Here is a 55,756-nt window from a genome sequence, read left to right on the forward strand (position 1 = left end):
GCCCCCGGCGCACGATCCAGGTCGCGTCGTTCCGGTCGAGCGCGGAACTGCCGGACGTGACCGGGGAGATGACCGCGGCGTCGGCCTGGTGGCGCAGGTAGTCGGTGGTGCAGCAGGCGGTGGTCGCGCGCAGCGAGATCTCCGAGCCGGGGCTCAGGGTGCCGGTGCTGCCGGTCGGGCCGCCGTACCCGGCGGAGACGATGTCGGCCTGGACGGCGTCGTCGGCCGCGTCCGTCGGTATCCCGGAGGTCATCACGCCCTCGAAGAAGGAGCCGATGGAGCCGTTGCTGTTGTCGCCGCCGGTGCCGAGGACGATCGCGCCCTCCTGGTGCATGGGCGCGTAGCCGCCCGCGGTCGGCTCACCGCCGGAATAGGTGGTCGTCAGTCCACCGGATTGCGCGTTTCCGTATTTCAGCGCGAAATGGTTCTGCCCGTTGTTCTTCAGCAGCGCGGTCACGAAGGGCATCGGTCCGGTGCCGGTGTTCGAGGTGTTCCTGCTGTACCCGGCGTCGGACTGGAACAGGCCGTTCTCCAGGTCGGCCTGGACCCAGGGTCCCTGCCCGTGGCAGGGCGCGAACCAGCACTCGGTGCCGAAGTTGATGGCGTCCATGTGCCCGTTGCCGGTGTCCTTGTTGTTCGTCTCGGCGTTGCCGTAGTCGAAGCAGCAGGCGCCGTTGACGTGGGTGCCGGAGGTCACCATGTACATCCCCTCGGCCTGCCCGTTCACGGCCACGCCGGAGGTGGAGTTGTCCCGGTAGCCCATGCCGGCGGAGATCTCCAGGCCGTAGACCTGGTGGCCGCCCACGGTCACCGGCAGGGCGTCGGCGGGCGCTCCGACGTCGGCCGCTCCGGCCCCGCCCGCGCCCTCCACGGTGAGGTGGTTGTGGCGCGCCGACTGGTCGTAGATCTCGGTGATGACGCAGGTCGTACCGGCACAGAAGGCGTCCTGGGCCGCCGCGTCGGCGTAGCCGCCGGTGGTCAGCACGCCGATGTTCGCGAATCCGCCGTCGGAGGCCCGCTTCACCTGGTAGAGGGGGCCGCCGTAGGCGGAGTACAGGGCGCGGACGAGGCTGTGCGCGGCGACGCACGGGGTGCCGGCGGCCGCGTAGACGTCGCAGGGCCGTGAGGTCGCGGCGGCGGCCCGCGGGGCGCCGGCGCCGAGGACGAGCGCGGCGACCGACGCGAACACCGCGAACACCGCGAGCACGGACAGGGCGGCGCTCTCGATCCGCCGTGGGACACAGCGCGGGAGGATGGGGGACACGTGCACCTCTTCGGTCTCTCGTGGGGGTCGGTGCGGGCCCGGTCGGTATACCGAACGTCGTTCGATCGAAATACCGAACCTTTTCCGCGCCGAAATACCGAACAAATACCGGAAATGCAGAGGCGATTGTTTTCGCGTCACCGGGAATCGTCAACCCCCGCGGACCGAAATCGTGACGGGTCCTCGATTCACTTCCGCGGTTACGCTTGGGCCGTGAAGAACATCCGAGTCCTGCTCGCCGAGGACCAGGGCATGATGCGCGGTGCCCTCGCGCTGCTGCTCGGCATGGAGGACGACATCGAGGTGGTCGCCCAGGTGTCGTCCGGCGACGCGATCGTGGCGGCGGCGCTGCTGCACCGGCCGGACGTGGCGCTGCTGGACATCGAACTGCCCGGTGTCAGCGGCCTGGACGCGGCGGCTCAGCTGCGCGAGCAGGCGCCGGACTGCCGGGTGCTGATCCTGACCACCTTCGGCCGGCCCGGCTATCTGCGCCGGGCCATGGAGGCCGGGGCGGCCGGTTTCCTGGTCAAGGACGGGCCGGTGGAGGAACTCGCCCAGGCGGTCCGGCGCGTGCTCACCGGGGAGACCGTGGTCGATCCGGCGCTGGCGGCCGCCGCGCTCAGTGCCGGGCCGAACCCGCTGACGGCCCGGGAGCGCGAGGTGCTGCAGGCGTCGGCGGACGGGGCGACGGTCGCGGACGTCGCCGGCCGCCTTCACCTGTCGGAGTCGACGGTCCGCAACTACCTGTCCTCCGCCATCGGCAAGACGGGCACCCGCAACCGGGCGGAGGCGGTCCGGGAGGCCAGGCAGCAGGGGTGGCTGTGACCTCCCGGCGGGTCCGCTACCTCGTCACCTCCGCGGACGCGTAGGACGTCCCCTCGGGTGCGACGCAGGTGAACCAGTTCGCCCCCTGGAAGCCGGCCACCGTGCGGATCGCCGAGCCCGTGTAGTGGGCGGAGAAGCCCTCGGCCGGCTCGGCCACGGCCGTCGTGCCGTCCTTCCAGTGGCAGGTGACCTGCCGTGCGGTCTTCGCGACCGTGCCGATCACCAGCCGGCCGGAGCTCTCGCCCCCGGTGCCCAGCCGGCTCGCACCGGCCACCATGTCCGTGCCCCTGAACCGCTCGAACCTCTCGACCGAGTTGAAGACCACCTGCTGCGGACGCTCCGAGTCGCCCCAGCCGCGCATCGCGAAGTACGAGATCTTTCCGACCAGGTCGGCGGGCTTGCGGGCGTCCGCCGGCGTGACGCCCAGCGCGGCCATGGCGGCGAACTGGCGGTCCGCCTCGCGCTCGTTGTGCGGCGCCCCCCACACGTCGACGCCGACCCGCCACTCCTCGCCCCGGTAGGTGCCCCGCGCGATCTCGGTCCGCTGCGGTGCGTACACGTGGCGCGCGGCGGCGGAGGCGGGCGGCTTCGCCACGTCGCTCCCACGGTCGGCACGGCCGCCGCCGGGCAGCCCGGTCACCGCGAGGGCGCCGGTGGTCCCGGCCAGCACCAGCGCCGTGGCCGCCGTCACCGCCCAGCGCCGGGCCCTGCGCCGCCTGCCGCCGCGCAGCACCGCCTGCACCGGAGCGGTGCCGATCTCGACCCGGTCCGCGGTGTCCGCGAGCAGAAGGGCGATGTCCGACGGTGTCATCTCGTGGTTCTCCCGGTCCGCGCTCATCACTTCCGCCCTCCGTGCGTCACCGTCTCGGCCAGTCCCGGCAGGGCGCGCAGTTTCGCGATGCCCTTGGCCGCGTTGCTCTTCACGGTGCCGACCGAGCAGCCCATCGCCTCGGCCGTCTGGGTCTCCGTCAGGTCCTCCCAGTAGCGCAGGACCACCGCCTCCCGCTGCCGCGCCGGAAGTTGGGCGAGCGCCTCCAGCAGCGCGTCCCGGTCGTCGGCCTGCGCCATCCGGTCGCCCGCGTCGGCCACCTCGCGCACCAGGCCCGCGTCGTCCCTCGGGGCCAGGAACTCCTTGAGCCGCCTTCTGTGCCTGCGGGCGTGCGCGTTGATCATCACGCGGCGTACGTAGGCCTCCGGGTCGTCGGCGGAGCCGACCCTGCGCCAGGCCACGTAGACCCGTTCGAGCGTCGACTGGACCAGGTCCTCGGCGGCGTGCCGCTCCCCCGTGAGCAGGAACGCCGTACGCATCAGCCGCGGCCAGCGGCCCGTCATGAAGCTCTGGAACTCCTCGTCCCGAGCCGGCTTACGATCCCCCATGGGCACCTCCTAGACATCAGGAGGAGTCCACGGACCGCCCGGACCGTTGCCTCGTCCCGCTGAACGCGCCGGAGTCCTGCGCGGCAGCCACACCAGCATCAGCAGCGCCCCGCCCAGCAGCAGGGCCGCGCTGGTGCGGAAGGCGAGCGCGTAGCCGTCGGTCAGGGCACCGGGCCCGTGTCCGCTGCCGGTGCCGGCCGCCGCGACGGTCGACATGACGGCGAGGCCCAGCGAACCGCCCATGGTGCGGGAGGTGTTGATCAGCCCCGACACCAGTCCGGCCTCGCCCGGGGCCGCGCCCGACGTGGCCAGCGCGGCCAGCGGGGTCCCGGCCAGGCCCGCGCCCAGCATCATCAGCATGCCGGGGATCATGATCCCGGTGACGTACGCCCCGTGCGCGGTCATCGTCGACTGCCAGGCGAAGCCCGCCGCGGCGACCAGGGTCCCCAGGGCCGCCACCGTGCGGGCCCCGGCCGAGCGCATCAGGCGGGGGGCCACCTTGGAGCCGACGACCACCGACAGCGAGCTGGGCACCAGGGCGAGACCGGCCTCCAGCGGCGAGTAGCCGAGCACGTTCTGGGCGTACAGCGTCATGAAGTACCACATGCAGAACATGGCGGAGCCGGAGACGAACATGGCCGCGTTCGCCGAGGCCACCGAGCGCAGCCTGAGCAGTCCGAGCGGCATCAGCGGCGCCGCGGTGCGGGCCTCGACCAGCAGGAAGCAGCCGATGAGGGCCAGTCCGGCGGCCAGCGGCAGCAGCGTGGCCGCGGCCGTCCAGCCCCGCGCCTCGGTCTGCACGATGCCGTAGGCGAGGATCGCGAGTCCCGCCGTCACCAGCAGGGCGCCCGGCAGGTCGAGGCGCCGCCGGTCCCCGGCGCGGCTCTCGGCCAGCCACAGCGCGGAGCCGGCCAGCACCACGGCGCCCACCGGCACGTTGATCAGCAGCACCCACCGCCAGGAGAGCACGTCCACCAGCACCCCGCCGACGAGCCCGCCCGCCGCCCCGCCGCCCGCGCCGACCGCGGTCCAGGTCGCTATCGCGCGGGCCCGGGCGGCTCCTTCGGGGACGGCGGCCGTCAGCAGGGTCAGCGTCGAGGGGGCGAGCACGGCCGCGCCCAGCCCCTGCACGGCCCGCGCGAGCAGCAGCTGCCAGCCGTCCCCGGCGAGTCCGCCGCCCAGCGAGGCGAGGGTGAACAGGCCGAGCCCGACGAGGAACATCCGCTTGCGGCCGTAGAGGTCGCCGGCCCGGCCGCCGAGCAGCATGAAGCCGGCGAAGGCGATGGCGTAGGCGTTCACCACCCACTGCAGGCCGGGACCGCTCAGTCCGAGGTCGCTCCGCATCGACGGCAGGGCGACGTTGACCACGGACACGTCGAGCACGACCAGGAACTGCCCGGCGCAGGCCAGCGCCACCACCAGCCAGGTCGGGGGCGTCGCCGGGCGGCGGGAGGTGCGGCGGGAGACATCGGCGGCTTCGAGCATGGGTGTCATGCTCTCAACCGGGCCGCGCCCCTTGCATCGGCTTTTCGGACCAGCGGGCCCTGGTCCGCACGGCCTACGCCGCCCGCAGCAGGGTGACGACCGCCGCCCCGCCCAGCCCGATGTTGTGCGCGAGCCCCACCCGGGCGCCGGGCACCTGCCGCTCCCCCGCCTCGCCGCGCAGCTGCCAGACCAGTTCGGCGGCCTGGGCGAGGCCGGTGGCGCCCAGCGGATGACCCTTGGAGATCAGCCCGCCCGACGGGTTCACCACCCAGCGGCCCCCGTACGTGGTCGCCCCGGACTCCACCAGCGCCCCGGACTCGCCGGCCGGGCACATGCCGAGCGCCTCGTAGGTGAGCAGTTCGTTGACGGAGAAGCAGTCGTGCAGCTCCACGACGTCCACGTCGTCGATGCCGAGCCCGGCCCGCTCGTACGCCTGCCGGGCCGCCTCGCGGGACATCGGTTGCCCGACGACGTCGATGCAGGATCCGGACGCGAAGGACTCGGCGGTGTCCGTGACCATGGCCTGCGCGACGATCTCGGTCAGGCCGCCCAGGCCCCGCCGCTCGGCGAACCGCTCCGAGACCACCACGGCCGCCGCGGCGCCGTCCGAGGTCGGTGAGCACTGGAGCCTGGTCAGCGGCCGGTGCACGGTGGGCGCGGCGAGGACCGCGTCGACGTCGTGGGCGTCCCGGAACTGGGCGTAGGGGTTGTGCACGGAGTGGCGGTGGTTCTTGGCGGCGACCGCGGCGAGCTGCGCCTCGGTGGTGCCGTGGCGCTCCATGTGCTCGCGGGCCGCGCCGCCGAAGATCTGGGCGGTCGGCGGGGTGGCCGCGAAGCCGTGCCGGGCGGCCATGATCCCGTAGTGGCGGGCCACCGGTGAGGCGGCGAGGTCCCCTCCGTCGGCGCCCGCGCCGAGCGCGCCCTTGCGCATCTTCTCGAAGCCCAGCGCCAGGACGCAGTCGCAGCCGCCGCCCTCGACGAGCTGGCGGGCCAGCATGAGCGCGGTGGCGCCGGTCGCGCAGTTGTTGTTGACGTTGTAGACCGGAACGCCGGTCAGGCCGAGTTCGTAGGCGGCGCGCTGGCCGGCGGTCGAGGGCTGGAAGCAGTAGCCGACGGGAACCTGTTCCACTTCGTTGTAGGAGATCCCGGCGTCGGCGAGCGCGGCCCCGCCCGCCTCCCGCACCATGTCCCAGTACTGCCATTCCCTGGTCCCGGGCTTTTCGAAGCGGGTCATCCCGACCCCGGCGACATAGGCCTTCATGGCGGGCCAGACTAGAACGCGTTCCATCAACGGACCAGACCCTGACGCGAGGTCAGAAACCCATGAGTGGGTCAAGGATTCATTAGAGGCCCGAAGCAACGGAATAGTTGCCTGTGCATACGAGGTTTACCCACCACTTATGTCCACGGGAGGCCTCACTCAATGACGCACACGACGACCGACCAGCCCGACCGGAGGGCCGGCGGAGCCGTGGTCCCGGTGCTCGCCTTCGCGGGCATCGTGGTCGCGGTGATGCAGACCCTGCTCGTGCCGGTCATCAAGGACCTGCCGCAGCTCCTGGACACCGCGCCCAGCAACGCCACCTGGGTCCTCACCTCGACCCTGCTGTCGGGCGCCGTCGCCACCCCCATCATGGGCCGCCTCGGCGACCTCTACGGGAAGCGGCGGCTGCTGGTCCTGAGCCTCGCCGTGATGGTGGTCGGCGCCCTGGTCAGCGCCCTCACCAGCGACCTCCTCACGATGATCGCGGGCCGCACCCTGCAGGGCTTCGCGATGGGCGCCATCCCGCTGGGCATCGGCCTGATGCGCGACATGCTGCCGCGCGAGCGGCTCGGCTCCGCCATGGCCCTGATGAGCTCCTCGATCGGCGTCGGCGGCGGCCTCGCGCTGCCCGCCGCGGCCCTCGTCGCCGAGCACAGCGACTGGCACGCGCTCTTCTACGGCGCCGCCGGTCTCGGCGTCGTCGCCATCGCCCTGACCTACCTGGTGGTGCCCGAGTCGCCGATGCGCGCCCGCGGCACCTTCGACCTGCCCGGCGCGCTCGGCCTGTCCGCCGGACTGGTCCTGCTCCTGCTGCCGATCACCAAGGGCAGCGACTGGGGCTGGTCCTCCGGCACCACGCTCGGCCTGTTCGCCGCCTCCGTCGCCGTGTTCCTCCTGTGGGGCGCCTACGAACTGCGCGTCAAGGCCCCGCTGGTCGACCTGCGCACCACCGCCCGCCCGGCCGTGCTGTTCACCAACCTCGCCTCGATCATGGTCGGCGTCAGCTTCTACGTCGTCTCGCTGGTCCTCCCCCAGCTCCTCCAGCTCCCGGAGGCCACCGGCTACGGCCTCGGCCGGTCCATGGTCGTCGCCGGCCTGTGCGTCGCGCCGCTGGGCCTGACCATGATGTTCACGGCACCGGTCTACGCCCGCCTGTCGGCCCGCTACGGCCCCAAGGTCACCCTGATCATCGGCCTGCTGGTCATCGGCCTCGGCTACGGGGGCGGCCTCGGCCTGATGGACGCGGCCTGGCAGACCATCGTCACCTCCGTCGTGCTCGGCGCCGGCATCGGCCTCGCCTACTCCTCGCTGCCCGCCCTGATCATCGGCGCCGTCCCGGCCTCCGAGACCGGCGCGGCCAACGGCCTCAACACCCTGATGCGGTCGATCGGCACCTCGGTCTCCAGCGCCGTCATCGGCATGGTGCTGGCCAACACCGCGCACCACACCGGCGCGGTCGCCGTGCCGACCATGCACGGGTTCCGCGTCTCCTTCCTGATCGCCACCGCGGCCGTCGCGGTCGGCCTGCTGTTCGCCCTCCTGCTGCCCAGGACGCCCCGCCCCGCCGCGCACACCCAGCTGCGCGCCAGCAGCGAGGAGGACGCGGCGCTGGAGCGCGCCGAGCAGGCGCTGCGCGGCTTCAGGGGCCGGGTGCTGGACGCCGGCGGCAGCCCGGTCGCCCGCGCCAAGGTCACCCTGATCGACCGCCGGGGACGGCAGGCGGGGGCGACGCTCTCCGGCGCGGACGGCGGCTACGTCCTCACCGTGCCGGCCGGCGGCGCGTACGTGCTCGCCGCGAAGGCCGCCGGGCACGGGCCGCTCGCCTCCGCCGCCAGCCACCACGGCGAGGAGCGGGCCGTCGAGCTCGACCTCTCCCTGCCGGGCGAGACGGTGACCGCGTAACGCGCTCCGCCTCCCGGCACCCACCTCGCACGCACCCCCTGTCGCCCCGGCGGCAGGGGGTGCGGCAGCATAGGCGCCCGGAAAGCCGTACGACCGAAAGGCGCCCCATGCCCGCCGCACCCAAGCCCGAGATCCTGGCCGCGTTCGAGGCGGCGAAGGGCTTCATGCCCGTGGACGAGGGCCTGGCGCTGTACGCGGCCGCCGTCGAGGCCGGCCGGCTCGGCCTCCCCCTCCTGGAGGTCGGCACCTACTGCGGACGCTCCACGGTCCTGCTCGCCGACGCGGCCCGCGGCGCCGGGGTCACCGCGCTCACCGTCGACCACCACCGGGGCAGCGAGGAGCAGCAGCCGGGCTGGGACTACCACGACCCCGGCACGGTCGACCCGGAGCTCGGCCTGATGGACACGCTGCCCACCTTCCGCCGGACCCTGCACCGGGCGGGCCTGGAGGACCACGTGGTGGCCCTCGTCGGCCGCTCCCCGCAGATCGCCGCCCTCTGGAACGCGCCGCTCGGCCTCGTCTTCGTCGACGGCGGCCACACCGACGAGCACGCGAACGCCGACTACGAGGGCTGGGCCCCGCACGTCGCCGAGGGCGGACTGCTCGTCATCCACGACGTGTTCCCGCACCCCGAGGACGAGTTCACCGGCCAGGCGCCGTACCGGGTCTACCTCCGCGCCCTGGAGTCGGGCGCGTTCACGGAGACCTCGGTGACCGGATCGTTGCGGGTGCTGCGGCGGACCGGGACCGGCTTCTGACCTGGGCTCGCCGGGATCGCCGGCGGGGCGGTCCCGGCGACGGGGGCGGGGCTGCGGGCCTTCTGACCGGACTGCTTCTGATCGCCTTCGGGGCGCCGCTGGTCGGCCTCCTCGGCAACGCGCTCGCGGGCACCGGCCGCAGGTCGCCGGGCCGGGCCGCGTCCGCGCCCTGCCCGCGCCGCGAGCCGGGCGGCCGCCGTCTCCGGCCGCGCCACCCGTTGGGACCTCTCGGTCATGTGAAGGCCCTGGACGGCCGCTAGGGTGGCAGGCGTGTCGTACGTAGGCCCGGACTTCGATCCCCCGCAGCCGCGCCGGCCCAGGCGCGGACCACTGACCGTCGCGCTCGCCGCGCTGGTGCCCGGCGCGCTGCTCGGCTGGCTGGTGTACGAGGCGGTGGGCGGCTCGGGCGGCTCCTCGGGCGCCGTGAGCACCGCCTCGGCGTCCACCTCCGCCGGCTCCCCCGCCGGCTCGTCGGCACCGCCGGCCACGGCGTCCGGCCGGGGTACGCCCACCGCCGACGCCAAGCGGCCGGCCCCCGGGCGCAGCACCACCGCACCGGCCGCGTCCGGCGCCCTGCGCGGCAAGGTGGTCGTCATCGACCCCGGCCACAACCCCGGAAACGTCCGGCACACGGCCGAGATCAACCGCCAGGTGGACATCGGCACCAACAAGAAGGAGTGCGACACCACCGGCACGTCCACCAACGCGGGCTACTCCGAGGCCCGGTTCACCCTGGACGTCGCCCACCGCCTGCGCGCGATCCTGGAACGGCAGGGCGCCACCGTGAAGTTGACGCACGACGGCGACTCGCCGCCCTGGGGCCCCTGCGTCGACGAGCGCGCCCGGATCGGCAACACGGCGCACGCGGACGCCGCCATCTCCATCCACGCCGACGGCTCGGCCGCGGGCAACCGCGGTTTCCACGTCATCCTCCCGGCGGCCGTGCACGCGGGCGCCGCCGACACCCGGCCCATCACCGCCGCCTCGCGCGACCTGGGCGAGCGGGTGGCGGGAAACTTCGTCCGCGTCACGGGCGAACCCCCCTCCAACTACGTGGGCGACGGTACCGGTCTCGTCACACGACAGGACCTGGGCGGTCTCAATCTGTCAACAGTTCCCAAGGTGTTCATCGAGTGCGGCAACATGCGCGATAGCAAGGACGCGGCACTCCTCACCAGTGGCACCTGGCGGCAGAAGGCGGCGCAGGGGATCTCCGAGGGAATCGTGAGCTTCCTGCGCGAGTCGTGACGACGGGCGCAACCGGGCGGACAGGCCGATCTTGCGGACGATAGTGTCTACCGACGTCGAGACGACCTACGAAGGACCTGAAGTGAATATCCGCTCCCTCACTAGAGGCGACGGCGTGGTGATCGGAGCAGCGGTGTTGCTGTTCATCGCGTCGTTCCTCGACAACTACTCGTACGACGGGGCGCCGGACGGCCTCGACCTGCCGAACCTGTGGGCGAGCGGACCCGTCCTGCTCAGCGTCGTCCTGGCGGGGATCATCGGCGCGGCGCTGATCGTCGTCGCCCGTGCCCTGCCGGAGCCGCGCAAGGTCGCGGGTCTCGACCTCGGGCAGTTCGGTGTCGCCTTCGCGGTGTTCGCCGCGTGGAGCGCGCTGGGCAACATCATCGACCCGGCGGGTGGCGCGAACAACTTCTCCGGCGCCACCAGCAACGGCCCGAGCGCGGGCACGGGCCTGATCATCGCCCTCATCGCCACCCTCGTCATGGCCGGTGCCGCCATCGCGACGCCCCTCGTGCCGGCCCTGCAGGCCGGTCTGGTCCCGGCTCCCAAGCCGGCCGCCCCGCAGCCCTACGGCGCCCAGCCGCCCGGTGGTTACGGTTACCCGGGCGCGCAGCCGCAGCCGGGTCAGCCGTACGGCGCGCAGCCGCAGCCGGGCCAGCCGTTCGGGCAGCAGCCGGCGCCCCAGCAGGCCGCCGCCCCGGCGCCGCAGCAGGGCGGCGGGGACTTCTCGCCGTTCTGGTTCGCCGTGCCGGTCGCCCGGCCGCTGTTCGCCGAGGACGGCGCGCCGAACCCGATCGCCGAACTGGCGCCGGGCACCTGGTACCTGGCGGTCGAGCAGCGGGGCGGTGCGCTGGTGGCGCAGACGCAGGACGGCCGCCGCGGTGTGCTCCAGGACACCTCCGGGATCCAGCGCGGCTGACGCCGAGCGCCCCGCGCCCGTACGTGCGCGCACGGCCCCTCGCCCTTCCGGGCGGGGGGCCGTTGCCGTACAGTCGCCTCCCGGCACATCGCTGACGGTTCGTCAGGAGGCAGGCGCATGCGGCTCGGTCTCGCTCTCGGCTACTGGGGCCGCGGCCCGGACGCCGGTCATGTGCCGCTCGCCCGCGAGGCGGAGCGGCTCGGCTACCACTCGGTGTGGACGGCCGAGTCCTGGGGTTCGGACTGCTTCACCGCCCTGACCTGGATCGCCGCGCGGACCTCGACGATCCGGCTGGGCACGGCGGTCGCCCAGATGGCGGCCCGTTCGCCGACCGCGACCGCCATGCACGCGCTCACCCTGGACCACCTCTCCGGCGGGCGGGTGCTGCTGGGGCTCGGCCTGTCCGGACCGCAGGTGGTGGAGGGCTGGTACGGCCGCCCGTTCCCGAAGTCGCCGCTGACCGCGACCCGGGAGTACGTGGACGTGGTGCGCCAGGTGCTGCGGCGCGAGGCGCCGGTGGTGTCCGACGGGCGGTTCCATCCGCTGCCGTACCGGGGCCCGGACGGCACCGGTCTGGGCAGGCCGCTCAAGCCGATCACCCACCCGCTCCGCGGCGACCTGCCCGTGCTGCTCGGCGCGGAGGGCCCGAAGAACGTCGCGCAGACGGTCCGGATCGCCGACGGCTGGCTGCCGTTGTACTGGTCGCCGAGCCGGCCCGAGGTGTACGGGGAGGCGGTGCGCGAGCTGCCCGAGGGTTTCACGGTGGCGCCGATGGCCCGGGTGAAGGTGTGCGACGACGTGGCCGAGGGCCTGCTCCCGGTGAAGGCCATGCTCGGCTTCTACGTCGGCGGGATGGGGCACGCGGCCCGCAACTTCCACGCCGACCTCATGGCCCGCATGGGGTACGAGGAGCAGGCCCGGCGGATCCAGGAGCTGTTCCTCGCCGGGCGCCGGGAGGAGGCCGTGCTGGCCGTGCCGGACGCGTTCGCCGACGAGATCTCACTGGTCGGCCCACGGCAACGCATCGCCGAGCGGCTGGAGTTGTGGCGCAAGGGCCCGGTGACGGACCTGCTGGCCCTGTCACCGGACCCGCACACCCTGAGGGTGCTGGCGGAGCTGAACTCCTAGCCGGCGGACAGCTGGGACGAGGAGGGCACCTGGTCCTTCACCGGGGCGCCGGCGCTCTTGCCGGCGTCCTTGACCTTGTTGATGATGTCGTCGAAGGTGCCGGCCGCGTCCGCGTCGCCGCCGCGCAGCTTGGCCGGCAGGCTCTTGAGCCCCTCGATTCCCGCGGTGAGCGGGGCGAGGGCCTTGGCGAGGTGCGGGTCGCCCTGGGCGTTGCGCTGGGCGGCCTTGAGCCGGTTGTAGACGAAGGCGCCGGCCAGGCCGGCCTTCACCAGGGACACCTTGCGCCCCTGGGCGCCCTTCTTGAACTTGCCGGCCTTCCAGGGTTTGACGATCCACTGGTACGTCGCGCCCGCCGCGAGGCCCGCGTTGGCCACGAAGCGGGTCTTGGCGAACTTCTGCCGCTCGGCCGACGTGGTCGGGCTGGGCGTGGCCGCGTCGACGGCCGCGACGTCCGCGGTGTCCTTCGTCCTGGTCTTCTCGCTGTTTCCACAGGCGGTGGAGCCGGCCAGCAGCGCGCAGCACAGGGTGAGCGCCACGCACAGGCGCCGTATCGGTACGGGCACGGGGTCCTCCGGACAATGTCTCCCCGAGCGGCTGTTTCCTCCGGCAGCCTCCCCCGGAGGGCGGACGCGCGCCACCCAGGGGACGCCGTCGGGGTGGCCGGCCTTGTTTCGCGGGCCCGGAAGCGGCAATCCGAAGGGCATGTCTGGATATCGCAACGGAGCGAATCAGGCCGGGAGGGTCGTCGCCGTCGTCGCCGACATCATGGCCTTCATCCTCGGCCTGTGGATTCTGATGTACCTGCTGGACGCCAACCGGGCCAACAGCCTGGTGCAGTTCGTCCATGACGCAGCCGCCTGGCTGGCCGGCTGGTCCCACGACCTCTTCACGTTCAACGAGGCCTGGGCCCGGGTGGTCGCCGGATACGGCCTCGCCGCCGTGGTGTACCTGTTCGTGGGGCACGCCATCGCCAACCGCATGCACCGGCACTGACGTCCGGTACCCGGACCCCGGCGCCTGCCGCCCGGGGCGACAGGCCCTAGTCGCAGCAGTCGGGGTCCAGGCCGGACGGCAGGTGCTCCCCGCCGAAGACCGCGCAGGTCGCGTCGTGGCCGCCGAGGGCGGCGACGGCGAGCAGCAGGGAGCCCGCCGTCCACGTCGTGAGTTCCTGCGGCCAGACGGCACCGTCGTCGAAGACGTAGCCCGTCCAGTACAGGCCCGTCGCCGGGTCGCGCAGGTGCTGGATGGACTGGAGGATCTCCAGGGAGCGGTCGGACTCGCCCATGGCCCACAGGGCCAGGGCGAGTTCGCTGGACTCGCCGCCGGTCACCCACGGGTTGGGGACGACGCAGCGCACGCCGAGCCCGGGGACGACGAAGCGGTCCCAGTCCGCCTCGATGCGGGACTTGGCCTCCGCTCCGGTCAGCGCGCCGCCGAGGACCGGGTAGTACCAGTCCATCGAGTAGCGGTCCTTGTCCAGGAAACGCTCGGGGTGGCGGCGGATCGCGTGGCGCAGCGCGCCGACCGCCAACTCCCAGTCCGGCTGCGGTTCTTCGCGCTCCTCGGCGATGGCGAGGGCGCAGCGCAGCGCGTGGTGGACGGAGGAGCTGCCGGTGAGCAGCGCGTCGTCGGCGGGTGTGCCGTCGTCGTCGCGGCGCCAGCCGATCTGGCCGCCGGGCTGCTGCAGCCGCAGCACCCACTCCATGGCCGCCTGGACGGTGGGCCACATGCGGTCCAGGAACGTGTCGTCGCCGGTGGACAGGTAGTGGTGCCAGACGCCCACCGCTATGTAGGCGACGAAGTTGGACTCGCGGGCGCGGTCGGTGACGTCGTCGTGGGCGCCGTCGGCGTAGGCGGCGTACCAGGAGCCGTCGGGGTTCTGGTGGGTGGCGAGCCAGGTGTAGGCCCGTTCGGCCGCCTCGTGCTCGCCGGCCGCGTCCAGGGCCATGGCCGCCTCGGTGTGGTCCCACGGGTCGAGGTGGTGGCCGCGGAACCAGGGGATGGCGCCGTCCTCCCGCTGCACGGCGAGGATGCCGTGGACGGTCGCGGCGGCCTGCTCGGCGGTGAGGACCCCGGGCAGGACCAGGTGTTCCGTCCGGGGTGTCGTCACTTGGCGGCCGCCCCGTCGGTGTCGGCGAGGCGGGGCAGGTGGGGCTTGGTCGCGTAGACCACGAAGCTCTTGCCGATGAGCGGGTTGAGCGCCTGTTCGGCGACCCGGGTGGCCAGCGGCTTCTTCATGATGTCCCAGACCAGCAGCTTGTGGTACGCGCGGACGGGCAGCGCCTTGTCGTTGTCGACGCCGAACGCGCACTTGAGCCACCAGTACGGCGCGTGCAGGGCGTGCGCGTGGTGGCTGCCGTACGGCTTGAGGCCGGCCTCGCGGATCTTGCCGACGAGCTCGTCCGCCTTGTAGATGCGGATGTGGCCGCCCTCGACCTCGTGGTAGGCGTCGGACAGCGCCCAGCAGACCTTCTCGGGGCCGTAGCGGGGCACGGTGACGGCGATGCGGCCGCCCGGCTTGAGGACGCGCACCATCTCGGCGAGGACGCCCTTGTCGTCGGGGATGTGCTCCATGACCTCGGAGATGATGACGACGTCGAAGGACTCGTCGGGGAAGGGCAGGGCGAGGGCGTCGCCCTCCATCGCGGTCGCGGTCGCTCCGGCCGGGGCCTCGCCCGCCTCCGCCATGGCCGCGAACCACTTGGCGACCTCGCGGATCTCCTCGGCGTTCTGGTCGAGCGCCACGACCTGCGCGCCGCGCCGGTAGCACTCGAAGGCGTGCCGTCCGGCGCCGCAGCCGAGGTCCAGGACGCGGTCGCCCGGGGCGAGCGGGAACCGGGAGAAGTCGACGGTCAGCACGTGGCCCTGCTTTCGCTCTCGGAGGTGTCGCGGTCGGAGGCGGGTGGTTCCGCGGCTACGGCCGCCTGCGCGACGGGCGGGCGCGCGGGAACGGCCGGGGTGCCCGGGTGACGGGCGATGGCGTCACGGTAGCGGGCCACGGTCCCCTCGGCGGCACGGGCCCAGGTGAACCGGTCCAGGACGCGGGCCCGGCCGGCGGCGCCGAGCCGGGCGCGCAGCTGCGGGTCGCCGAGCAGCCGGCCGAGGCCGGCGGCGAGCGCGCCGGGGTCGCCGGGCGGTACGGCCAGGCAGGTCTCGCCGTCGCGGCCGGCGACCTCGGGGATGGCTCCGCCGGTGGTGGCGACCAGCGGGGTGCCGGTGGCCATGGCCTCGGCCGCGGGCAGCGAGAAGCCCTCGTAGAGCGAGGGCACGCAGGCGACCTCGGCCGAGCGGACCAGGTCGACCAGCTCGGCGTCGGAGATGCCCTTGACGAACTCGACGGCGCCTTCGAGGCCGTAGCGCTCGACGGCCTGGGCTACCGGGCCCTCGATGGGGCGCTTGCCGACGACGACGAGGTGGGCGGCGGGGTGTTCGGTGCGCACCTTGGCGAGGGCCTCGACGAGGAAGACCAGGCCCTTGAGGGGCACGTCGGCGCTCGACGTGGTGACGATGCGGCCGGGAACCTCGGGGACGGCCGGATCCGGCGCGAACAGGTCGGTGTCGGCGCCGATGTGGACGACGTGGACGCGGTCGTCGCGGACGCCGAGGTGGTCCACGATCTCCTGGCGGGAGCTGCCGGAGACGGTGAGCACCGAGGGCAGGCGGCGGGCGACGCGCTTCTGCATGCGGGTGAAGGCGTACCAGCGGCGCACGGACAGCCTGCGCCCGCGGCCCTCGGCGGCGTCCAGCTCCAACTGCCGGTCGACGGTGATGGGATGGTGGATGGTGGTGACCAGGGGGGCGCCGATGTCGCCGAGCAGGCCGTAGCCGAGCGTCTGGTTGTCGTGGACGACGTCGAACTCGCCCGCACGGGCGCGCAGATGGCGGCGGGCGCGCAGGGAGAACGTCAGGGGTTCGGGGAAGCCGCCGGTCCACATGGTGGCGACCTCGACGGCGTCGATCCAGTCCCGGTACTCGTCCCGCTTCGGGGTGCGGAAGGGGTCGGGCTGCCGGTAGAGGTCGAGGCTGGGCAGCTCGGTCAGGCTCAGGCCGTCGTAGCCCTCGTCGAGGACGGGGTAGGGCTGGGAGCCGATGACCTCGACGCGGTGGCCGAGGCGGGCCAGCTCGCGGGAGAGGTGCCGTACGTAGACGCCCTGGCCGCCGCAGAACGGGTTCCCTTTATAGGTGAGAAGCGCGATCCTGAGCGGTCGCTCGCCGTCCGCCGCGAGGTCCGGTCGGGGACCCGCCTGACTGGCCTCAGCGGTCACTCCGGACCCCCTTCTCCCTGCACTGTCCCGCGAGACTACGTCGGGACGCTAATCTAGAACAAGTTACAGACTTGATCGTTCAAGAGGCTCTGAATCTACCGGCAGGTAAGGGCCCTGTGAGCAGTGGATCAGGTGATTCACGCCACGGCACGGACCCCCGCCGTGCAGGATGATCACATGCCCTACCGAAGCCCTCACCGACTGTCACGGAGCGGGACCCATGCCTGCGGAATCCAAGCTGGAAGCGAGTAGCGCCCGGCCCCCTTCGGCGCCGCTGACCGAGCGCCAGGAGGCCCGTCGCCGCCGGATCCTGCACGCGAGCGCGCAGCTTGCCAGCCGGGGCGGTTTCGACGCGGTGCAGATGCGCGAGGTCGCCGAGTCCTCGCAGGTGGCCCTCGGCACGCTGTACCGCTACTTCCCGTCCAAGGTGCATCTGCTGGTCGCCACCATGCAGGACCAGCTGGAGCACATGCACGGGACGCTGCGGAAGAAGCCGCCGGCGGGCGACACGGCGGCCGAGCGGGTCGCGGAGACCCTGATGCGGGCCTTCCGCGCGCTGCAGCGCGAGCCGCACCTGGCCGACGCGATGGTCCGCGCCCTCACCTTCGCCGACCGCAGCGTCTCCCCCGAGGTCGACCAGGTCTCCCGGCAGACGACGGCGATCATCCTGGACGCGGTGGGCCTGGAGCACCCCTCCGCCGAACAGCTCTCCGCCGTCCGGGTGATCGAGCACACCTGGCACTCGGCGCTGATCACCTGGCTGTCGGGCCGCGCCTCGATCGCCCAGGTGAAGATCGACATAGAGACGGTGTGCCGCCTGATCGACCTGACGGAGCCGGGGGCGGCGGGTCCGGGGGCGGCGCGCTGACGCGGCCGTGCGGCGGCCCCCGGGCGGCCGCGTCACGGCAGCCGGCGACGGAGGGATGGCAGGGGAGCGGCCCCGGACACGGCGAGACCTACGAGACGGGTTCCCTTCGCCGGTATGGTCCGGATCAGGTGATGGGGGTCGCCATCCGGCCCGACTGCTGCCTTCTGGCCTCTCAGCCCTACCGTGACAGTCGGCACCGGCGGATGCGTGGTGCGTCGCGCCGAAGTCGGCCGTTGCGGTCGGGCTCCCTCACTCGCCTCGTAGGCTGCTCTCAGGATAAACCCGTACAGGCGTGATGGAACCGCCCAATGGGGAACTTTTTCCAGCACGGGAGCGCTACTCCTCGGGCGGGAACACCGGCTCCCCGCCGGCCGCCAGGGTGAGCGTGATCGCCTCCACCGGGCAGCCCTCGGCCGCCGCCAGCAACTGCTCGCCCGCGTCGGCGTCCGGTGCGACGGGGTGGGACTGGCGGGCCATGTCGAGGCGGAAGCCGTCCGGGGCGTGGTGGAGGCACTGGGCCGAGCCGATGCACACGGACCGGTCGACCTCGACGTGCCAGCGGTCGCCCATCCCTAGGCTCCCGCCGGCAGGTGGATCATCTTGTGCTCCAGGTACTCGCCGTACCCCTCGGGGCCGAACTCCCGGCCCAGGCCGGAGTTCTTGTAGCCGCCGAACGGGCCCAGCATGTCGAGGCTGAAGGTGTTGACGGAGTAGGTGCCGGTGCGCACCTGGCGGGCGATCTCGACGCCGTGCCCGACGTCGGCCGTCCACACACTCCCGGACAGGCCGTACTCGGAGTCGTTGGCGATCTTCACGGCCTCGGTCTCGTCGCCGTACGGGAGCAGGCAGACGACCGGGCCGAAGATCTCCTCACGGGCGATCCGCATGGAGTTGTGGACGTCGCCGAAGAGGGTGGGCTCTACGTACCAGCCCTTGTCCAGGCCCGGCGGGCGGCCGCCGCCGGTGAGGATCTTGGCGCCCTCCTCCTGGCCGATGCGGATGTAGTCGAGGTTGCGGCGCTGCTGCCGCCGGGCCACCAGCGGGCCGACCCGGGTGGCCGGGTCCAGCGGGTCGCCGACCTCGAGCGCGCCCGCGGCCTGCGCGAAGGCGTCCGCGAACTCGTCGTAGCGGGCCCGGGGGACGAGGATCCGGGTCTGGGCCACGCACGCCTGCCCGTTGTTCATCCAGGCCGCGGGGACGATCCCCGAGACGGCCGCCCCGAGGTCGGCGTCGGGCAGCACGACCGCCGCCGACTTGCCGCCCAGCTCCAGGGTGACCCGGGTGAGGTTGCGGGCGGCCACCTCCATCACCCGGCGGCCCGCCGCGACCGACCCGGTGAAGGAGACCTTGTCGATGCCGGGGTGGCCGACCAGGTACTCGCTGACCTCGCGGTCGGCGGGCAGGATCGACAGGACGCCCTCCGGCAGCCCGGCCTCGCGCGCGATCTCGCCGAGGAGATAGGCGTCCAGCGGGGACTCCGGGGACGGCTTGAGCACGACCGAGCAGCCGGCCAGCAGCGCGGGGGCGAGTTTCGCGGCCGCGACGAACTGCGGGACGTTCCAGGGGACGACTGCGGCGACCACGCCGACCGGCTCGCGCCGCACGAGGATCGGGCCGAGCACGCCGTCGCGGCGCTCCTCGTACGGGAAGTCCCGCGCGACCTTGATCGCCGAGTCCCACACCATCATCGCGCCGAGCGCCTGGGCGAGGACGCTCCATGAGTACGGGGAGCCGTTCTCCGAGGAGATCATCCGGGCGATCTCCTCGTGCCGGGCGGCGATCCCGTCCTTGATCCGGGTGACGACCCCGGTCCGCTCCTCCAGTGAGGCACGCGGCCAGTCCCCCTCGTCGAAGGCGCGGCGGGCGACGGCAACGGCGCGGTCGACGTCCTCGCGCGAGGCGTGCGGCACCCGGCCGATGACCTCCTCGGTGTGCGGCGAGACCACCTCGATGACGTCCTTGCCGACGGGATCGGCCAACTCCCCGCCGATGTACAGCTGTCCGTGCTCCACGAGCTCCGCCATGGCCGACCGCCTCCCGACGCACCGCCTGTATCTGACGCTGTATCAGAAACTGATACCAGTTCCCGTCGCGGGAGACCAGACGTCAGAAGTCGAGCCGGCACTCGAACACCTTGACCCCGGGCATCGCCCCGGCTGCCGGGCAGGAGGAACACCTGACGGGCCATCAGTTCTGTTTATAGTGGGCGAGGGTCATGGACTGCGGGCGGTGGGGCGGAGGTCCGGCGATGGCGGAGGCGTTCGATCACGGCGGAGGTGTGCGGTCCGTCCGGGTGCCGATCCCGGACAATCCGCTCGGCCACACGCTGGTGTACGTCGTGGACACCGACCGGGGGCCGGTCCTGGTGGACACGGGCTGGGACGATCCGGCCGCCTGGGACGCGCTCACGGCCGGGCTGACGGCCTGCGGGACGTCCGTCGGCGAGGTGGCCGGCGTCGTCGTCACGCATCACCATCCGGACCACCACGGCCTGTCGGGGCAGGTCCGCGAGGTCTCCGGGGCGTGGGTGGCGATGCACGCGGCGGACGCGGCGATCGTGCGCAGGGCCCGCGAGACGCGGCCCGGGCGCTGGTACGCGTACATGGCGGCCAAGCTGACGGCGGCCGGGGCGCCCGAGGAGCACGTCGCCCCGTTGCGCGCGGCCCGGGGCCGCCGGACCCTGCCCGGCCTCTCCCCCGCGCTGCCCGACCGCGAGATCGTCCCCGGCGAACTCCTCGACCTGCCGGGCCGCCGGCTGCGCGCGATCTGGACCCCGGGCCACACGCCCGGCCACGTGTGTCTGCACCTGGAGGAGGAGCACCCCGCCCATCTCCCCGGCCGGGGAAGGCTGTTCAGCGGCGACCACCTGCTGCCGGAGATCACCCCGCACATCGGCCTGTACGAGGACCCCGACGACGCCACGGTCACCGATCCGCTCGGTGACTACCTGGACTCCCTGGAGCGGGTGGGGCGGCTCGCACCGGCCGAGGTGCTCCCCGCCCACCAGCACGTCTTCGCCGACGCCTCCGGCCGGGTACGGGAGTTGCTCGCGCACCACGAGGAACGCCTCACCGGCCTGCTCGCCCTCCTCCGCGAACCGCTCACCCCCTGGCAGCTGGCCGAGCGCATGGAGTGGAACCGCCCCTGGTCCCAGATCCCCTACGGGTCACGCACCATCGCGGTCTCCGAGGCCGAGGCCCATCTGCGCCGCCTGGTGAAACTGGGGCGGGCGGAGCCGGTGACGGGGAGCGAGCCGGTGGCGTACGTGGCGGCGTGAGGGGATCACCGTCAGGAAGGGGTGCCTGCCTGCTGGACGGCGTGCGCAGGTCAGGCACCCGTGGTGAGACCTTCTGCGGCGACCGCCTCCCGGCGGAGCGTGTCGACGATCGACGAGTGGACCCGCAGGGCGTGCGCGATGCACTCCAGCTCACCGTCGGACACATCCGCGAGGCCCCGCGCGGGCGCGACCGGATCGACGGACACGGGGTGGGGGCCGAGGCCCGGCACCGTGTCGGGTGCCCCGGGCCGCTCGGGAACCGGCAGGCGGAGCGCTTCCGCCGCGGTCAGGATGTCCACCGCCGCCGCGATGCCGCGGGCGGCCGTGTCGGGGTGGCCGGCCGCGGTCGCCGCGCGGTGGGTGCGGTCGCGGCGGGACCGGCTGAGGTGGGGGCTGAGTCTGAGCAGGCCGTCGTTGATGGTGGCCCGGCGCAACTCCAGGCGCAGGGCGGCACCGCTGACCCGGCCGGTCGCCGGGGCGGCGGGGGGCGTGACGGTGAGCATCACCTGCCACAGGGGCCTGAGCCGCCGGTGGGTGCGGACCAGGCGCCGGCGCTCCTCGACGACCGGTCCGGCCTGGCCGGCGATGAAGCCGACGGCGACCAGTCCCGCCTCGGCGATGGCGAACGGCGGGGCCGCGCAGGTCGACAGCCAGTCCCAGTCCCGCCCGTCGAACCGGGCGCCGATCGCGACGAGTTTGACGATGCCGAAGACGAGCCCGAGCGCGTACGCGACCCGGAGGAAGACCACGGCCCGGCGGAGCCAGGTGTCCTCGACCTCCTTGAACCAGGCCCACAGGATGCCCGCCGCGACCAGCGCCGAGGCCAGGTGCGCCACCAGGTACAGCAGCGTGAACTCCCGCATCCAAGGCGTGTCGGCGTAGTACGTGTCGAGGTCCCGCAGCCGCTCGACGTGGTGGTCGCCGAGCAGGAAGGTCGTCCACAGGCCGAGGATGATGGCGCCGTAGACCAGCCAGACCGTGCGGGTGCGCCGGCGGCGGACCGCGGACGGCGGCTCGCGCCAGGTGATGATCAGCCACAGACAGGCCCCGCAGTAGACGGTGAGCAGCGAGTACACCCACAGACCGGCGAAGTTGGGGATCCCGGTGATCCGGTTGATGCGGTGCAGGTTGGCCGGCGGCAGCGAGGCGAAGACGACCGTGCCGATCGCCAGCAGCAGGGCGGTGGCCCGCAGGATCGGGTCCTGCCAGGCCCGCCGCAGCAGCGGCAGCTTGATCAGGAAGGCCACCGCGAGCAGCGCGGCGGGGACGGCGTAGGCGGCGAACGAGCCGCACGGGTCCCAGCGCATCACGGCCCGCCGATGTTGCCCAGTGAGGACGACAGGCGGCCGGTGAGGGTGTCCTGGGTGGTCCGCCCGGCGGCCGCGCCCGGGCCGACGACCCGGCGGAACTTGGCCGCGAGCCGCAGCCCGCACTCCTCGGCCTCCCACTCCGCCTCGGCCGCCGCCGTCGTGGGCGACCGGGCGGCCAGGGCGACCACCCGCGCCCAGGGGACGTCCTCGTCGGCGCGGGCCAGCAGCCGGCGCGCGGCCGCGGGGATCCCGGCCGGTTGGTGGACGTCCAGCGTCCGGAAGTGGATGTGGCCGATCTCGTGCCCCGCGATGACGAACTTGTGCTCGTCCGGGGCGCGTTCCTCGACCACGACGACGTACGCGTCGTCCAGGGCGAAGGTGGCCCCGGAGATGTCGAGACCCGGCGGGAAGCCGACGAACTTCAGCCGGACCGGGCGGTCGAGCTGCGGACCGAGCGTGGCGCAGACCGCGTGCAGGAACGCCTCCGGCCGGACGGGCGGGGTGAGGGTCCGGGCGGTGTCGCGGACGAGCCGGTCGAGGAACCGCTTCGGCGACCTCACGGGTCTGCGGGATCTCGGCGATCTGTCGGGGCGCATGCGTCGTCCTTGCGGTCGTCGTCCTTGCGGTCGAGGTCGGCGGGCGTGCGGGCGTGCGGGGTGCGGTGCGCGGCTGTGCGGGCCTGCGGTGCGCGGGTGTGCAGCCGTGCGGGCGTGCGGGTGCGCGGGCGTGCGGGTGCGCGGCTGTGCGCGGCTGTGCGCGCGAACCATAGGACCAGAAGCACGGGAATGGCATGTTCCCCGGGCGGGAACGATCGTTTACGGCCAGTGCCGAACCGGGCACACGGCGGAGCCCTCGGCGGGTGTCACGCCCGCCCGGCACCTCGCAGGTCGGCGGGCTCCCTGACCGCCCCGCGCTCCCCTGACCGCTCCGAGGTGATGATCATCTCGGCCAGATCGGCGAGCGTGGCGAGCTGGCGGGCGTTCATCTGCGGGGCGCGGGCGGCCAGCCGCACCAGTCCGCTCTCCCGCAGCCGCAGCAGCGGGTCGGCCTCCGCCTCCAGGCTCTGCAGCACCGGCTGCAACGCCTCGCACAGCGCTTCCTGTTCGTCCGCGGTGAAGAAGCCGGCCGGCAGACCGAAGAACCGGCGCAGCCGGTCGGTGTGTTCCAGGCCCGGCATGCCGCTCTTGCGCCACTCGCTCAGCCACTGCCTGCTGGTGCCGGCGATCCGGGCCAGCTCGTCCAGCGAGTACCGCTTGCCGTCCGCCCTGCGCCGCGTCTCCCGGATGAAGTCCAGCCGCTGGCGCACTCGTTGGGACAGGCACACCTCGGGTGCCCGGCCGCCCGAGAGCAGTTCGGCGACGACGCCGACGGGGATGCCGGTGCGGTGCGAGAGGCCGGCCACGTCCAGCGCCTCCGGCAGCCGGCCTGGCCGACCGGTCAGTTCCCCGAGCCGGTCCAGCACGTCGGCCAGCGGGGCGTAGGCGTCACTCACCGAGGTCCCCCCTGGGCGCGTCGTCCGTTCCGTGGCTGAGCTCACGCGAGGCTACCCGGTCACCCGGGTGCCGACCAGACATGGCAGGGCCGACTGCCCAAAGAAGCAGCAATCGTTGACAGTTGAGGGTGCGTTGGGTGAGTATCGGGACACGGAGAGCAAGATCGACCCGCTCCGGGTGCTGCATATCGGGGGAGCAGCACCCGGGGCGTTCCTCTGTCCGCCTTCTCCCCACGAAGGTGAGGCTCCGATGCCGCAGTCCGTCCTCCTGCTCGGGACCGGCCGCCGGGCCGCGTACGACGCGTACCCGCTGGCCCGGATCGCGGCCTCCCACCCGGTGGTGCTGGTGGGCCTCGACCCGCCCGGCTGGACCCGCCCCTACCTGGCGGGCCATCTGGCGGCGGACCCGCGCGAGGAGGCCGCGGCGGCGGCGGTCGCGCGGTACGCGGCCCGGCACCGCTTCCGCGGGGTGCTGACCTGGTCGGCGGAGCATCTGGTGGGCGCCGCGCGCATCGCCGCGCGGCTGGCGCTGCCCGGCGTCCCGTACGAGACGGCCGCGGCCTGCGCCGATCCCGTCGCCCTGGCGGCGCTGCTGGCCCGTCACCGGGTGGCGCCGGCCGGTCCCGAGGACACGGAGGGGCTGCTGGTCTCGGCGGAGGCCGTGGTCCTGGACGACGAGGTGCGCATCGCCGCGCTCACCCGGACGACCCCGGGTCCGGCGCCCGCCCGGCAGCCGCTGCGGCACTCCGTGCACGCGCACGACGCCCTGCTGCACAACCCGTTCCTGCGGCAGACGGTGGAGCGGACCGTGCGCGCGCTCGGTCTCGCCCACACGGTGGCCCACGTCGGCCTGCGGCTGACCGAACGGGGTCCCCGGGTCACGGACGTCGTCCCGCATCTGCCCGGTGACCTGATCCCGCTGCTGGTGGAACGGGCCACCGGCGTCGACCTCGTACGGGCCGCCGCGGCCCTGGCCACGGGGCGCCTCCCGGACGTGACGCCGACCCGGCAGCGGGCGGCCGCGATCCAGTTCGCCTACCCGGCCACGACCGGCCTGCTGACCCACCTCCACCTGGACCCGGCCGCCCGGTACGAGCCGTGCGCCGAGCGGATGGTGCTCACCCGGCGGCCGGGAGACGCGGTCACGGCGGCCGCGCACGCCGGGCCGGCCGACCGGCTCGCGCACTGGGTGGCGGAGGGCGACGACCCGGCGCGGTGCGAGCACGCGCTGCGCGAGATGGCCCACTACCTGAGCGCGACCGTCACCCCGACGACCCAGCCGCACGCGGCCTGACGCGACCTCCGCGGTCCGGCCACCCGAAGCCCGACGCACCCGCGCATCCCCGGCGACCGCGCGAAACGTGACGCATCCCCACACCTCCAGCCGCCGCACGAAACCTGACGCATCCCACACCTCCAGCCGCCGCACGAAACCTGACGCATCCCACACCTCCGGCCGCCGCACGAAGCCCGACGCATCCCCACACCTCCGGCCGCCGTGCAGAGCCTGACGCACCTCCACGCTCCCGACCACGGGCCGCCCGACACACCTCCGCACCCCCGACCGCACGCCGCCCGACACACCTCCGCACCCCCGACCGCCACCCCTCCACACCGGGTGACCCCGGTCACGGTGGCCCTGTGCCCACAGCCACCTCTCAGGCCCGGTTCGGCGGCCGGTAAAGTGGCGGCGTCGTCATCACACCCGTACGGGGGGAAGCCGGTGCAATTCCGGCGCTGACCCGCAACCGTGAACCGCCCCCCGGGCGGTGAGCCGGACTGCCCCGGGCGGGACGTTGACCGGCTCGCGTGCGCGACGGCCCGTCGCGCACGGCACCGTCGAGGTTCACGGAGCCGAGCCGCCCGGGGTGGTCCCGCGCGCTGCCGGTTCCCGCAGAGAGGCAGTCGCCGACCATGAACGTCCGCCGCAGTGCCGCGGCTCTCGCCGCCCTGGGTGTGCTGGCCGCAGCCGCGCCCGCCACGGCCGCCGATTCGTCCCCGTCCGCCTCCCCGAAGGTGACCGTGCCCGCCGGCCTGTACGGCAGGACGGACCCGACGTACGACGGTGTCTGGCGCCAGTCGCTGGCGCTGCTCGCGCAGCGGACCGTCGGCTACCGCCCGGCCGCCTCGGCCGTCGACTGGCTGACCGGGCAGCAGTGCGCCGACGGCGGCTTCGCCGCCTTCCGGGCCGACACCGCCAAGCCCTGCGGCGGCAAGACCGGCGCCCAGCCCGACACCAACAGCACGGCCGCCGCCGTCCAGGCGCTGCAGGCGCTCGGCGGTCACGACACCGAGATACGCAAGGCCCTGGTCTGGCTGTCGTCCCAGCAGAACAAGGACGGCGGCTGGGGCTACACCCCCGGCTCCCCGAGCGACACCAACTCCACCGGTGTCGTCGCCGGCGCGTTCGCCGGAGCCGGCCAGGACCCCGCCAAGCTGCACCTCGGCAGCAAGAACCCCTACGACCTGCTGGCCAAGTGGTCGCTGCCGTGCGACGGCGACGCGGCCGGCGCGCTCCCCTACCAGCCGGACAAGAAGGGCAAGCTGACCGGCAACCCGGACGCGACGGCGGCCGCCGTGCTCGGCGCCCTCGGCAAGACCCTCGCGGCCGGTGCCGGCAAGGCCCCCGAGCAGGGGTACGTCTGCGCCGGCTCCGGCAAGCCGCTCACCCCCGCGCAGGTGGCGAACAACGCCTCCGCCTACCTGGCGGGCGCCATGGCCGGCGACCCGTACCTGAAGTCGGCGCTGCCCGGCGCCAAGGACCAGCCCGACTACGGCAACACCGCGGACGCCGTCGTCGCGCTCGCCGCGGACGGCTGGACCCGTCAGGCGAAGAAGCCGTACGCCTGGCTGGAGAAGAACGCGGCGAAGTGGGCGGAGCAGAGCGGCCCGGCCGCCTACGCCGAACTGGTCTTCGCCGCCCACGCGATGGGCGACGACCCGCGCCACTTCGGCGGTACGGATCTGGTGCGGGCGCTCAACGCGACGGGTCCGGCGCCGAAGGCCGGGAGCGCGGCGCACTCCGAGGCGAAGGCCGCCGAGGACGACTCGCACACGGGCGTCTGGTGGATCGTCGGCGTCGGCCTGGTCGCGGGCGTCGGCATCGGGTTCCTGCTCAGCGGCCGGAAGAAGAAGGCACGGTCGTGACCACCGTCCGCCGTGCCGCCGCCCTGCTGGCCGCCGTGCTCGTCGTGGTGGCCGGCGCGGCCCAGGCGCATGCCGCCGGGTACCGCTACTGGTCGTTCTGGGAGCGGGACGGGGCCCGGTGGACGTACGCCACCCAGGGCCCGGCGACCGCGCGCCCCGACGACGGCAGTGTGCAGGGCTTCCGGTTCGCGGTGAGCGAGGACTCCGCGGACGCGAGCCGGCCGCGCGGTGCGGCGGACTTCGCCACCATCTGCGCGGGCACCCCGGCCCGTCCGGGCCACAAGCGCGTCGCGCTGGTCCTCGACTTCGGCACCCCGGCGGACGCGCCGTCCGGTGAGACGCCGCCGGCCCGCCGCACGGCCTGCGCCCGGGTGTCCGAGGACGCCACGGCGGCCGACGCCCTGGCGGCGGCCGCGAAACCGCTGCGCTACGACGCCAACGCCCTGCTGTGCGCGATCGCCGGCTACCCGCACAAGGGCTGCGGGGAGCAGGTGTCGGCGGGGAAGGCACCGGCGGCCGGCGCCGGTACGAAGTCCGGCTCGGAGGCGAACCACGAGTCCGGTTCGCACGGCGGTCCCTCGCTGGGCCTGCCGATCGGCGCGGCGGTGGTCGCGCTGCTCGCGGGCGCGGCCGTCTGGCAGGCGCGGCGGCGCGGGAATGCGTAGCGGCGCCGGTGACCGCGCGCGGCCGGCGGCCGGTCGCGCGGTCCGCGGCACCGCCGGGGCGGCCACCGCCGCCCCGGCCGTCGCCCGGCACCGGCGCCGTGCGCCCCTGCACCCGGGGGCCTGGTGGCTCTGGTCGCTCGGCCTCGGCACGGCGGCCACCCGTACCACCAACCCCCTGCTCCTCGCGCTTCTCATGGCCGCGGCCGGCTATGTGGTGGCCACCCACCGCTCGGCCGCTCCCTGGGCCCGCTCCTACACCGCGTTCGCCAAGCTCGCGGTCGCCGTGCTCGTCGTCCGTCTCGCCTTCACGGTCGTGCTCGGCTCCCCCGTGCCCGGCTCCCACATCCTGTTCACCCTGCCCGAAGTCCCCCTGCCGCACTGGGCGCAGGGCATCAGGCTCGGCGGCCCGGTCAGCGCGGAGGCGCTGCTCTTCGCCGGGTACAACGGCCTCAAGCTCGCCGCGCTCCTCATCTGCGTGGGCGCCGCCAACGCGCTGGCCGCCCCGGCCCGGCTGCTCAAGTCGCTGCCCGGCGCCCTGTACGAGACGGGCGTGGCCGTGGTCGTCGCGCTCACCTTCGCGCCGCACCTCGTCGCCGACGTCCAGCGGCTGCGCGCCGCCCGCCGGCTGCGCGGCCGCCCGGACCGGGGCGTGCGCGGGCTGCTGCAGGTCGGCCTGCCGGTCCTGGAGGGCGCGCTGGAACGTTCCGTCGCCCTGGCCGCCGCGATGGACGCCCGCGGCTACGGCCGCACCGCCGACGTCCCCGCCCCGGTGCGCCGCACCACGACCGCGCTCACCCTCGGCGGGCTGCTCGGCGTGTGCGCGGGCACGTACGGACTGCTCACCGCCGAGGGCGGCACCTACGGGCTGCCGGTGCTGCTCGCCGGGGTCGCCGCCGCGCTCGCGGGCCTGCGCCTGGGCGGCCGCCGCGCCCCGCGCACCCGGTACCGGCCGGAGCCGTGGGGGGCGCACGCCTGGCTGGTCGCGGGCTCGGGTGCCGCCGTCGCCGCGCTGCTCACGCTCGCCTCGGTGCGCGATCCGGGCGCGCTGAACCCCGGGGTCGTGCCGCTGGCCGCCCCCACCCTGCCGCTGTGGCCGGCCGCCGCCGTCCTGCCGGCCCTGCTGCCCGCCTTCGTCGTACCCAAGGAAACCCCGGACCCCGAGGAGCCGTCGTGATCCGCTTCGAGGAGGTCGCCGTCTCGTACGAGGGCGCGGCCCGGCCGGCCGTGCGGGACGTGGACTTCGAGGTGCCCGAGGGGGAACTGGCGCTGCTGGTCGGTCCGTCCGGGGTCGGCAAGTCGACCGTGCTGGGCGCGGTCGGCGGGCTGGTCCCGCACTTCACCGGCGGCACCCTGCGCGGCCGGGTCACGGTGGCCGGCCGGGACACCCGGACCCACCGGCCGCGCGAACTCGCCGATGTGGTGGGCACGGTGGGCCAGGACCCGCTCGCGCACTTCGTGACGGACACGGTGGAGGAGGAACTCGCCTACGGCATGGAGTCGTTGGGGCTCGCCCCGGCGGTGATGCGGCGCCGGGTGGAGGAGACCCTCGACCTGCTGGGCCTGGCCGATCTGCGGGACCGTCCGATCGCCACGCTCTCCGGCGGGCAGCGCCAGCGGGTGGCGATCGGCTCGGTCCTCACGCCGCACCCGCGGGTGCTGGTGCTGGACGAGCCGACCTCGGCGCTCGACCCCGCGGCGGCGGAGGAGGTGCTGGCCGTCCTGCAGCGGCTGGTCCACGACCTCGGTACGACGGTGCTGATGGCCGAGCACCGGCTGGAGCGGGTGATCCAGTACGCCGACCGGGTCGTGCTGCTGCCCGCGCCCGGCGCGGCCCCGCTGCACGGCGACCCGGCCGAGCTGATGGCCGTCTCGCCGGTGTACCCGCCGGTGGTGGACCTGGGCCGGCTGGCCGGCTGGGCCCCGCTGCCGCTGACCGTACGGGACGCCCGGCGCCGGGCCGCCGGGCTGCGCGAGCGGCTGACCGGGAGCACCCCGCCGGCCGCCGCGGCCCCGTCTGCGGCGTCCGCCCCGGCCGCCTGCGCGTCGCCTGGGCCCCGCGCGTCCGTGCCGGCGCCCCGCCGCCGGCTGTTCCGGCGGCCCGCCGCGGGTCCCGCCGCCGCCCCGCAGGTCGCCGAGGTCCGCTCGCTGTCGGTGCGGCGGAGCCGGATCACCGCCCTGCGGGAGGTCGACCTGTCCGTGGCGCCCGGCGAGACGGTCGCGCTCATGGGCCGCAACGGCGCCGGGAAGTCCACGCTGCTCGGCTCGCTGGTCGGACTGGTCGAGCCGAGCGCGGGCACGGTCCACGTCGGCGGCGCCGTACCGCACCGCACCGCGCCGCCCGAGCTGGTGCGCCGGGTCGGACTCGTGCCGCAGGAGCCGCGCGACCTGCTCTACGCGGACACGGTGGCCGCCGAGTGCGCGGCCGCCGACCGGGACGCGGGAGCCGAGCCCGGCACCTGCCGTGCCCTGGTGTCCGGGCTGCTGCCGGACATCACCGACGACACCCATCCGCGTGACCTGTCGGAGGGGCAGCGCCTGGCGCTCGCGCTGGCGGTCGTCCTGGCCGCCCGGCCGCCCCTGCTGCTGCTCGACGAGCCGACGCGCGGTCTGGACTACGCGGCCAAGGCCCGCCTGGTCACGGTGTTGCGCGGTCTTGCCGCCGAGGGGCACGCGATCGTGCTGGCCACCCACGACGTGGAGCTGGCGGCCGAGATCGCGCACCGGGTGGTGCTGCTCGCCGACGGCGAGGTGATCGCGGACGGCCCGACGGCGGAGATCGTGGTCTCCTCGCCGTCCTTCGCCCCGCAGGTCACCAAGATCCTGGCCCCGCAGCGCTGGCTGACGGTGGCCGAGGTACGGGAGGCCCTGGCATGACGACCGCGCACACCCCGCGCCCGGACCGCACCGGCGAGGCGGGTGAGGTCCCCGGCGCCCGCGCCACCGACGGCACGCACGGCACCGGCACGGCACGCACGGGCCGGGCCCGCACGGGCCACGACGGTTCCCCCGGTCCGGCCCGCGCCGCCGTTCCCGTACGTGCCGTGCGTGCCGTACCCCTCGGCCCCCGCTCCCTGGCCGCGCTCGGGCTGGTCAGCGCGGTCGGCGTGGTGGCCTTCTGCTGGCCCTTCCTCGCTCCGCCCGGCTCGCGGATCGGCGCGCACGCCGAGGACGCCCCCTGGCTGTTCGCCGGTCTGCTGGTGCTGCTGGTCGCGGTCGTGGCGGCGACGATCTCCGAGTCCGGTCTCGGCCCGAAGGCCGTCGCGATGCTGGGGGTGCTGGCCGCGACCGGGGCGGCGCTGCGCCCGGTCGGCGCGGGCACCGCCGGGATCGAGCCCATGTTCTTCCTCATGGTGCTCAGCGGCCGGGTGCTCGGCCCCGGCTTCGGGTTCGTGCTCGGCTCGGTCACGATGTTCGCGTCCGCGCTGCTCACCGGCGGGGTCGGGCCGTGGATGCCGTTCCAGATGCTGGCCATGGGCTGGTTCACCATGGGCGCCGGACTGCTGCCCGGCCGGTCCGGGCTGCGCGGCCGCGGGGAACTGCTGCTGCTCGCGGGCTACGGCTTCGTCGCCGCCTTCGCCTACGGCACGGTCATGAACCTGGCCGGCTGGCCCTTCATGGGCGCCCTCACCTCGAACATCGCCTTCGACCCGCACGCGGCGGTCCCGGCCAACCTGGCCCGGTTCGCCGCGTACTGCCTGGCCACCTCCATGGGCTGGGACCTGGGCCGGGCGGTCTGCACGGTCCTGCTGACCGTGTTCGTCGGGCCGGCGCTGCTGCGCGCGCTGCGCCGGGCCACCCGGCGGGCCGCTTTCGAGACCGCGGTCACATTCGACGCACCCGCCCCGTGAGCGTCCGCCTGCGGACCGTGAGGCGGCCGGTGAAGCGCCCCACATGACGCAGGTCACCTACGATCCGGGGCCGTAGGGGTAAATGTCCGAAAAGCCCTTTCGGGCACCCCCTCTGACCTGGGTTTTGAGAGCCACGCCACACGGGCGGCCGGGGCCGCCGATCCGGCCACAACTAGTAAAAGGGGTCATTGCGGACACGCCTCGGGCCTGTTTGTCTGGACGACGTCGCCAGGCGCCACGAGCCCGAACGGGTCCGGGCGCCGACGTGTGCGGCCACCGCGTCAGGTGGTCCGGACGCGGGCGATCCCCCGTCCCCGAGCCAAGAGGTTCTCCGTGTCCGTCTCCTTCATCCGCCGCGTCGCTTCCCCGAAGAAGGCCCTCACCGCCGCCGCCCTGGCCGCCGCCACCGCAGGCATGGCGCTGACCGCGGCGCCCGCCCAGGCCGCGCCCTCCACGGCCTCCTCCGCCCAGGCGGTCGCGCACAAGATGATCCCGGACGCCGCGCAGTACAACGCGTTCAGCAAGATCGTGGAGCACGAGAGCGGCTGGAACCCCGCCGCCACCAACAGCTCCTCCGGCGCCTACGGCCTGGTCCAGGCGCTGCCGGGCTCGAAGATGTCCTCGGCCGGCTCCGACTGGAAGACCAACCCGGCCACCCAGATCAAGTGGGGCCTGGACTACATGAACTCCCGCTACGGCAGCCCGGCCAAGGCCTGGTCCTTCTGGCAGGCCAACGGCTGGTACTGAGCCGGCCGGCAGCAGCACCCCCCGGCCGCGGACGGCCCACCCCCTCCCGCAGAACCCTGCATGACATCGCAGGTCCCCGCCCTCGGCCGCCCCGCTGTGAACCGGCGCGCGACGCCGGCCAGGGCCGCCCGGTACGACCCCCGCCCGGTCGACGGGCCCCCCTTCCGCATCCGCACCCTCGCCCCGCACCGGGCGAGGGTGCGCGCGCATGTCCGGACGCGGGTGAAGCGGCACGACGGCCGGAATGACGGCGGCCCCCGGCACGCGTGACCTCCGGCGCGCTCGCGCCCACCGCACGCGTCCGACCCGCGCGGCCCCTCGCGCGTCCGCCTCGCACATCCGCCGACCGGGCTGCTTTTCCGCCCGCCGCGAGCGTGTCCTCCGTCATGTCCGGACGCGCCGTGCCCGGATGTGCCATGTCCGGGCGGCCGGGGACGCGGGCTTCGCCGGGGCGTCCGAGGAGGAACGATGACGACACCGACGGCCGGCCCCGAGGGGCGCGGGGTGCGGCTGGTGGCCGTGCTGCTGGTGCTGACGGTGGTCAGCGGCCTGATCGACGCGGTGAGCTATCTGGGCCTCGGCCGGGTCTTCACCGCCAACATGACCGGCAACGTGGTGGTCCTCGGGTTCGCCGCCGCCGGGGCGCCCGGCTTCTCGGTCCCGGGCACCGCCACCTCGCTGGTGTGCTTCCTGCTGGGTGCGGTGGCCGGCGGCCGGGCGGCGGCACGGTACGGGCGGGGCTCGCGCCGCAGCTGGGCGCGGCTGATCCTCGCGGCGGAGGCGCTGCTGGTCGGGGTGGCGGCGGTGGTGGGCTTCGGCCGGCCGGGCACGACCGGCACCCGGTACGCCCTGATCGCGCTCACCGCCTTCGCGATGGGCCTGCGCAACGCCACCGTGCGCAGGCTGGGCGTGCCGGACCTGACGACGACGGTGCTGACGATGACCCTGACGGGCCTGGCCGCCGACTCCCGCCTCGGCGACGGCAGCGGCCGGCGCTCCCCGCGCCGTACGGCGTCGGTGGTCGCGATGGTCGTGGGTGCCGCGCTCGGCGCCTGGCTGGTCCTCCACCACGGTCTCGGCGTTCCGCTGCTGGTCGCGGCGGCGGCCGCGGCGGTGCTGGCCGTGGTGGCCTCGGGCCGCGAGTGAACGGTGGCGAGCCCCGGGGGCGCGGGAACTCGCGGACGCGAAAGCTCGGGGGAGGCAGGAACAGGGCATAGGGACGGGTTGTTCCTGCCTCCCTCGGGGTGGGCCGGCGGCGCCGGGAGCCGTCGGCCCCGTTCAGGGGGATCAGCCCGTGGTGACCCGGAGTTCCTTGACGCCGTTGATCCAGGCGGAGCGCAGCCGGCGCGGTTCGCCGGCCAGGCGCAGGGACGGCATCGCGTCCGCCAGGGCGTTGAAGATCAGGTCGATCTCCAGGACCGCGAGGGACTTGCCGAGGCAGAAGTGGGGACCACCGCCGCCGAAGCCGAGGTGCGGGTTGGGGTCGCGGGTGATGTCGAAGGCGTCGGGCGAGGCGAAGACCTCGGGGTCGTGGTTGGCGGAGGCGTAGAACAGGCCCACCCGGTCGCCCTTCCCGATCCGGGCCCCGCCGAGTTCGGTGTCCTGGGTGGCCGTGCGCTGGAAGGCGTTGACCGGGGTCGCCCAGCGGACTATCTCCTCGGCGGTGGTCGCCGGCCGCTCGCGCTTGAAGAGGTCCCACTGGGCGGGGTGGGTGAGGAAGGCGTGCATGCCGTGGGTGATGGCGTTGCGGGTGGTCTCGTTGCCCGCCACCGCCAGCATGAGCACGAAGAAGCCGAACTCGTCGGAGTTCAGGTTGCCTTCGTCCTCCGCGGCCACGAGGGTCGTGACGATGTCGTGGGCGGGGCATCGCTTGCGTTCGGCGGCCATGTTCATGGCGTAGGCGATGATCTCGGCGGCGGACTGCGCGCCGACCTCCTCGGTGATCGCGTACTCGGGGTCGTCGTAGGCGATCATCCGGTTGGACCAGTCGAAGATCTTCGACCGGTCCTCCTGGGGGACGCCGATCAGTTCGGCGATGGCCTGCAGGGGCAGTTCGCAGGCGACCTCGGTGACGAAGTCGAAGGGTCCCGAGCGGGCGCGGGCGGCGGTGACGATGCCCTCGGCGCGGGCGCGCAGCCGGTCCTCCAGGGCCCGGACGGAACGCGGCGTGAAGCCGCGCTGCACGATCTGGCGGACCCGGGTGTGTTCGGGCGGGTCCATGTTCAGCAGGATCAGCCGCTGGGCGTCGATCGCGTCGCGTTCGATGTGCTCGTTGAAGCGGATGATCGCGGTGTTGAGGGTGGAGGAGAAGAGCTCCGGGTGGGTGGAGACGTACTTGACGTCCGCGTGCCGGGTCACGGCCCAGTAGCCCTCGTCGGCGAAGCCCGCGAGGCCCTGGGACTGCGGGATCCAGCGGACCGGTTCGGCGCGGCGCAGCTCGGCGAACTCCGGGAGGGGCACGCGGCTTTGCAGCAGGTCGGGGTCGGTGAAGTCGAACCCGTCGGGCAGCGCGGGACAGTGCATCGGCGGCTCCCGTCGTCCGTTCTGACGGTCCATCAGACATTCGGCTGCCGTGAAGGTAGTAACGGGTTCTACAAGTGGCAAGACATGCGTCGGCCCCAATTGCGGGCGTGATTCGTGCGGATCGCGACTTCGGAGGCTGCACGACCCTTGCGGCGACGGACACCATGTCAGCAGACTTCGACCAGAACTAGTACGCGTTCTAGTTCTGCGTGGCGGGCGGGCCGGGACGCTCCCGCGCCGCGCGGGCGACCGAGGAGAGGACGCACCCCCATGGCCGCGGAACCCGTGATCGTCGAAGCCGTACGCACCCCGATCGGCAAGCGCGGCGGCGCGCTCGCCCATCTGCACCCCGCCTACCTGCTGGGCGAGACCTACCGTGAACTGCTCGGCCGCACCGGCATCCCAGCCGACGCGGTCGAGCAGATCGTCGGCGGCACGGTGACCCACGCCGGCGAGCAGTCCATGAACCCCGCGCGCACGGCGTGGCTGGCCATGGGGCTGCCGTACGAGACGGCGGCGACGACCGTCGACTGCCAGTGCGGCTCCTCGCAGCAGGCCTCGCACATGGTGGCCAACATGGTGGCCGCCGGTGTGATCGACGTCGGCATCAGCTGCGGGGTCGAGGCGATGTCCCGGGTGCCGCTGGGCTCGGGCTCCAAGCACGGGCCCGGCAAACCGTTCCCGGACGAGTGGAACGTGGACCTGCCCAACCAGTTCGAGGCGGCCGAGCGGATCGCCCGGCACCGCGGCCTGACCCGCGCGGACGTGGACGCGCTCGGCCTGCTCTCGCAGGAGCGGGCGGCGCACGCCTGGGCGGAGGAGCGCTTCAAGCGGGAGACCTTCGCCGTGCAGGTGCCCACCACGGAGGAGGAGCAGCACGCCGGGCAGGGCATGTGGCGTCTCGTGGACCGGGACGAGGGGCTGCGCGACACCTCGCCGGAGGCGCTGGCGGGGCTGAAGCCGGTCATGCCGACCGCCGTCCACACCGCCGGGAACTCCTCGCAGATCTCCGACGGCGCCGCGGCCGTCATGTGGGCGTCCAAGCGCATGGCGCGCGCCCTGAAGCTGAGGCCGCGCGCCCGGATCGTCGCCCAGGCGCTGGTCGGCGCGGACCCGCACTTCCACCTCGACGGCCCCGTCGACGCCACCCACGCCGTGCTGGGCAAGGCGGGCATGACCCTGCGGGACATCGACCTGGTCGAGATCAACGAGGCGTTCGCCTCCGTCGTGCTGAGCTGGGCCCGGGTCTTCGAGCAGGACCTGGAGAAGGTGAACGTCAACGGCGGCGCGATCGCGCTCGGCCACCCGGTCGGCGCGACCGGCGCCCGCCTCATCACCACCGCCCTGCACGAGCTGGAACGCGCCGACAAGGAGTTCGCACTGATCACGATGTGCGCGGGCGGCGGACTCGCGACCGGCACCATCATCCAGCGCCTGTAGGGCCCGCCCGGACCCCGGCCCGACCGCGGCCCCCGGCACCCCGCCGGGGGCCGCACCTCCCCTCGGACGTCCGAAATGTCCGTCTGATGACGCGACAAGGATCACAGTGGAAGGCCGTTATTCCTGGTCGGAAGGGGGCAGGAGTACCTGCGTACGCACCCTTTAGCTGCGTTATGCATCTAGTCGCGTACGGGACGTAAGGGGCCCAAGTCGCCCTATCGTCGTTTTTCGGCCCGTCGCACGCCACCGCCGCCGTCCGGGTCGCGCCATGTCCCCGTCGAAAGGTAGGCGAGCCCCGTTTTGGCGACCGTCACAGCCGTCACCCCCTCCCTGAAGATCCCCAGGGCCCGCAAGACGTCCGACGTCACCGTCACCGACCCCGCGCTCGTCAAGCGCGCCGTGAAGGCGGCCGCGCTCGGCAACGCGATGGAGTGGTTCGACTTCGGTGTCTACAGCTACATCGCGGTCACCCTGGGCAAGGTCTTCTTCCCCTCGGGCAACCCCACCGCGCAGCTGCTCTCCACCTTCGGCGCCTTCGCCGCGGCCTTCCTGGTCCGCCCGCTCGGCGGCATGGTCTTCGGCCCGCTGGGCGACCGCGTGGGACGCCAGAAGGTCCTCGCCGTCACCATGATCATGATGGCGGCCGGCACCTTCGCGATCGGCCTGATCCCGTCGTACGCGACGATCGGCGTCGGAGCGCCGCTGCTCCTGCTGGCCGCCCGCCTGGTGCAGGGGTTCTCCACCGGCGGCGAGTACGCGGGCGCCTCGACGTTCATCGCCGAGTACGCACCGGACCGCAGGCGCGGCTTCTTCGGGAGCTGGCTGGAGTTCGGCACGCTGGCCGGGTACATCGGCGGCGCGGGCCTGGTCACCCTGATGACCGCCCTGCTGTCCACGCACGACCTGCTCTCCTGGGGCTGGCGGATCCCGTTCCTGATCGCTGGCCCGATGGGCATCATCGGCCTCTACCTGCGGATGCGCCTGGAGGAGACCCCGGCCTTCGCCGCCGAGGTCGAGAAGGCGGAAGCCGCCCGGCCCAAGGTGCCGCTGCGCGAGATGGTCGCGGGGCAGTGGAAGGCGCTGCTGCTGTGCATGGGCCTGGTGCTGGTCTTCAACGTCACCGACTACATGCTGCTGTCGTACATGCCCAGCTACCTCACCAGTGAGCTGAAGTACGACGAGACCCACGGGCTGCTGGTCGTGCTCGCCGTGATGGCGCTGATGATGATCGTCCAGCCGTTCGCCGGCGCCCTGACCGACCGGGTCGGCCGCCGCCCCGTGATCGCCGTGGGCTGCGCGGGCTTCCTGCTGCTGTCCGTCCCGGCCCTGCTGCTGATCCGCCAGGGCAGCCTGCTGGCCGTCGGGCTCGGCATGGGCGCCCTGGGTCTGCTGCTGGTCTGCTTCACCGCCGCCATGCCCGCCGCGCTGCCCGCGCTCTTCCCGACCCGGGTCCGCTACGGCTCCCTGTCGATCGGCTTCAACGTGTCGGTGTCCCTGTTCGGCGGCACCACCCCGCTGGTGGTCACCGCGCTGATCGGCGCGACCGGCAACATGATGATGCCCGCGTACTACATGATGGCCGCCGCCGTCGTGGGCGGCTTCGCGGTCTGGCGGATGACCGAGTCCGCCGGCCGCCCGCTCCCGGGCTCGGCACCGTCGGTCGAACGCAGCTGAGCCCTGCGGGGCTGGGGTCGGGGGGCCGCCTGGGTCCCGCACCCCGGGGGTAGGCACGGCCGGGGGCCAGGCGCCCCTCCCCGGGGGCCAGGCGCCCATCCCCGGGAGCCAGGCGCGCACCCCGGGGGCCAGGCGCCCATCCCGGGGGCCAGGCGGTGTCCGGCCCCGTACGCATAGGCCAGGCGGTCTCCGCCCCCGCACCCATAGGCCGGGGGGGTCCACCTCAGGAGCCACGCGGCTTCCTCACCCCGGGGAGCCGCGCGGTTTTCGCGCCCCATGAGCCGCGCGGTTCCCCCGCCCTTGGAGCCACGCGGTTTTTCCGCGCTCCAGGGACCACGCCCGGCCGCGCTCGCCCGGCCGCGCCCCGGCCCCGCGCGTCCGCGGCGCCCGACGAACACGAACCGTGCCGTGCCGCGCCGCCCACGACACCCCGGCCCGCCGGCGCCGAGCACAGCACCCCGCCTCGGCCGGTTCTCCGCCACCCCTCGGACAGCACCGAGCCTCGCGATCCGGAGGGGCGCGCAGCCTCCCGCACCGCCGCCACGCCCGAGCGGCCTCGTCCGGGGCTTTCCCGGCACCGCGCACGTCCGCCGCGCCCGGGACGGCCGCGAAACGCGCCGCACCGCCCCCGGCAACCCCGCGGCCCGGCAGCACCGCGCACCCGCGATCCCAGAGCCGCACGGCCGCCCTCACACCTGGGCCGCCACGCCCGAGCGGGCTCGTCCGGGGCTTTCCCGACACCGCGCACGTCCGCCGCGCCCGGGACGGCCGCGAAACGCGCCGCACCGCCCCCGGCACCCCCGCGGCCCGGCAGCACCCGCGCACCCGCGACCCCAGAGCCGCACGGCCGCCCCCACACCTGGGCCGCCACGCCCAAGCGAGCTCCTCCGGGGCTTTCCCGACACCCCGGCCCGGCGGCGCCGAGCACCGCGCCCTGCCTCGGCCGGTTCTCCGGCGCCCCTCGGACGGCACCGAGTCCCACGATCCGAGGGGCCGCGCCCGAGCAGGCTCGTCCGGGGCCTGCCAGCCCGGGCGCGGAGGTGCGGACGGCCCGTCGAGCGAGCCGGACGTGGGGACACCGGTCCGCCGGCCGCGCCCTCGTGGGACGCTCCCGGCGGCCGCTGCCGACCCCGCCGACTGTGCCGCTCCTCCGCCGGTCACCCCGTCCGCGCCGCTCGGCTGAGACCATTCATGTGGACGGACGGACACTCGGGAAAGGCAGCAGGCGCATGAGCGGTTCGCAGCTCTGGGACGACGTCGACTTCTACTTCAGCAGCCATCTGGCACCGGACGACGAGGCGCTGCAAGCGGCCCTGCGCGACAGCGAGGCCGCCGGGCTGCCGCACATCGCCGTCACGGCGCCCCAGGGCAAGTTCCTGCAACTGCTCGCGCAGATCCAGGGCGCGCGGAACATCCTGGAGATCGGCACCCTCGGCGGCTACAGCACGATCTGGCTGGGCCGCGCCCTGCCCGCCGACGGCCGGCTGATCTCCCTGGAGTACAACGCCAAGCACGCGGACGTGGCGACCCGCAACATCGCCCGCGCGGGCCTGGAGCGGATCGTGGAGGTGCGGGTCGGGCCTGCGCTGGAGTCGCTGCCCAAGCTCGCCGACGAGAACCCCGCCCCCTTCGATCTGGTCTTCATCGACGCCGACAAGGCGAACAACCGGCACTACGTGGAGTGGGCGCTGCGGCTCTCCCGCGCGGGCAGCCTCATCGTGCTGGACAACGTGGTGCGCGGCGGCGGGGTCACCGACGCCGAGAGCTCGGCCCCCGACATCGTCGGCACCCGCGCCGCCATCGACCTGATCGCCTCCCACCCCCGGCTCACCGGCACCGCGGTCCAGACGGTGGGCAGCAAGGGGTACGACGGCTTCGCGCTGGCCCGGGTGCTGGGCTGAGCCCGTCCGGGCTCACGCCTCGTGGTAGAAGCCCACGTTGACGCTGCGCGGTCCGGTGCGGTCCTGTACGACGACCTCGCCGGAGCCGCCGCGGGGCAGCTGCACCGCCCCGCCGTAGGCAACGGTCTGCGCGTACTCCCCGACGATCAGCCGGACTTCGGCGGACGGCTCGGCCTGCGAGCCGCGCAGCCAGGACAACTGCCAGACGCCGTCGGGGCCGCACTGGAACTCGAGGTGGACCCGGGAGACGAACAGCCAGTCCTCGGGGGTGACGAGCCGGCACACGGCCGCGTCCCGGCCCACCCGCAGCACGGCGCCCGGCTCGCTGGGCGCGTCGGCCATCGTCATGCCGGCCGTGGCGCCCGCGTCGGCCCCGGAGACGGTGGCCATGGTCAGTTCGAGCACGTGCGATTCCCCCTGAAGAAGCTGCGACGCCACCAGACGTCCCTGTCGCGACGCCGCCGTCGCCGGCATCGTGCGGTGGCCGGTCCGCGGCTCCGCCGCCGCATGATAAAACGCCCGGCCGGGCCGCGTCCGGCACAATGGGCTCATGACCGAGCGAAAGCCACCCGGTGTCCCGTTCGAGTCGTGGGTCGACAAGCAGATCCGCGACGCACAGGGCCGGGGCGAGTTCGAGGGGCTGCCGGGCGTGGGCGAGCCGCTGCCCGCGGATCTGTACTCCACGTACGACGAACTGTGGTGGGTCAAGCGGAAGATGGCCCGCGAGGGGCTCGCGGTGCTGCCGCCCGCGCTGGCCCTGCGCAAGGAGGCCGAGGACGCCCTCGCGGCGGCCTACGCGGCCCCCTCGGAGCGGGCCGTCCGGCAGATCATCACCGAGGTCAACGTGAAGATCCGCGACATGATGTTCAAACCGCCGCCGGGACCGCCGCTGGGCAAGAAGCCGTACGACGTCGACGAGGTCGTACAGGAGTGGCGCAGGCTGCGGGCGGCGGCGAAGGACGCGCGGGTCACGGACGCCTAGAGAACGTGCGCCCGGGCCCGCCGCTGCGGCGGCGGGCCCGGGCGTCCGGTGGTGTTCAGGTACGGGTCGACCGTAGGGCGTTCACAGGTGCAGCAGGCGTCCGGCCAGCTCCCGGTAGTCCCGCAGGGCCAGCCTGAGCTGCTCGGTGTCGGCCTCGCGGGCCCGCCCGCCCTCCTCGTCCTGCCAGGACATGCGCAGGGCGCGGCGGCGGCGCGTCACGGCCTCGCCGAAGCGCGCGGCGATCTCCTCCAGCTCCCGGTCGGCCTCCTCCACGGCGGCCCTGGGCTCGTCCACGAAGCCCGCGGCCGTACGGCGCAGCTCCGATTCCCAGTGCTCCGTCTCCTCGTGCGGCAGCAGCGGGGTGCTCCCGCCGGTCTCCCGGTCCTCGTCACGGGCCCCGGCGGGTGCGGCCGGCCAGGAGTCCGTGCCCCGGCCGTTCGTCGTCGTCGCCTCACGGCCGCTCAGCTCACCGGTCGAGGGCGCGCCGAGTCCGTCGTCGGGCATCGGGCCGCCCGAGGCGATGTCCTCCCGGCCGGCTCCGGCGGTGGCCGGGGTGTGTCCGATGGTGCCGGAGGTGTGTCCGGTGGTGCCGAGGGTGCCTCCGGTGGTGCCGGGGGTGCCCCCGGTGGTGCCCGGGGTACCGTCGCCCTCGCCCCGCGCCCACGCCCGCGTCTCGCCGCGCGCGTCCCGGGCGCCGGTGGCGGAACCGGCCGCGCCGGTCACGTCGTCGGCGGCCGACCCGTCGTAGCGGTCGTCCGGCGTCGTGCCCGCACGGCCTTCCCACTCGGCCGCCGTCGTACCCGCTCGGGCCTCGCGGGCGCTGCGGTCGTAGACGGCCTGGCGGTCGTACTCGTCGTGGCCGCCGTACCGTTCGTCCGGCGCCGGGCCCTCCTGGCCGTAGCCGTCGTCCCGGCGGCGTGCGGCGCGCGGGGCCTCGCCCGCGGCCGGGCCGCCCGGGCCCGGTATCGGCTCGTCGGGCCGCCGGTCGGCCGCCACCGGTCCGGGCGACAGCCGCTCGGGCGTCACCGGCTCGCCGGGAAGCCGCTCACCGGGCCGTCGCTCGTCGTCAGGTCGCCGTGTCGCACCGGAGACGTCCTCCCCGGCCGGGTACCGCTCGCGGCCCGGCCCGGTCTCCCTGTCCTGGGCCATGGATCAGCTCTCCTTCGGGTGGCTCTTGCTGAAGGACCACGCGTGGGGGCGGGTCCCGTCGGTGCCGCCGGAAGCGGCGCCCGCGTGGGCGTGGGTACGGTCACGGCCGGCCGTCCCGCCGGTGTCGATCAGGTCGTCGAAGAGGGCACGGGCGTCCACCAGGGCCGTCCGCAGCTCCTCGGTCCCCGCGCCGGAGCCGTCCGCCCCGGTGACCGCACCGTCCCGGGCGACGCGGTGCACCCGGCGGTAGCCGTCGACGTGGTCGGCGTGGTGCACGGACAGCGCGGCGAGCTGCTCCTCGTAACGTCCGCCGTCCGGGTAGCCGCGGACGCCGGCGACCTCGGCGAGCAGCCGGTCGGCCTCCGCCACCGCCTCCCGCGGCGCGTCCACGAACCGCTCCTGCACGGCGGTCCAGCGGTCCGCGTACCGCTCGCGCTCGGCGGGCTCCAGCGGGCGTTCCCGCAGCCCGCCGTGGCGTTCGACGCGCTCCGCCAGCTCACGTTCGGCGGCTTGGGTGTCCCCGTCGTGCCGGGCGACCGTACGCTCGTACTCGGGCCCGAAGCGCCTCTTGAGGTCCGGCCCGCCGTGTCGGCCGCGGGCACGCAGGGTCAGGAGGGCGGCGCCGAGGACCACGACCGCCACGATCACGATGACAGCGATGATCATGCCTGTGGACATGGTTGCCTTCCGGATCGGACCGGCCCCGCTGGCCGGTTCTCCTCTCGTGTGACCCGGAACACCCCCCGCAAACGGCCGCCGCTCCGCCGGACGGCACGGCGGCCACCGCCCCCAGGCCACCCGGGCCTTTTAACCCGTTGCGGAGGGTGCGCCCCGGCGACCGAGAATGACCGGCATGACATGGACCGTCGCCCCGGAGCCGTACGACTCGCCGGCCGCCCTCGCGCTGTGGCGGGCGTACTACACGGAGGTCAGCGACCGCTGGTACCTGCTGCACGAGGGGCACCGCACCGACCCGGCCGAGCTGGAGCGCGCGATCGCCGCCACGACCGGTGCCGAACTCGCGGCGCCGAAGGGCGAGTTGCTGATCGCCCGGTACGACGGCGAGCCGGCCGGATCGGCGGGCGTCCGGCTGCTCGACGCCGAGACCGCCGAACTCACCCGGGTGTTCGTGCCCGAGGGGATGCGCGGCCGGGGCGGGGCCCCGCTCCTGGTGGCCGCCGCCGAGGAGGCGGCCCGCTCCCTGGGGGCGCGGCGGATGGTCCTCGACACCCGCGGCGACCTGGTGGAGGCCCGCGCCCTGTACGCGCGGCTCGGCTACACGGAGACCGGGCCGCACAACGACGACCCGTACGCCGAGCACTGGTTCCGCAAGGAGCTGCCGGGCACCGGGGCCGTCAGCGGGCGTCCCGCGCCGTGACGGTGTGCGGCCGCTCGCGCTCCGAGCCGCACAGCTCGCCCGACAGGTCCCGCACCAGCCGGGACAGGTCCTCGGAACAGCCCGGCCGCCACCAGTCGCCGAGCAGTTCGGCCAGGGAATCCTCGCGTGCCCGGGCGAGCCGTTCGGCGATCAGGCGGCCGGAGTCGGTGAGCGTCAGGTCCAGTCCCTGGCGGGCGACCAGGCGCCGCTCCTCCAGCTGGCGTTCCGCGGCGAGGACGACCTCCAGGGGGACGTCGGTGCGTTCGGCGAGCATCCCCGGCTCCACCGAGCCGAATCTGCGGATGCGCAGCAGCATCCAGCCGGCGGCGGGCAGCAGGTCGCTCCCGGCCCGCTCGGTGATCTTCCGGTAGACCTCCCGGCGGCCCTCGCGGGTGCCCAGCACCGACAGGGCGCGGCCGACCTCGTCGTTCGAGGAGCGCTCGACCGGGTTGGGCGGGATGGTCTCGGACAGGTCCGGCGCGGTGACCGAGCCGCGCAGCCGGTCCTCCTTCAGGAACCAGGCCAGCACGAAGCCGAGGAGCGCGACCGGAGCGGCGTAGAGGAACACGTCGGTGATCGCGGACGCGAAGGCGTGCAGGGCCGGTGTGCGCAGCGAGGCGGGCAGGGCGGCGATGCCGCGCGGGTCGGCCTTGAGCGCGTCGGCCGAGACGCCGGGCGGCAGCCGCACGCCGCGGAAGGCGTCGGCGAGCTTGTCGGCGAGGCGGGCGGCGAAGACGGTGCCGAAGATGGCGACGCCGAAGGACGCGCCGATGGAGCGGAAGAAGGTCGCGCCCGAGGTGGCGACGCCGAGGTCCTCGTACGACACCGCGTTCTGCACGATCAGTACGAGCACCTGCATGACCAGGCCGAGGCCCAGGCCGAAGACGAAGAAGTAGACGCTCATCTCGGCGGTCGAGCTGTTCTCGTCGAGCCGGTGCAGCAGGAGCAGGCCGATCGCGGTGACGGCGGTGCCCGCGATCGGGAAGGCCTTCCAGCGGCCGGTGCGGCTGACGATCTGCCCGGAGACGGTGGAGGAGAGCAGCAGGCCGAACACCATCGGCAGCATGTAGATCCCGGACACGGTCGGCGAGACGCCGTGGACCACCTGGAGGAAGGTCGGCAGGTACGTCATCGCGCCGAACATGGCGAAGCCGACGATGAAGCTGATGACGGCGGACAGGGTGAAGGTGCGGATGCGGAACAGCTTGAGCGGCAGGACGGGTTCGGCGGCCCGGCTCTCCACCCCGACGAAGGCGACGGCGAGGACGACACCCAGCACGATGAGCCCGATGATCTGCGGCGAGCTCCAGCGCCAGGTCGTGCCGCCGAGCGAGGCGACCAGCACCAGGCAGGTGGCGACCGCGGCGATCAGGAAGGTGCCGAGGTAGTCGATGACGTGGCGGGCGCTCTTGCGCGGGATGCGCAGCGCGGTGGCGATCACGCCCAGCGCGATGATCCCGACGGGCACGTTGACGTAGAACACCCAGCGCCAGCTGAGGTGTTCGGTGAACAGACCGCCCAGCAGCGGCCCGAGCACGCTGGTCGCGCCGAACACGGCGCCGAACAGCCCCTGGTAGCGGCCGCGTTCGCGGGGCGGCACGATGTCCCCGACGATCGCCATCGACAGCACCATCAGCCCGCCGCCGCCCAGGCCCTGCAGCGCCCGGAAGCCGATCAGCTGCGGCATGTCCTGAGCCATGCCGCACAGCGCGGACCCGATCAGGAAGATGACGATCGCGGTCTGGAACAGCCTCTTGCGGCCGTACTGGTCGCCGAGCTTGCCCCACAGCGGGGTCGCGGCGGTCGAGGCGAGCAGGTAGGCGGTCACCACCCAGGACAGGTGCTCCAGGCCGCCCAGGTCGCTGACGATGGTGGGCAGCGCGGTCGACACGATGGTCTGGTCGAGCGCGGCGAGCAGCAACCCGAGCAGCAGGGCGCCGATCGAGACGAGCACATTGCCGGCGACGTGCTCCTCGGCGTGCGCGTCCTTCGCCGTACCGTGCGTGTCCAGGGCCATGAGGACCTCCCGGGGCTCGGGTGCACACCTCCCATCGTGGGCGGTGTGGCCGTACATGGCCTGTTGAGTTCCCTGTCTGGCCGGTTCGCCGCGTGTTCCGCCGGGGTGGATGTGGAGGACCTCTGCATAAACTCGGGACTTTCCGAGGGGAGGGGACGACGCGTGACGGAACCGACGGGCCTCACCTGCCCCGAGTGCGGTGCGCCGAGGGGACCGGACAACACCCCGTCCTGCGACTGCACCCGCCGCGCCGCGGACGCCCTGCGCGACGCCCGCACGGCCGAGGCAGCGGCGGCGGAGGACTTCGACCCCCTGCGCATCCGCCCGTACGTCGAGGTCACGGGGGCACCGGAGGACGAGGCAGCGGTGGGCCGGCCGGGGGCGACGGTCGCCGATGCCGCCGAGCCGCGGCCGGGCCCGGCCGGTGGGACCGGTGAGCCGGGTGGTGTCGCTCCCCTGCTGCCGGGCCGGCAACCGCCGGACGGGGCGGGCCCGGAGAGTGGTGAGGTTCCCGCCGGACAGGCGAGGCGTCCTTCGCGGCGGCCCCTCCTGGTGTCGGCCGCCGCGGCCGGGGTCGTGGTCGCGGTCGCGGCCGGAGTCGCGAGCGGGCTGCTCTCCTACCACGCGCCGTCGCGTAACCGGGTGGCCCAGGAGGTGCGGCAGAGCGTGCCCGAGGTGACGGCCACGGCCACCTCGTCGGCACCCGCGTCGCCCGCTCCGCGCCACACGGGCCCGGCGCGCACGACCCCGCCGGCCCGGCCGACCCCGTCGCCCACCCTCTCCTCGCCCTCCCCGTCACCGACGGTCTCGCGCGGCGCGTCCCACCCGGCTTCGCCGAGCCCGTCGGCCGGCAGTCCGAAGGCCGCGCCGACCGGCCGGCCCCCGGTGCTGCGCCTGGGCGACGAGGGCCCCGAGGTCACCGAACTGCAGCTCCGCCTGAAGCAGCTCAACCTGTACGGCGACCAGGTGACCGGCGTCTTCACCCGCCCCGTGCAGGACGCCGTGCGCAACTACCAGTTGGCCCGCGGCATCGTCTCCGACGACCTCGGCGTCTACGGCCCGGCCACCAGGGCGAGCCTGGAGGCGGAGACGTCCGAGCCGTGAGGCCCCGGCTGCCGCCCGGCCCCGGGGCGTGACGGCGACGCCCCGTCGTCCGCCCGGAGGGCGAGCCCCGCGGCGTCGGCCGCTCGGTCCCGACCCGCGGGCGGAGTCCCTCGTACCGGCCGCACTCGGGGCCCGGCCCCGGTGCGGCGGGAGTGCGTGCCGGGCGTCGGGGGGAGGCGAGAGCACAGGGACCCGGCCCAGGACCGCCGGAACACACAGCGGAGCGGCTCAGCCCTCGTGGGCGCCCAGGTGCAGCCGTATCGCCCCGTCCGCGGCGGCCTCGACCCGCACGTGGGTGAGGTCGGGGACGACCACGTCGGGGCCGTGGGCACCGGCCCGTGGTCCGACGCCCACGACGCGCATCCCGGCGGCCTTCCCCGCCGCGACACCCGCGCCGGAGTCCTCGAAGACGACGCAGTCCGCGGGGGCGACGCCGAGTTCGGCGGCGCCCTTGAGGAAGCCCTCCGGGTCCGGCTTGCTCGCGCCGACCGACTCCGCCGTGACGCGGACCTCGGGCAGCGGCAGGCCGGCGGCGGCCATCCGGGCGGTGGACAGGGCGACGTCGGCCGAGGTCACCAGGGCGTGCGGCAGGCCGTGCAGGGAGGCGAGGAACGCGGCCGCGCCGGGCACCTCGATCACGCCGTCCAGGTCGGCGGTCTCCTCCGCGAGCATGCGGGCGTTGTCGGCGAGGTTCTGCCGCACCGGCCGGTCGGGCAGCAGCACCGCCATCGAGGCGTGGCCCTGCCGGCCGTGCACGACCTTCATCACCTCGTCGCCGTCCAGGCCGTGCCGCTCGGCCCAGCGCCGCCAGATGCGTTCGACCACGGCGTCCGAGTTGACGAGGGTGCCGTCCATGTCGAGCAGGAGGGCGCGGGCGGTGAGGACGGTGGCCGGCATCGGCAGCTCCAGGGAGGAATGACGGGACAAGGCGGCCCCGCCCGCCGGTCAGGGAAAACGGGCGGGGGCCACTTTGTTTCTCTACGGTACAAAATAAGGGCGGGATCGCGCCACCGCCCCGGGCGAGCGTTCACCCGCCGTTCGCTCAGCCGGCGACCGCCTCGTACAGACTCCACACGCCGAGCGCCAGCATCAGCAGCGCCGCGATCTGTGTGATCAGGCGCAGCGGAACCCGCTTCATCAGGGCCTTTCCGCCGACGATGCCGAGCCCGGCCACCGCCCACAGACCGAGGACGGCGCCCAGGCCGACGGAGATCGGGTCGTCGTAGCGGGCCGCGAGGTTGGCCGTCATGATCTGCGTCAGGTCGCCGAACTCGGCGACCAGGATGAGCATGAAGCCGGTGCCGGCCACCTTCCAGAAGGACTGGTCGGCGGGCTTGCGGACCTCCTCCTCTTCCTCCCCCTTCTTCAGCAGCAGCACGGCCGCGCCGGCGAGGAACAGGACGCCCGTGAGGGCGTGCACGATCTGCTGGGGCAGCAGGGTCAGCACGCTGCCGGCCGCGACGGCGAGCACGACGTGCAGCAGGAAGGCGGCGGCGACGCCCGCGAAGACGTACGAGGCCCGGTAGCGGGTGCCGAGCACGAGACCGGCGAGCGCGGTCTTGTCCGGCAGTTCGGCGAGGAAGATGACGCCGAAGACGAGCGCCGTCACGGTGATGCTGATCAAGGTCCCTCAATCGGTCGGGCTGCCCCGCCGAGAGCGCTGAACATCACAGGCGACACCTCGGCATGGCAGCACACTCTGCGCCCGTGCCGAGGGGCACGCGCGTGCACTGCTTGCCGAAGGTCTCGCTGGCGGCCCCTACGGGATCCGCCTCCGGGCGCCGGCTCAGGCTGGCTGAGCAGTATGTCGACGGTCCGGCGAAGAGCTACTCCCCTTCTGCGCTCCCCATGGTACGGGACGTGAAAGTTCCGCAGTGAACCTTGTCGTGTCATGAACGCGTCACTAGATTCACCCCGAGCGCTCATCCCCCGGCAACACGGCACCGCGAGCATTCCCTCGCTCGCGCCCGAAACCCCCACCCCGCAAGGGAGTTCGCATGTCCAGGTTCTACGCGCGTCGACGGCTGAGCATACTCTCGGCCCTCACGGGCCTGATAGCCTCCGTCGCCCTGTTCAACTCCCCGAGCGCCTCCGCCGCCCTCCCCACCCCGGTGAGCGCCGCCACCGCCCGCGGCTACCTCTCCCAGCTGACCGTGGCCACCGAGAACCGCACCGGCTACAGCCGCAGCCTCTTCCCGACCTGGATCACCATCTCCGGCACCTGCAACACCCGCGAGTGGATCCTCAAGCGGGACGGCACGAACGTCGTCACCGACTCCGCCTGCACCGCCACCAGCGGCAGCTGGTACTCGCCGTACGACGGCGCCACCTGGACCGCCGCCTCCGACGTGGACATCGACCACCTCGTCCCGCTCGCCGAGGCCTGGGACTCCGGTGCGAGCAAGTGGACCACCGCCCAGCGTCAGGCCTTCGCCAACGACGTCACCCGGCCCCAGCTCCTCGCCGTCACGGACAACGTGAACCAGGCCAAGGGCGACCAGGACCCGGCCACCTGGATGCCGTCGCGCACCGCCTACCGCTGCACCTACGTCCGCGCCTGGGTGCAGGTGAAGTACTACTACGACCTCTCGGTCGACTCCGCGGAGAAGACCGCGCTGACGAACTACCTGGCGAGCTGCTGACCCCGGCACCGCCGGACGTCACCGCTACGGCCGCCCGCCCTCCCGACCGCCGCGTACGCCCGGTCGCGGAGGGCGGCACCGTCACGGGGCACGGCCGCCCAGATCACGGGGCACGGCCGCCCAGGTCGCGGGGTACGACCGCTCAGGTCGCGGGGTACGACCGCTCAGGTCACGGGCTACGGCGGCTGCGCAGGGCGCGAAGTACCCGACTACGCAGGCGCGGGCTGCGGCTACGGCTACGGCTGTGCGGGCCTGCGCCGCACCAGGAACCCGGCCGCGGCCCCCGCCGCGCACAACGCCACCACCGACACCCCAGCGGCCAGCCAGGTGGCACCCAGCCAGCGGCCGCCGAAGTAGCCGAGCGCGACGCTGTAGCCCGCCCAGGACAGGCCGGCCAGCGCCGACCAGGGCAGGAAGTCGCGGGCGCGGCGGTGCGCTGCGCCGGCGCAGAAGGAGACCACCGAACGGCCGGCGGGGGCGAAGCGGGCCAGCACCACGAGGGCGCCGCCGCCCCGGGCCAGGGCCTCACCGAGGCGTTCCTGCGCGGCGGTCAGCCGGCGGGACCGGGCTATCGCGCGGTCCAGACGCTCACCGCCCCGCCAGGCCAGCCGGTAGGCGACCAGATCGCCCAGCACCGAGGCGGTCGCGGCGGAGAGGGTCAGGACGAGGATGTCCGGCACGTCGTGCGGGACATGACCCGCCGCGCTGGACCCGGCGGCGGCCGCCGTGGCCGCGGTGATGACGAGCACTCCGCTCGGCAGCACGGGCACGAACACGTCGAGGAGCACCGACAGGCCCACCATGGCGTAGATCCATGGGCCGGCGGCCAGTGACCCCAGGCTCTCCAGCACTCCGACTCCCCCGTAGCTCCCCCGACAACAGCCATACAGCGTACGCGGCAGGTGTGACAGAGGGGCCGACGGGGGCACATGCGATCGAAGCGGAGCTTTCACCGCCGGGACCGCGCGGGCCGCCGAGCGGCCACCACGACCGCTCTCCCGACCAGGGCTCTCATGGCCACGGCGCCCCTCCCCGTCGGACGGGGAGGGGCGCCGTGGCGCGGGCCGGTCAGGCCGCTATCGGGGTCTGCTCGGCGGCCGGCCGGCGTGTCGCCGCCGTGCGCCGGCTCAGCAGCCGGTCGAGCCCGAAGGCGCCCGAGCCGGTGAAGACGAGCAGCAGGAACGCCCAGCAGAACAGCACCGACATCTCGCCGCCGTTCTGGATGGGCCACAGCGCGACGCGCTGGTGCACGTCGAAGTAGGCGTACGCCATCGAGCCCGAGGCGATCAGGGCGGCACCGCGGGTGCCCAGGCCGAGCAGGACGAGGCCGCCGGCGACCAACTGGATCACGGCGGCGTACCAGCCGGGCCAGGTGCCGGAGGGGATGGACCCGCCGGTGCCCATGGCGCCGCCGAGGACACCGAAGAGCGAGGCGGCGCCGTGCACGGCGAAGAGCAGGCCGAGGACGACGCGGAAGAGCCCGAGGACGTAGGGCTGAGCGGAATCGAGACGTGCGGACATGACGAGGGGTCTCCTCTTCGGTGCGGTCGGGCCGGCCGGGGACGGGCCGGTCGTGGGGGCGGCGGTACCGAATGGAGGACCCAGGTTAGGGGAACCTAATCAAAGCTTGCAAGTTCAACATTTGGCCATGGTTACGCCTCCGCTCGCGGTGCCGCCGCGACCCGAGCCGCACGTGAGGCACCCCGCGCCGGCGCCCCTATGCCCGAAAACCTGACCGATTCGAGCTCTGGACACACACCCCACCGCCGCCCCACGGCCCTCACCGGACGCCCCCGGCGCCACCCGGACCCCGCGCGGACCGGGCCCTAACCCGCCTCCCGCACGGACCGCCCCCGCACCTCCAGACCCCCCAGCAGGTCCGCCGTGGCCTGCGCCACGGCCTCCACCGCCCGGTCGAACACCTCGCGGTTGTGGGCGGCCGGGGCTCGGAAGCCCGAGACCTTCCGCACGTACTGCAGCGCGGCGGCGCGGATCTCGTCCTCGGTGGCCTCTTCGGGCAGTACGGGCGGGCGCAACGTCTTGATACTCCGGCACATGCCCCCAGTCTCACGCGGATCGCCCCGCCCTGGAAGGATCACGCCGAAGGCGGCCACCGAACCCCGGGGCCGACCGACGAGAGGAACACCCTCGTGACGACACAACGCACCGTGGCCGTCCTCGGCCCCGGCGGCATCGGCGGCCTCCTCGCCGCCCTCCTGTCCCGCTCCGGGCACCGCGTGGTCTGCCTCGCCCGGGAAGCCACGGCCGACACCCTGCGCACCGACGGGATCCGGGTCCGCAGCCGCCTGTTCGGCGACTTCACCGCTCCCGTGGAGGCCGACACCGAACTGCGCGAACCGGTGGACGCCTGCCTGGTCGCCGTCAAGCACACCGCCCTGGACACCGCCCTCGCCCGCCTGGCACCCGACCGCCTCGGGGACGCCCTGGTCGTCCCGCTGCTCAACGGCGTCGAACACCCCGCGACCCTGCGCGCCCGCTACCGCGCCGACCGCGTCGCCCCCGGCGTCATCCGCGTGGAGTCGACCCGCACAGCACCCGGCGTGATCGAACACGGCAGCCCCTTCGCGGAGATCGACCTGGCCGGCGACGGCGTACCCCGCCCCCGGCTGGACTCCCTGGCCGAGGTGCTCGCCGACGCGGGGGTGACCACCCGCGTCCTGGCCGACGAGACGGCGGCCCTGTGGGCGAAGCTGGCCTTCCTCGCCCCCTTCGCGCTGCTCACCACCCGCTACGGCATCCCCGTCGGCGAGGCGCGCACGGCGCACCGCGAGGAGCTGGAGTCCCTGGTCGCCGAGACCGCCGCGGTGAGCCGCGCCTGCGGAGCCCCCGCGGACCCGGCCCGGTCCCTGTCCCGCTTCGACGCCTTCCCCGCATCGACGAAGTCCTCGATGCAACGTGACGCCGAGGCCGGACGCCCGCTCGAACTCGACGCCATCGGCGGCGCGTTGCTGCGCGCGGCGGACCGTCACGGCGTACCGGTGCCGGTGACGGCGCGCCTGGTTCAGGAACTGCGCGCGGCCGGCCACTGAGCACCCCGCCGGCCCGGTGACCCGACGGCCACCGGGCCGGCCCCGCACCCGCGACGAGGGCCTCATGTCAGCCCCCGGCCCCTGAACGCCCGTTCGCGTGAACCTCACCTCCGAACTCGCCACCCAAAATCGAACAGGCGTACCATTGCCGCGTGGCTAAGACCTATGACTTCCCCAGTGACCTCCGCGCCGGCCAGGAGGAGCTGCATCAGGTCCGGGCCGAGCTGTCGGCGCTGCTCAAGCGGCTGCCCTGGTCGGTCGAGCCGGCGGACGGCTTCAGCGACGACAACGGCTGGCGGAAGGTGGAGCGGCCCGCGTCCCCGGGCTGGACGGCGGACGAGCAGGCCGAGGTGGAGAAGCTGCGCCGACGGGAGCACGAGCTGGCGGTGTTCGTCAGCGGCCACCGCTTCTGGGCCGAGGTCGCCACGGCGGACCGCGTCGAGGCCCGCACGAGGCTGAAGCACGCCCACGAGGAAACGCCCCCGGAGCCCACCGGCCCCACCGCCTGAAACGGGAAAGCCCCCGACCGACCCGGCCGGGGGCTCCCTGAACGTGGGCGCGGACGGTTTCGAACCGCCGACATCCTGCTTGTAAGGCAGGCGCTCTACCCCTGAGCTACGCACCCGTTCCTCCCCGGGACATCGCCCAGGTTGAGTCGACAGCCTACATGGCCGACGGCGGTGCACGACAAACGGAAAAGCCCGTGGGCCGCGGAGTCAGCACTCCCTCCACCGAACCGACCGCCCCGTGTCTTCGTCCATCCCGGGTGGGAGAATGACACCAGCCACGGCGGATCACAGCACGGGAGAGGGATGTGACGGGGACACCGGGCACGCCATCGACGCGGTCGTACCCGCCGTCGGCCTCCAGGGCCCGGGGCGGGTCCTCGGCTCTGCGGGACGCCCTGGCGCTGATGGCGCTGCCGGCGCTGGCCGTGCTCGCGCTGCCGGGCGCGTTCGCCGGGGGTGGTACGCGGCGCTGGTTCGGCGGGCGGGCGGAGGGGCAGCGGGCCGAGGCGCAGGCGGCGAAGGACGCCGCGGCCGCCGCGTTCTACGAACTGGACACCGCCCAGCGGGATCTGCGGATCTCGGTGGAGACGATCACGGCCGTCGACGACTCCCCCGCCGCGCGGCGGGCGGTGGCCGACTTCGACGCGCTGGGCGCGCGGATCGACGAGGTCAGTCAGCGGTACATCCAGGCCGTGGACGCCCATGACCTGGACCGGGACGACCTGGAGGCCGCGGTGGCGGCCCGGGCGCGTACGGAGCTGACCGCGGCCAGGGACGAACTGGTGCGGGTCAAGCAGGAGCTGGACCGGTTCGGCGCTTCGCTGGAGCCGCTGCTGGGCAAGGCCGAGACCCAGCTCGCCCGGCTCGCCCCGGCCGTGGAGCGGGCGCGGCAGGCGCTGCTGGGCGCGAGCAACGCGCTGGACACGGTGCGGCAGCGGGGTCTTGGCGCCGACGACCTGGCGGCGCGGCTGGCGGCGCTGTCGCCGGAGCTGACCCGGCTGAACCAGGGTGCCGGTCAGCACGGGGCGGCGCAGACGCTGGAGCGGGCCGAGCGGGTGCAGCGGGAGGCCGCGGCGATCCTGGCGGAGGCGGAGCGGCTGCCGGAGAAGGCGGCCGAGGTGGATCACCGGCTGGTGAGTCTGCGGACGCGGGCGCAGGCGCTGACGACCCGGGCGGGGCAGGTCGATCCGGTGCTGAGCGAGCTGCGGCGCAGGTTCGCCGCCGCGTGCTGGCAGGATCTGCAGCAGGTGCCGGCGCAGGCCGCGGAGAACGTGCGGCAGGCGGAGCTGAAGCTGCGCGAGGCGCAGGCGGCGCGGGACGCGCAGCGCTGGCCGGACGCCACGTCGCTGCTGTCGACGGTGCGGGCGCTGCTGAACACGACGGACGAGGCGGTGTCGGCCGCGGGTGACCGGCTGGCCCGGCTGAACGCGGTGCAGAAGGATCCGCAGCAGGAGATCGAACGGACGCGGTTCGCGATCCGGGACGCGCAGCGGCTGGCGATGACGGGCCGGTCGACGCCGGATCCGCGGCACGCGCGGCCGCTGGACGACGCGGTGGGGCGGCTGGAGCGGGCGGTCGGTGGGCTGCAGGGCCGCCATCCGGACTACTGGCACTTCCTGACCGAGACGGAGGCGGTGCGGCAGGCGGTGGCCCGGGTGGTGGGGCAGATCCGGGAGGAGCGCGGGGGCGGGCACTGAGCGGCGCGTGTTGCCGGGTGGGGCGGGGCGGGCGGATATTGAAAGAGGACGGATGGCCTCCGCTCAACGCCCGAGGGAGGCGGATATGGCCACACACGTACACGCACGCCAGCGCCGGCGGATCCGGTTCGACGAGCATCTGCCCGTCGATCACCGGCTGAACCTGGTGTACCGGATCGGTGCCGGTCTGATCGGTGGTTTCCTGGTCGCCTTCGGCATCCTGGGCCTGATCGACCACATCGGCTTCTTCGACACCGGCGGGAATTCGGTCGCCGGCCTGAACACCAACGGCACGCTGAGTGTGCTGTCGATCTGCATCGGTGCGCTGCTGCTGGTCGGCATGGTGATCGGCGGCAACTTCGCGTCGACGCTGAACATGGTCCTGGGTGTGCTGTTCCTGCTGAACGGCTTCCTGTTCCTGGGTCTGCTGGACACCCCGAACGACTTCCTGGCGTTCCGGATCCAGAACGTGCTGTTCAGCTTCGTGGTGGGGCTGTTGCTGATGACGTTCGGCATGTACGGCCGGGTCGGGTCGGTGCTGCCGTACGACAACCCGTACTGGCGGGCCCGGCACCCCGACCCGGGCACCGAACCGCCGGGGAACGAGCACCGGACGGGTGTGCCGCCGGTGACGGCGCCGATGCCCGGCGAGCTGGGCCGGAGCGGACGGGACGGGGTCGGCCGGCCGGAGTGAGTGAGCGGGTGACCGGCCTCGTGCCCTGGGGTGTGGGCGCGGGGCCGGTTAACCTGTGCGCATGCCTCGCTACGAGTACCGCTGCCGGACCTGCGGCGACACGTTCGAACTCAGCCGTCCCATGGCGGAGTCCTCCGCTCCCGCCGCCTGCCCCGCGGGCCACGACGACACGGTGAAGCTGCTGTCGACGGTGGCCGTGGGCGGTGGCTCGTCGGCCGCGCCTGCCCCGGCGCCCCGGGCGGGCGGGGGCGGCGGGGGCTGCTGCGGTGGTGGCTGCTGCGGCTGATTCCGGCCCGGCGCGGGCCGGGTCAGGTCAGGTCTGGTGCCGGGCGGCCCGCAGGAACTCCCGGACGATGCGCTCCCCGGCGAGTACTCCGCGCTCGGGGAGCGCGTTGATGTGCGGGGCGTGCCAGTCGTTGTCGGCCAGTTCGCCGTGTCCGGGGCGCCAGCCGCGGTCGGCGGCGAGCAGCAGGTCGGCGTCGAGCAGGGAGTCGCCGGCCGCGAGGGTGAGTTCGGCGCCGGTGCGGCGGGCGACCTCGCGGACGGCGGCGCTCTTGGTGAGCGGTGCGGGCACGGCGTAGATCTTGCGGCCCTGGAGGGAGACGGTCCAGCCGCGGGGTTCCGCCCAGACGGCCAGTTCCTTGACCCAGTCCTCGGGCAGCAGCTCGCGTTCGACGACGAGGTAGGCGAAGAGGTCCTCGGCGACGCGGTGCTTGCGGACCCAGACGGGGTCGGCGGTGCGCATGAGGTGGTCGCGGATCTCGTCGAGGGGTGCGCACTCGTCGGCGAGGCGGGCCAGTACGGCGGTGTGCCAGTCGTGGTCGGTGTCGCCGTCGACGAGGAGGTGGCCGCCGTTGGCGCAGATGGCGTAGGCGGGCTGCGGGCCGGGCAGGTTGATGCGCTGGTACTGCTTGCGGGTGCGGGTGGTGGTGGGGACGAAGACGGCGGTGTCGCCGAGGTCGGTGAGGAGCTGGGCCGCGGTCTCGGTCAGGTAGGACAGGGGCCTGCTCTCGTGGACCTCGACGCAGAGCAGCCGGGGTGCCCGGGCGTCGGGCATGGTCAGCGCGAGGGCGGCCGAGGAGTAGATCAGGGTGCGGTCGAGGTCGCTGGCGACGAGTACCGGCATCAGAGGTTCACCGCCTTGCCGTCGGCGCCGGTGGCGCCGCGGGTGTAGCGCGGGTGGATGAGCCCGACGCAGGTGTAGGGC

At 74.0% G+C, this 55,756-nt stretch carries 55 protein-coding genes, 1 tRNA gene and 2 riboswitches (2 of these 58 cut by a window edge); of the genes, 29 read left to right on the forward strand and 27 right to left on the reverse strand.

Annotated elements, in window-relative coordinates; all coding sequences use genetic code 11:
* Positions 1-1,255: the 5' portion of an alpha-L-arabinofuranosidase B gene (locus B446_RS12030; protein ID WP_419184171.1), read on the reverse strand. Its footprint begins 314 nt before the window's first position; only the first 1,255 of its 1,569 coding nucleotides appear in the window; it begins with the start codon at positions 1,253-1,255; its stop codon lies beyond the left edge, outside the window.
* Between the two features lie 222 nt (positions 1,256-1,477).
* Between B446_RS12030 and B446_RS12035 the strand changes: the two genes are divergently transcribed.
* Positions 1,478-2,089, forward strand: coding sequence for a response regulator transcription factor (locus B446_RS12035; protein WP_020939714.1), 612 nt, complete (start codon positions 1,478-1,480; stop codon positions 2,087-2,089).
* A 16-nt stretch (positions 2,090-2,105) separates the two neighbouring features.
* Here B446_RS12035 and B446_RS12040 read toward each other — a convergent pair whose 3' ends face one another.
* The 4 genes from B446_RS12040 to B446_RS12055 form a co-directional block, all read right to left on the reverse strand.
* The gene (locus B446_RS12040) at positions 2,106-2,927 is read right to left on the reverse strand and encodes a hypothetical protein (protein WP_020939715.1); all 822 of its coding nucleotides are present in this window, start codon (positions 2,925-2,927) and stop codon (positions 2,106-2,108) included.
* The gene (locus B446_RS12045) at positions 2,927-3,466 is read right to left on the reverse strand and encodes a SigE family RNA polymerase sigma factor (RefSeq protein WP_043475388.1); all 540 of its coding nucleotides are present in this window, start codon (positions 3,464-3,466) and stop codon (positions 2,927-2,929) included. The genes B446_RS12040 and B446_RS12045 overlap by 1 nt, the downstream gene beginning before the upstream one ends.
* A gap of 9 nt (positions 3,467-3,475) precedes the next feature.
* On the reverse strand, positions 3,476-4,960 hold the full coding sequence (locus B446_RS12050) for an MFS transporter (RefSeq protein WP_106960568.1): 1,485 nt from the start codon (positions 4,958-4,960) through the stop codon (positions 3,476-3,478).
* 64 nt (positions 4,961-5,024) lie between these two features.
* Positions 5,025-6,212: a thiolase C-terminal domain-containing protein gene (locus B446_RS12055; RefSeq protein WP_020939718.1), complete on the reverse strand. Its 1,188-nt coding sequence runs from the start codon at positions 6,210-6,212 to the stop codon at positions 5,025-5,027.
* A gap of 162 nt (positions 6,213-6,374) precedes the next feature.
* Between B446_RS12055 and B446_RS12060 the strand changes: the two genes are divergently transcribed.
* The 5 genes from B446_RS12060 to B446_RS12080 all read left to right on the forward strand — a co-directional run bounded on the left by B446_RS12060 (position 6,375) and on the right by B446_RS12080 (position 12,170).
* Positions 6,375-8,117: an MFS transporter gene (locus tag B446_RS12060; protein WP_020939719.1), complete on the forward strand. Its 1,743-nt coding sequence runs from the start codon at positions 6,375-6,377 to the stop codon at positions 8,115-8,117.
* 107 nt (positions 8,118-8,224) lie between these two features.
* Positions 8,225-8,875, forward strand: coding sequence for a class I SAM-dependent methyltransferase (locus B446_RS12065; protein WP_020939720.1), 651 nt, complete (start codon positions 8,225-8,227; stop codon positions 8,873-8,875).
* Between the two features lie 270 nt (positions 8,876-9,145).
* Complete coding sequence (locus B446_RS12070) at positions 9,146-10,123, forward strand: N-acetylmuramoyl-L-alanine amidase (protein WP_020939721.1); 978 nt, start codon at positions 9,146-9,148, stop codon at positions 10,121-10,123.
* A gap of 82 nt (positions 10,124-10,205) precedes the next feature.
* Entirely contained in the window at positions 10,206-11,042 is an 837-nt protein-coding gene (locus B446_RS12075; protein WP_043475391.1) for a DUF5336 domain-containing protein, read from the forward strand.
* 117 nt (positions 11,043-11,159) lie between these two features.
* Positions 11,160-12,170, forward strand: coding sequence for an LLM class F420-dependent oxidoreductase (locus tag B446_RS12080; protein ID WP_020939723.1), 1,011 nt, complete (start codon positions 11,160-11,162; stop codon positions 12,168-12,170).
* On the opposite strand, the gene B446_RS12085 is transcribed toward B446_RS12080, so the two are convergent.
* Positions 12,167-12,733 (reverse strand): hypothetical protein, encoded by a 567-nt coding sequence (locus B446_RS12085; protein WP_020939724.1) that lies wholly within the window; start codon positions 12,731-12,733, stop codon positions 12,167-12,169. The two genes, B446_RS12080 and B446_RS12085, sit on opposite strands and share 4 nt — an antisense overlap.
* Positions 12,734-12,872: 139 nt before the next feature.
* Between B446_RS12085 and B446_RS12090 the strand changes: the two genes are divergently transcribed.
* Positions 12,873-13,163, forward strand: coding sequence for a hypothetical protein (locus B446_RS12090; protein WP_020939725.1), 291 nt, complete (start codon positions 12,873-12,875; stop codon positions 13,161-13,163).
* 46 nt (positions 13,164-13,209) lie between these two features.
* Here B446_RS12090 and B446_RS12095 read toward each other — a convergent pair whose 3' ends face one another.
* Genes B446_RS12095 through B446_RS12105 form a run of 3 tightly spaced genes read right to left on the reverse strand, consistent with a single transcriptional unit; the run spans position 13,210 to position 16,435 of the window.
* A complete protein-coding gene (locus tag B446_RS12095; RefSeq protein ID WP_020939726.1) occupies positions 13,210-14,280 on the reverse strand; it encodes a prenyltransferase/squalene oxidase repeat-containing protein in 1,071 nt (356 codons plus the stop codon).
* On the reverse strand, positions 14,277-15,029 hold the full coding sequence (locus tag B446_RS12100) for a class I SAM-dependent methyltransferase (protein ID WP_020939727.1): 753 nt from the start codon (positions 15,027-15,029) through the stop codon (positions 14,277-14,279). The genes B446_RS12095 and B446_RS12100 overlap by 4 nt, the downstream gene beginning before the upstream one ends.
* The gene (locus B446_RS12105) at positions 15,023-16,435 is read right to left on the reverse strand and encodes a glycosyltransferase family 4 protein (RefSeq protein ID WP_020939728.1); all 1,413 of its coding nucleotides are present in this window, start codon (positions 16,433-16,435) and stop codon (positions 15,023-15,025) included. Before B446_RS12105 ends, B446_RS12100 begins: the two co-directional genes overlap by 7 nt.
* Before the next feature lie 220 nt (positions 16,436-16,655).
* Here B446_RS12105 and B446_RS12110 point away from each other — a divergent pair, with 220 nt between their 5' ends.
* Entirely contained in the window at positions 16,656-17,303 is a 648-nt protein-coding gene (locus B446_RS12110) for a TetR family transcriptional regulator (protein WP_020939729.1), read from the forward strand.
* A gap of 84 nt (positions 17,304-17,387) precedes the next feature.
* Positions 17,388-17,564, reverse strand: a riboswitch (TPP riboswitch).
* A gap of 75 nt (positions 17,565-17,639) precedes the next feature.
* Here the strand turns inward: B446_RS12110 and B446_RS12115 are convergent.
* Positions 17,640-17,873 carry a ferredoxin gene (locus B446_RS12115; protein WP_020939730.1) on the reverse strand — a complete coding sequence of 78 codons (234 nt, stop codon included), beginning with the start codon at positions 17,871-17,873 and terminating at the stop codon, positions 17,640-17,642.
* Positions 17,874-17,875: 2 nt separating this feature from the next.
* Positions 17,876-19,327, reverse strand: a complete 1,452-nt coding sequence (locus B446_RS12120) for an aldehyde dehydrogenase (protein WP_020939731.1) — start codon at positions 19,325-19,327, stop codon at positions 17,876-17,878.
* Positions 19,328-19,551: 224 nt separating this feature from the next.
* Here B446_RS12120 and B446_RS12125 point away from each other — a divergent pair, with 224 nt between their 5' ends.
* Complete coding sequence (locus B446_RS12125) at positions 19,552-20,580, forward strand: MBL fold metallo-hydrolase (RefSeq protein ID WP_020939732.1); 1,029 nt, start codon at positions 19,552-19,554, stop codon at positions 20,578-20,580.
* Positions 20,581-20,630: 50 nt separating this feature from the next.
* On the opposite strand, the gene B446_RS12130 is transcribed toward B446_RS12125, so the two are convergent.
* From B446_RS12130 to B446_RS12140, 3 genes are all read right to left on the reverse strand, one after another.
* Positions 20,631-21,887 (reverse strand): MAB_1171c family putative transporter, encoded by a 1,257-nt coding sequence (locus tag B446_RS12130; RefSeq protein WP_020939733.1) that lies wholly within the window; start codon positions 21,885-21,887, stop codon positions 20,631-20,633.
* Entirely contained in the window at positions 21,887-22,486 is a 600-nt protein-coding gene (locus tag B446_RS12135; RefSeq protein ID WP_234967482.1) for a hypothetical protein, read from the reverse strand. The genes B446_RS12130 and B446_RS12135 overlap by 1 nt, the downstream gene beginning before the upstream one ends.
* A gap of 266 nt (positions 22,487-22,752) precedes the next feature.
* Positions 22,753-23,382: a transcriptional regulator gene (locus B446_RS12140; RefSeq protein WP_020939735.1), complete on the reverse strand. Its 630-nt coding sequence runs from the start codon at positions 23,380-23,382 to the stop codon at positions 22,753-22,755.
* Between the two features lie 250 nt (positions 23,383-23,632).
* Between B446_RS12140 and B446_RS40750 the strand changes: the two genes are divergently transcribed.
* The 8 genes from B446_RS40750 (at position 23,633) to B446_RS12180 (ending at position 32,935) form a co-directional block, all read left to right on the forward strand.
* Complete coding sequence (locus tag B446_RS40750; protein WP_020939736.1) at positions 23,633-24,676, forward strand: carboxylase; 1,044 nt, start codon at positions 23,633-23,635, stop codon at positions 24,674-24,676.
* Between the two features lie 419 nt (positions 24,677-25,095).
* Positions 25,096-25,167: riboswitch (cobalamin riboswitch) on the forward strand.
* Positions 25,168-25,296: 129 nt separating this feature from the next.
* On the forward strand, positions 25,297-26,529 hold the full coding sequence (locus B446_RS12150) for a prenyltransferase/squalene oxidase repeat-containing protein (RefSeq protein WP_020939737.1): 1,233 nt from the start codon (positions 25,297-25,299) through the stop codon (positions 26,527-26,529).
* Positions 26,526-27,194: an SCO2322 family protein gene (locus B446_RS12155; RefSeq protein ID WP_020939738.1), complete on the forward strand. Its 669-nt coding sequence runs from the start codon at positions 26,526-26,528 to the stop codon at positions 27,192-27,194. The genes B446_RS12150 and B446_RS12155 overlap by 4 nt, the downstream gene beginning before the upstream one ends.
* Positions 27,187-28,368 carry a hypothetical protein gene (locus B446_RS12160; protein WP_020939739.1) on the forward strand — a complete coding sequence of 394 codons (1,182 nt, stop codon included), beginning with the start codon at positions 27,187-27,189 and terminating at the stop codon, positions 28,366-28,368. The genes B446_RS12155 and B446_RS12160 overlap by 8 nt, the downstream gene beginning before the upstream one ends.
* On the forward strand, positions 28,365-30,068 hold the full coding sequence (locus B446_RS12165; RefSeq protein WP_020939740.1) for an ABC transporter ATP-binding protein: 1,704 nt from the start codon (positions 28,365-28,367) through the stop codon (positions 30,066-30,068). The genes B446_RS12160 and B446_RS12165 overlap by 4 nt, the downstream gene beginning before the upstream one ends.
* Positions 30,065-31,042: an ECF transporter S component gene (locus tag B446_RS12170; protein WP_020939741.1), complete on the forward strand. Its 978-nt coding sequence runs from the start codon at positions 30,065-30,067 to the stop codon at positions 31,040-31,042. The genes B446_RS12165 and B446_RS12170 overlap by 4 nt, the downstream gene beginning before the upstream one ends.
* Positions 31,043-31,375: 333 nt before the next feature.
* Positions 31,376-31,789, forward strand: a complete 414-nt coding sequence (locus tag B446_RS12175) for a transglycosylase SLT domain-containing protein (protein WP_020939742.1) — start codon at positions 31,376-31,378, stop codon at positions 31,787-31,789.
* 468 nt (positions 31,790-32,257) lie between these two features.
* Positions 32,258-32,935: a YoaK family protein gene (locus B446_RS12180; RefSeq protein ID WP_020939743.1), complete on the forward strand. Its 678-nt coding sequence runs from the start codon at positions 32,258-32,260 to the stop codon at positions 32,933-32,935.
* Between the two features lie 141 nt (positions 32,936-33,076).
* Here the strand turns inward: B446_RS12180 and B446_RS12185 are convergent, their stop codons facing one another.
* Complete coding sequence (locus B446_RS12185) at positions 33,077-34,312, reverse strand: cytochrome P450 (protein ID WP_020939744.1); 1,236 nt, start codon at positions 34,310-34,312, stop codon at positions 33,077-33,079.
* Between the two features lie 270 nt (positions 34,313-34,582).
* Between B446_RS12185 and B446_RS12190 the strand changes: the two genes are divergently transcribed.
* From B446_RS12190 to B446_RS12200, 3 genes are all read left to right on the forward strand, one after another.
* Entirely contained in the window at positions 34,583-35,752 is a 1,170-nt protein-coding gene (locus B446_RS12190; protein WP_020939745.1) for a steroid 3-ketoacyl-CoA thiolase, read from the forward strand.
* Between the two features lie 300 nt (positions 35,753-36,052).
* The gene (proP, locus tag B446_RS12195; RefSeq protein WP_020939746.1) at positions 36,053-37,426 is read left to right on the forward strand and encodes a glycine betaine/L-proline transporter ProP; all 1,374 of its coding nucleotides are present in this window, start codon (positions 36,053-36,055) and stop codon (positions 37,424-37,426) included.
* 1,229 nt (positions 37,427-38,655) lie between these two features.
* Complete coding sequence (locus tag B446_RS12200) at positions 38,656-39,327, forward strand: O-methyltransferase (protein WP_020939747.1); 672 nt, start codon at positions 38,656-38,658, stop codon at positions 39,325-39,327.
* 12 nt (positions 39,328-39,339) lie between these two features.
* Here B446_RS12200 and B446_RS12205 read toward each other — a convergent pair whose 3' ends face one another.
* The gene (locus B446_RS12205; protein ID WP_020939748.1) at positions 39,340-39,732 is read right to left on the reverse strand and encodes an FHA domain-containing protein; all 393 of its coding nucleotides are present in this window, start codon (positions 39,730-39,732) and stop codon (positions 39,340-39,342) included.
* A gap of 145 nt (positions 39,733-39,877) precedes the next feature.
* Between B446_RS12205 and B446_RS12210 the strand changes: the two genes are divergently transcribed.
* Positions 39,878-40,309, forward strand: coding sequence for a DUF1992 domain-containing protein (locus B446_RS12210; protein ID WP_020939749.1), 432 nt, complete (start codon positions 39,878-39,880; stop codon positions 40,307-40,309).
* Between the two features lie 81 nt (positions 40,310-40,390).
* On the opposite strand, the gene B446_RS40220 is transcribed toward B446_RS12210, so the two are convergent.
* A complete protein-coding gene (locus tag B446_RS40220; RefSeq protein WP_020939750.1) occupies positions 40,391-41,458 on the reverse strand; it encodes a hypothetical protein in 1,068 nt (355 codons plus the stop codon).
* Between the two features lie 3 nt (positions 41,459-41,461).
* Positions 41,462-42,136, reverse strand: coding sequence for a hypothetical protein (locus B446_RS12225; RefSeq protein WP_043475412.1), 675 nt, complete (start codon positions 42,134-42,136; stop codon positions 41,462-41,464).
* Positions 42,137-42,311: 175 nt separating this feature from the next.
* Between B446_RS12225 and B446_RS12230 the strand changes: the two genes are divergently transcribed.
* Entirely contained in the window at positions 42,312-42,836 is a 525-nt protein-coding gene (locus B446_RS12230; RefSeq protein ID WP_193384453.1) for a GNAT family N-acetyltransferase, read from the forward strand.
* On the opposite strand, the gene B446_RS12235 is transcribed toward B446_RS12230, so the two are convergent.
* On the reverse strand, positions 42,814-44,853 hold the full coding sequence (locus B446_RS12235) for an MDR family MFS transporter (protein WP_020939753.1): 2,040 nt from the start codon (positions 44,851-44,853) through the stop codon (positions 42,814-42,816). The two genes, B446_RS12230 and B446_RS12235, sit on opposite strands and share 23 nt — an antisense overlap.
* Positions 44,854-45,015: 162 nt before the next feature.
* Between B446_RS12235 and B446_RS12240 the strand changes: the two genes are divergently transcribed.
* Complete coding sequence (locus B446_RS12240; RefSeq protein ID WP_020939754.1) at positions 45,016-45,957, forward strand: peptidoglycan-binding domain-containing protein; 942 nt, start codon at positions 45,016-45,018, stop codon at positions 45,955-45,957.
* 228 nt (positions 45,958-46,185) lie between these two features.
* Here B446_RS12240 and B446_RS12245 read toward each other — a convergent pair whose 3' ends face one another.
* Positions 46,186-46,854: an HAD-IA family hydrolase gene (locus B446_RS12245; RefSeq protein ID WP_020939755.1), complete on the reverse strand. Its 669-nt coding sequence runs from the start codon at positions 46,852-46,854 to the stop codon at positions 46,186-46,188.
* Positions 46,855-46,999: 145 nt separating this feature from the next.
* On the reverse strand, positions 47,000-47,581 hold the full coding sequence (locus B446_RS12250; protein WP_020939756.1) for a TMEM165/GDT1 family protein: 582 nt from the start codon (positions 47,579-47,581) through the stop codon (positions 47,000-47,002).
* 373 nt (positions 47,582-47,954) lie between these two features.
* Here B446_RS12250 and B446_RS12255 point away from each other — a divergent pair, with 373 nt between their 5' ends.
* Entirely contained in the window at positions 47,955-48,599 is a 645-nt protein-coding gene (locus B446_RS12255; RefSeq protein WP_020939757.1) for an HNH endonuclease family protein, read from the forward strand.
* A 236-nt stretch (positions 48,600-48,835) separates the two neighbouring features.
* On the opposite strand, the gene B446_RS12260 is transcribed toward B446_RS12255, so the two are convergent.
* The 3 genes from B446_RS12260 to B446_RS12270 all read right to left on the reverse strand — a co-directional run bounded on the left by B446_RS12260 (position 48,836) and on the right by B446_RS12270 (position 50,656).
* Positions 48,836-49,450, reverse strand: a complete 615-nt coding sequence (locus B446_RS12260; RefSeq protein ID WP_020939758.1) for a DedA family protein — start codon at positions 49,448-49,450, stop codon at positions 48,836-48,838.
* A gap of 217 nt (positions 49,451-49,667) precedes the next feature.
* Positions 49,668-50,120, reverse strand: a complete 453-nt coding sequence (locus tag B446_RS12265; protein ID WP_020939759.1) for a DoxX family protein — start codon at positions 50,118-50,120, stop codon at positions 49,668-49,670.
* A gap of 305 nt (positions 50,121-50,425) precedes the next feature.
* Positions 50,426-50,656, reverse strand: coding sequence for a DUF2277 domain-containing protein (locus tag B446_RS12270; RefSeq protein WP_043475415.1), 231 nt, complete (start codon positions 50,654-50,656; stop codon positions 50,426-50,428).
* A gap of 93 nt (positions 50,657-50,749) precedes the next feature.
* On the opposite strand from B446_RS12270, the gene B446_RS12275 reads away from it, so the two are divergent.
* Positions 50,750-51,649, forward strand: coding sequence for a ketopantoate reductase family protein (locus tag B446_RS12275; protein ID WP_020939761.1), 900 nt, complete (start codon positions 50,750-50,752; stop codon positions 51,647-51,649).
* Positions 51,650-51,801: 152 nt separating this feature from the next.
* Positions 51,802-52,158, forward strand: a complete 357-nt coding sequence (locus tag B446_RS12280) for a hypothetical protein (RefSeq protein WP_020939762.1) — start codon at positions 51,802-51,804, stop codon at positions 52,156-52,158.
* Between the two features lie 44 nt (positions 52,159-52,202).
* On the opposite strand, the gene B446_RS12285 is transcribed toward B446_RS12280, so the two are convergent.
* Positions 52,203-52,274: transfer RNA gene (locus tag B446_RS12285), tRNA-Val, on the reverse strand.
* Positions 52,275-52,463: 189 nt separating this feature from the next.
* Between B446_RS12285 and B446_RS12290 the strand changes: the two genes are divergently transcribed.
* The 3 genes from B446_RS12290 to B446_RS37005 all read left to right on the forward strand — a co-directional run bounded on the left by B446_RS12290 (position 52,464) and on the right by B446_RS37005 (position 54,835).
* Positions 52,464-53,855 (forward strand): hypothetical protein, encoded by a 1,392-nt coding sequence (locus tag B446_RS12290; protein ID WP_043475419.1) that lies wholly within the window; start codon positions 52,464-52,466, stop codon positions 53,853-53,855.
* 85 nt (positions 53,856-53,940) lie between these two features.
* Positions 53,941-54,549 (forward strand): DUF4383 domain-containing protein, encoded by a 609-nt coding sequence (locus B446_RS12295; protein WP_020939764.1) that lies wholly within the window; start codon positions 53,941-53,943, stop codon positions 54,547-54,549.
* A gap of 61 nt (positions 54,550-54,610) precedes the next feature.
* Positions 54,611-54,835 (forward strand): FmdB family zinc ribbon protein, encoded by a 225-nt coding sequence (locus B446_RS37005; RefSeq protein WP_043475422.1) that lies wholly within the window; start codon positions 54,611-54,613, stop codon positions 54,833-54,835.
* 27 nt (positions 54,836-54,862) lie between these two features.
* Here B446_RS37005 and B446_RS12305 read toward each other — a convergent pair whose 3' ends face one another.
* Together B446_RS12305 and B446_RS12310 are read right to left on the reverse strand one after the other, a co-directional pair.
* Entirely contained in the window at positions 54,863-55,675 is an 813-nt protein-coding gene (locus B446_RS12305) for a hypothetical protein (protein WP_020939766.1), read from the reverse strand.
* Positions 55,675-55,756 carry the 3' end of a phosphoribosyltransferase gene (locus tag B446_RS12310; RefSeq protein ID WP_020939767.1) on the reverse strand. The gene runs 2,390 nt beyond the window's last position, so the window shows 82 of its 2,472 coding nt (coding positions 2,391-2,472); its start codon lies beyond the right edge, outside the window — the gene reads right to left on this strand; the stop codon is at positions 55,675-55,677. Before B446_RS12310 ends, B446_RS12305 begins: the two co-directional genes overlap by 1 nt.

The sequence above is a fragment of the Streptomyces collinus Tu 365 genome, assembly GCF_000444875.1.
GTDB lineage: Bacteria > Actinomycetota > Actinomycetes > Streptomycetales > Streptomycetaceae > Streptomyces > Streptomyces collinus_A.

Bases quoted from the DNA above. Each gene is read 5' to 3' on its own strand.
- B446_RS12040 (WP_020939715.1), bottom strand. From the start codon at position 2,927: ATGAGCGCGGACCGGGAGAACCACGAGATGACACCGTCGGACATCGCC.
- B446_RS12045 (WP_043475388.1), bottom strand. From the start codon at position 3,466: ATGGGGGATCGTAAGCCGGCTCGGGACGAGGAGTTCCAGAGCTTCATG.
- B446_RS12050 (WP_106960568.1), bottom strand. From the start codon at position 4,960: ATGACACCCATGCTCGAAGCCGCCGATGTCTCCCGCCGCACCTCCCGC.
- B446_RS12055 (WP_020939718.1), bottom strand. From the start codon at position 6,212: ATGAAGGCCTATGTCGCCGGGGTCGGGATGACCCGCTTCGAAAAGCCC.
- B446_RS12060 (WP_020939719.1), top strand. From the start codon at position 6,375: ATGACGCACACGACGACCGACCAGCCCGACCGGAGGGCCGGCGGAGCC.
- B446_RS12065 (WP_020939720.1), top strand. From the start codon at position 8,225: ATGCCCGCCGCACCCAAGCCCGAGATCCTGGCCGCGTTCGAGGCGGCG.
- B446_RS12080 (WP_020939723.1), top strand. From the start codon at position 11,160: ATGCGGCTCGGTCTCGCTCTCGGCTACTGGGGCCGCGGCCCGGACGCC.
- B446_RS12090 (WP_020939725.1), top strand. From the start codon at position 12,873: ATGTCTGGATATCGCAACGGAGCGAATCAGGCCGGGAGGGTCGTCGCC.
- B446_RS12110 (WP_020939729.1), top strand. From the start codon at position 16,656: ATGCCTGCGGAATCCAAGCTGGAAGCGAGTAGCGCCCGGCCCCCTTCG.
- B446_RS12115 (WP_020939730.1), bottom strand. From the start codon at position 17,873: ATGGGCGACCGCTGGCACGTCGAGGTCGACCGGTCCGTGTGCATCGGC.
- B446_RS12120 (WP_020939731.1), bottom strand. From the start codon at position 19,327: ATGGCGGAGCTCGTGGAGCACGGACAGCTGTACATCGGCGGGGAGTTG.
- B446_RS12125 (WP_020939732.1), top strand. From the start codon at position 19,552: ATGGCGGAGGCGTTCGATCACGGCGGAGGTGTGCGGTCCGTCCGGGTG.
- B446_RS12130 (WP_020939733.1), bottom strand. From the start codon at position 21,887: ATGCGCTGGGACCCGTGCGGCTCGTTCGCCGCCTACGCCGTCCCCGCC.
- B446_RS12135 (WP_234967482.1), bottom strand. From the start codon at position 22,486: ATGCGCCCCGACAGATCGCCGAGATCCCGCAGACCCGTGAGGTCGCCG.
- B446_RS40750 (WP_020939736.1), top strand. From the start codon at position 23,633: ATGCCGCAGTCCGTCCTCCTGCTCGGGACCGGCCGCCGGGCCGCGTAC.
- B446_RS12150 (WP_020939737.1), top strand. From the start codon at position 25,297: ATGAACGTCCGCCGCAGTGCCGCGGCTCTCGCCGCCCTGGGTGTGCTG.
- B446_RS12160 (WP_020939739.1), top strand. From the start codon at position 27,187: ATGCGTAGCGGCGCCGGTGACCGCGCGCGGCCGGCGGCCGGTCGCGCG.
- B446_RS12170 (WP_020939741.1), top strand. From the start codon at position 30,065: ATGACGACCGCGCACACCCCGCGCCCGGACCGCACCGGCGAGGCGGGT.
- B446_RS12180 (WP_020939743.1), top strand. From the start codon at position 32,258: ATGACGACACCGACGGCCGGCCCCGAGGGGCGCGGGGTGCGGCTGGTG.
- B446_RS12185 (WP_020939744.1), bottom strand. From the start codon at position 34,312: ATGCACTGTCCCGCGCTGCCCGACGGGTTCGACTTCACCGACCCCGAC.
- B446_RS12190 (WP_020939745.1), top strand. From the start codon at position 34,583: ATGGCCGCGGAACCCGTGATCGTCGAAGCCGTACGCACCCCGATCGGC.
- B446_RS12200 (WP_020939747.1), top strand. From the start codon at position 38,656: ATGAGCGGTTCGCAGCTCTGGGACGACGTCGACTTCTACTTCAGCAGC.
- B446_RS12210 (WP_020939749.1), top strand. From the start codon at position 39,878: ATGACCGAGCGAAAGCCACCCGGTGTCCCGTTCGAGTCGTGGGTCGAC.
- B446_RS40220 (WP_020939750.1), bottom strand. From the start codon at position 41,458: ATGGCCCAGGACAGGGAGACCGGGCCGGGCCGCGAGCGGTACCCGGCC.
- B446_RS12225 (WP_043475412.1), bottom strand. From the start codon at position 42,136: ATGTCCACAGGCATGATCATCGCTGTCATCGTGATCGTGGCGGTCGTG.
- B446_RS12230 (WP_193384453.1), top strand. From the start codon at position 42,312: ATGACATGGACCGTCGCCCCGGAGCCGTACGACTCGCCGGCCGCCCTC.
- B446_RS12235 (WP_020939753.1), bottom strand. From the start codon at position 44,853: ATGGCCCTGGACACGCACGGTACGGCGAAGGACGCGCACGCCGAGGAG.
- B446_RS12245 (WP_020939755.1), bottom strand. From the start codon at position 46,854: ATGCCGGCCACCGTCCTCACCGCCCGCGCCCTCCTGCTCGACATGGAC.
- B446_RS12255 (WP_020939757.1), top strand. From the start codon at position 47,955: ATGTCCAGGTTCTACGCGCGTCGACGGCTGAGCATACTCTCGGCCCTC.
- B446_RS12265 (WP_020939759.1), bottom strand. From the start codon at position 50,120: ATGTCCGCACGTCTCGATTCCGCTCAGCCCTACGTCCTCGGGCTCTTC.
- B446_RS12270 (WP_043475415.1), bottom strand. From the start codon at position 50,656: ATGTGCCGGAGTATCAAGACGTTGCGCCCGCCCGTACTGCCCGAAGAG.
- B446_RS12295 (WP_020939764.1), top strand. From the start codon at position 53,941: ATGGCCACACACGTACACGCACGCCAGCGCCGGCGGATCCGGTTCGAC.
- B446_RS37005 (WP_043475422.1), top strand. From the start codon at position 54,611: ATGCCTCGCTACGAGTACCGCTGCCGGACCTGCGGCGACACGTTCGAA.
- B446_RS12305 (WP_020939766.1), bottom strand. From the start codon at position 55,675: ATGCCGGTACTCGTCGCCAGCGACCTCGACCGCACCCTGATCTACTCC.